Source organism: Streptomyces sp. NPDC093085 (assembly GCF_040683935.1).
Classification (GTDB): domain Bacteria; phylum Actinomycetota; class Actinomycetes; order Streptomycetales; family Streptomycetaceae; genus Streptomyces.
Map to the genome: position 1 here is coordinate 57,672 of NZ_JBFBFB010000014.1, position 55,488 is coordinate 113,159.

At 73.6% G+C, this 55,488-nt stretch carries 49 protein-coding genes, 1 tRNA gene and 3 pseudogenes (2 of these 53 running past the window's edge); 23 read left to right on the forward strand and 30 right to left on the reverse strand.

The window, feature by feature from the left end; all coding sequences use genetic code 11:
- Together AB0O07_RS29420 and AB0O07_RS29425 are read right to left on the reverse strand one after the other, a co-directional pair.
- A protein-coding gene (locus tag AB0O07_RS29420; protein WP_365638858.1) for an SDR family oxidoreductase crosses the window boundary here: on the reverse strand, window positions 1–289 show its start. The gene continues 488 nt to the left of window position 1, outside the view; the window shows 289 of its 777 coding nt (coding positions 1–289); the start codon lies at window positions 287–289; the stop codon falls past the left edge of the window.
- Window positions 286–1,614: an enolase C-terminal domain-like protein gene (locus AB0O07_RS29425; RefSeq protein ID WP_365638861.1), complete on the reverse strand. Its 1,329-nt coding sequence runs from the start codon at window positions 1,612–1,614 to the stop codon at window positions 286–288. Before AB0O07_RS29425 ends, AB0O07_RS29420 begins: the two co-directional genes overlap by 4 nt.
- Before the next feature lie 262 nt (window positions 1,615–1,876).
- Between AB0O07_RS29425 and AB0O07_RS29430 the strand changes: the two genes are divergently transcribed.
- Complete coding sequence (locus AB0O07_RS29430; RefSeq protein ID WP_365638863.1) at window positions 1,877–3,010, forward strand: PAC2 family protein; 1,134 nt, start codon at window positions 1,877–1,879, stop codon at window positions 3,008–3,010.
- Window positions 3,011–3,066: 56 nt separating this feature from the next.
- On the opposite strand, the gene mshC is transcribed toward AB0O07_RS29430, so the two are convergent.
- The 4 genes from mshC to AB0O07_RS29450 form a co-directional block, all read right to left on the reverse strand.
- Window positions 3,067–4,296: a cysteine--1-D-myo-inosityl 2-amino-2-deoxy-alpha-D-glucopyranoside ligase gene (mshC, locus tag AB0O07_RS29435; protein WP_365638864.1), complete on the reverse strand. Its 1,230-nt coding sequence runs from the start codon at window positions 4,294–4,296 to the stop codon at window positions 3,067–3,069.
- 173 nt (window positions 4,297–4,469) lie between these two features.
- Entirely contained in the window at window positions 4,470–5,366 is an 897-nt protein-coding gene (locus AB0O07_RS29440; protein ID WP_365639189.1) for an SCO1664 family protein, read from the reverse strand.
- 164 nt (window positions 5,367–5,530) lie between these two features.
- Window positions 5,531–6,121, reverse strand: a complete 591-nt coding sequence (locus AB0O07_RS29445) for a DUF3090 domain-containing protein (RefSeq protein ID WP_365638867.1) — start codon at window positions 6,119–6,121, stop codon at window positions 5,531–5,533.
- A gap of 129 nt (window positions 6,122–6,250) precedes the next feature.
- The gene (locus AB0O07_RS29450) at window positions 6,251–6,985 is read right to left on the reverse strand and encodes a histidine phosphatase family protein (RefSeq protein WP_365638870.1); all 735 of its coding nucleotides are present in this window, start codon (window positions 6,983–6,985) and stop codon (window positions 6,251–6,253) included.
- A gap of 83 nt (window positions 6,986–7,068) precedes the next feature.
- Here AB0O07_RS29450 and AB0O07_RS29455 point away from each other — a divergent pair, with 83 nt between their 5' ends.
- Window positions 7,069–8,070 (forward strand): magnesium and cobalt transport protein CorA, encoded by a 1,002-nt coding sequence (locus tag AB0O07_RS29455; protein WP_365638873.1) that lies wholly within the window; start codon window positions 7,069–7,071, stop codon window positions 8,068–8,070.
- 75 nt (window positions 8,071–8,145) lie between these two features.
- On the opposite strand, the gene AB0O07_RS29460 is transcribed toward AB0O07_RS29455, so the two are convergent.
- A complete protein-coding gene (locus tag AB0O07_RS29460) occupies window positions 8,146–8,931 on the reverse strand; it encodes a ferritin-like domain-containing protein (protein WP_365639192.1) in 786 nt (261 codons plus the stop codon).
- A gap of 256 nt (window positions 8,932–9,187) precedes the next feature.
- Window positions 9,188–10,240, reverse strand: a complete 1,053-nt coding sequence (locus tag AB0O07_RS29465) for an LLM class F420-dependent oxidoreductase (RefSeq protein WP_365638875.1) — start codon at window positions 10,238–10,240, stop codon at window positions 9,188–9,190.
- A gap of 161 nt (window positions 10,241–10,401) precedes the next feature.
- On the opposite strand from AB0O07_RS29465, the gene AB0O07_RS29470 reads away from it, so the two are divergent.
- Window positions 10,402–11,385, forward strand: coding sequence for an aldo/keto reductase (locus tag AB0O07_RS29470; protein ID WP_365638878.1), 984 nt, complete (start codon window positions 10,402–10,404; stop codon window positions 11,383–11,385).
- Window positions 11,382–13,628, forward strand: a complete 2,247-nt coding sequence (locus AB0O07_RS29475) for a helix-hairpin-helix domain-containing protein (RefSeq protein WP_365638880.1) — start codon at window positions 11,382–11,384, stop codon at window positions 13,626–13,628. The genes AB0O07_RS29470 and AB0O07_RS29475 overlap by 4 nt, the downstream gene beginning before the upstream one ends.
- A 69-nt stretch (window positions 13,629–13,697) precedes the next feature.
- On the opposite strand, the gene AB0O07_RS29480 is transcribed toward AB0O07_RS29475, so the two are convergent.
- Complete coding sequence (locus tag AB0O07_RS29480) at window positions 13,698–14,357, reverse strand: hypothetical protein (RefSeq protein WP_365638882.1); 660 nt, start codon at window positions 14,355–14,357, stop codon at window positions 13,698–13,700.
- 47 nt (window positions 14,358–14,404) lie between these two features.
- Here AB0O07_RS29480 and AB0O07_RS29485 point away from each other — a divergent pair, with 47 nt between their 5' ends.
- Window positions 14,405–14,593, forward strand: coding sequence for a DUF5703 family protein (locus AB0O07_RS29485; protein WP_114625034.1), 189 nt, complete (start codon window positions 14,405–14,407; stop codon window positions 14,591–14,593).
- 68 nt (window positions 14,594–14,661) lie between these two features.
- On the opposite strand, the gene AB0O07_RS29490 is transcribed toward AB0O07_RS29485, so the two are convergent.
- The 3 genes from AB0O07_RS29490 to AB0O07_RS29500 form a co-directional block, all read right to left on the reverse strand.
- Window positions 14,662–15,492, reverse strand: coding sequence for a chaplin family protein (locus tag AB0O07_RS29490; RefSeq protein WP_365638885.1), 831 nt, complete (start codon window positions 15,490–15,492; stop codon window positions 14,662–14,664).
- Between the two features lie 140 nt (window positions 15,493–15,632).
- Window positions 15,633–15,866 (reverse strand): chaplin ChpH, encoded by a 234-nt coding sequence (gene chpH / locus AB0O07_RS29495; RefSeq protein ID WP_365638887.1) that lies wholly within the window; start codon window positions 15,864–15,866, stop codon window positions 15,633–15,635.
- A gap of 173 nt (window positions 15,867–16,039) precedes the next feature.
- The gene (locus AB0O07_RS29500; protein ID WP_365638889.1) at window positions 16,040–17,365 is read right to left on the reverse strand and encodes a M20/M25/M40 family metallo-hydrolase; all 1,326 of its coding nucleotides are present in this window, start codon (window positions 17,363–17,365) and stop codon (window positions 16,040–16,042) included.
- 208 nt (window positions 17,366–17,573) lie between these two features.
- Here AB0O07_RS29500 and AB0O07_RS29505 point away from each other — a divergent pair.
- Window positions 17,574–17,661: transfer RNA gene (locus tag AB0O07_RS29505), tRNA-Leu, on the forward strand.
- 107 nt (window positions 17,662–17,768) lie between these two features.
- On the forward strand, window positions 17,769–18,788 hold the full coding sequence (locus AB0O07_RS29510) for a DUF5954 family protein (protein WP_365638890.1): 1,020 nt from the start codon (window positions 17,769–17,771) through the stop codon (window positions 18,786–18,788).
- Here AB0O07_RS29510 and AB0O07_RS29515 read toward each other — a convergent pair.
- Complete coding sequence (locus AB0O07_RS29515; RefSeq protein ID WP_365638893.1) at window positions 18,776–19,708, reverse strand: CDP-alcohol phosphatidyltransferase family protein; 933 nt, start codon at window positions 19,706–19,708, stop codon at window positions 18,776–18,778. The two genes, AB0O07_RS29510 and AB0O07_RS29515, sit on opposite strands and share 13 nt — an antisense overlap.
- A gap of 107 nt (window positions 19,709–19,815) precedes the next feature.
- On the opposite strand from AB0O07_RS29515, the gene AB0O07_RS29520 reads away from it, so the two are divergent.
- From AB0O07_RS29520 to AB0O07_RS29540, 5 genes and pseudogenes are all read left to right on the forward strand, one after another.
- On the forward strand, window positions 19,816–20,805 hold the full coding sequence (locus AB0O07_RS29520) for a dehydrogenase (protein WP_365638895.1): 990 nt from the start codon (window positions 19,816–19,818) through the stop codon (window positions 20,803–20,805).
- A gap of 146 nt (window positions 20,806–20,951) precedes the next feature.
- Complete coding sequence (locus AB0O07_RS29525) at window positions 20,952–21,350, forward strand: 6-carboxytetrahydropterin synthase (RefSeq protein WP_365638898.1); 399 nt, start codon at window positions 20,952–20,954, stop codon at window positions 21,348–21,350.
- A 77-nt stretch (window positions 21,351–21,427) separates the two neighbouring features.
- Window positions 21,428–22,498, forward strand: coding sequence for a glycosyltransferase family 4 protein (locus tag AB0O07_RS29530; protein ID WP_365639194.1), 1,071 nt, complete (start codon window positions 21,428–21,430; stop codon window positions 22,496–22,498).
- A complete protein-coding gene (locus AB0O07_RS29535) occupies window positions 22,495–23,379 on the forward strand; it encodes a methyltransferase domain-containing protein (protein ID WP_365638900.1) in 885 nt (294 codons plus the stop codon). The genes AB0O07_RS29530 and AB0O07_RS29535 overlap by 4 nt, the downstream gene beginning before the upstream one ends.
- Before the next feature lie 80 nt (window positions 23,380–23,459).
- Window positions 23,460–24,374, forward strand: a pseudogene (locus tag AB0O07_RS29540) (lysylphosphatidylglycerol synthase transmembrane domain-containing protein); the annotation flags it as partial.
- Between the two features lie 168 nt (window positions 24,375–24,542).
- On the opposite strand, the pseudogene AB0O07_RS29545 reads toward AB0O07_RS29540, so the two are convergent.
- Window positions 24,543–25,238 (reverse strand): annotated as a pseudogene (locus AB0O07_RS29545) (RibD family protein); the annotation flags it as partial.
- Entirely contained in the window at window positions 25,235–25,984 is a 750-nt protein-coding gene (locus AB0O07_RS29550) for a creatininase family protein (protein WP_365638902.1), read from the reverse strand. The pseudogene AB0O07_RS29545 and the gene AB0O07_RS29550, both read right to left, overlap by 4 nt.
- 176 nt (window positions 25,985–26,160) lie before the next feature.
- Between AB0O07_RS29550 and ribA the strand changes: the two genes are divergently transcribed.
- Window positions 26,161–26,868 carry a GTP cyclohydrolase II gene (ribA, locus tag AB0O07_RS29555; RefSeq protein WP_365638905.1) on the forward strand — a complete coding sequence of 236 codons (708 nt, stop codon included), beginning with the start codon at window positions 26,161–26,163 and terminating at the stop codon, window positions 26,866–26,868.
- Window positions 26,869–26,907: 39 nt separating this feature from the next.
- Here ribA and AB0O07_RS29560 read toward each other — a convergent pair whose 3' ends face one another.
- Window positions 26,908–27,786 carry a DMT family transporter gene (locus tag AB0O07_RS29560; protein ID WP_365638908.1) on the reverse strand — a complete coding sequence of 293 codons (879 nt, stop codon included), beginning with the start codon at window positions 27,784–27,786 and terminating at the stop codon, window positions 26,908–26,910.
- A gap of 174 nt (window positions 27,787–27,960) precedes the next feature.
- Here AB0O07_RS29560 and AB0O07_RS29565 point away from each other — a divergent pair, with 174 nt between their 5' ends.
- Window positions 27,961–28,956 carry a pseudouridine synthase gene (locus AB0O07_RS29565; protein ID WP_365638911.1) on the forward strand — a complete coding sequence of 332 codons (996 nt, stop codon included), beginning with the start codon at window positions 27,961–27,963 and terminating at the stop codon, window positions 28,954–28,956.
- A gap of 48 nt (window positions 28,957–29,004) precedes the next feature.
- Here the strand turns inward: AB0O07_RS29565 and AB0O07_RS29570 are convergent, their stop codons facing one another.
- Both AB0O07_RS29570 and AB0O07_RS29575 read right to left on the reverse strand, forming a co-directional pair.
- The gene (locus AB0O07_RS29570) at window positions 29,005–29,634 is read right to left on the reverse strand and encodes an MBL fold metallo-hydrolase (protein WP_365638914.1); all 630 of its coding nucleotides are present in this window, start codon (window positions 29,632–29,634) and stop codon (window positions 29,005–29,007) included.
- The gene (locus AB0O07_RS29575) at window positions 29,634–30,719 is read right to left on the reverse strand and encodes an S-(hydroxymethyl)mycothiol dehydrogenase (protein WP_365638916.1); all 1,086 of its coding nucleotides are present in this window, start codon (window positions 30,717–30,719) and stop codon (window positions 29,634–29,636) included. The genes AB0O07_RS29570 and AB0O07_RS29575 overlap by 1 nt, the downstream gene beginning before the upstream one ends.
- 260 nt (window positions 30,720–30,979) lie before the next feature.
- On the opposite strand from AB0O07_RS29575, the gene AB0O07_RS29580 reads away from it, so the two are divergent.
- Window positions 30,980–31,483, forward strand: coding sequence for a gluconokinase (locus AB0O07_RS29580; protein ID WP_365638918.1), 504 nt, complete (start codon window positions 30,980–30,982; stop codon window positions 31,481–31,483).
- A 174-nt stretch (window positions 31,484–31,657) separates the two neighbouring features.
- On the opposite strand, the gene AB0O07_RS29585 is transcribed toward AB0O07_RS29580, so the two are convergent.
- The 5 genes from AB0O07_RS29585 to AB0O07_RS29605 form a co-directional block, all read right to left on the reverse strand.
- Entirely contained in the window at window positions 31,658–32,404 is a 747-nt protein-coding gene (locus AB0O07_RS29585) for a cytochrome b/b6 domain-containing protein (RefSeq protein WP_365638920.1), read from the reverse strand.
- Window positions 32,346–33,011 carry a molybdopterin-dependent oxidoreductase gene (locus AB0O07_RS29590; RefSeq protein ID WP_365639196.1) on the reverse strand — a complete coding sequence of 222 codons (666 nt, stop codon included), beginning with the start codon at window positions 33,009–33,011 and terminating at the stop codon, window positions 32,346–32,348. Before AB0O07_RS29590 ends, AB0O07_RS29585 begins: the two co-directional genes overlap by 59 nt.
- Window positions 33,012–33,207: 196 nt before the next feature.
- Window positions 33,208–34,764: an APC family permease gene (locus tag AB0O07_RS29595; RefSeq protein WP_365638922.1), complete on the reverse strand. Its 1,557-nt coding sequence runs from the start codon at window positions 34,762–34,764 to the stop codon at window positions 33,208–33,210.
- Between the two features lie 173 nt (window positions 34,765–34,937).
- Entirely contained in the window at window positions 34,938–35,921 is a 984-nt protein-coding gene (locus AB0O07_RS29600; RefSeq protein WP_365638924.1) for a hypothetical protein, read from the reverse strand.
- A 238-nt stretch (window positions 35,922–36,159) separates the two neighbouring features.
- A complete protein-coding gene (locus tag AB0O07_RS29605) occupies window positions 36,160–37,815 on the reverse strand; it encodes an FAD-binding dehydrogenase (protein ID WP_365638926.1) in 1,656 nt (551 codons plus the stop codon).
- Between the two features lie 120 nt (window positions 37,816–37,935).
- On the opposite strand from AB0O07_RS29605, the pseudogene AB0O07_RS29610 reads away from it, so the two are divergent.
- From AB0O07_RS29610 to AB0O07_RS29620, 3 genes and pseudogenes are all read left to right on the forward strand, one after another.
- A pseudogene (locus tag AB0O07_RS29610) lies at window positions 37,936–38,400 on the forward strand (NUDIX domain-containing protein); the annotation flags it as partial.
- A 269-nt stretch (window positions 38,401–38,669) separates the two neighbouring features.
- Window positions 38,670–39,062: a DUF202 domain-containing protein gene (locus AB0O07_RS29615; RefSeq protein WP_365638928.1), complete on the forward strand. Its 393-nt coding sequence runs from the start codon at window positions 38,670–38,672 to the stop codon at window positions 39,060–39,062.
- Window positions 39,059–39,385: a DUF202 domain-containing protein gene (locus tag AB0O07_RS29620; protein WP_365638930.1), complete on the forward strand. Its 327-nt coding sequence runs from the start codon at window positions 39,059–39,061 to the stop codon at window positions 39,383–39,385. The genes AB0O07_RS29615 and AB0O07_RS29620 overlap by 4 nt, the downstream gene beginning before the upstream one ends.
- Window positions 39,386–39,628: 243 nt before the next feature.
- Here AB0O07_RS29620 and AB0O07_RS29625 read toward each other — a convergent pair whose 3' ends face one another.
- A complete protein-coding gene (locus AB0O07_RS29625) occupies window positions 39,629–40,564 on the reverse strand; it encodes an NADP-dependent oxidoreductase (protein WP_365638932.1) in 936 nt (311 codons plus the stop codon).
- Between the two features lie 147 nt (window positions 40,565–40,711).
- On the opposite strand from AB0O07_RS29625, the gene AB0O07_RS29630 reads away from it, so the two are divergent.
- The 3 genes from AB0O07_RS29630 to AB0O07_RS29640 all read left to right on the forward strand — a co-directional run bounded on the left by AB0O07_RS29630 (window position 40,712) and on the right by AB0O07_RS29640 (window position 44,023).
- Window positions 40,712–41,623, forward strand: coding sequence for an MBL fold metallo-hydrolase (locus tag AB0O07_RS29630; RefSeq protein ID WP_365638934.1), 912 nt, complete (start codon window positions 40,712–40,714; stop codon window positions 41,621–41,623).
- Between the two features lie 153 nt (window positions 41,624–41,776).
- Entirely contained in the window at window positions 41,777–42,799 is a 1,023-nt protein-coding gene (locus AB0O07_RS29635) for a phosphotransferase family protein (protein WP_365638936.1), read from the forward strand.
- Between the two features lie 9 nt (window positions 42,800–42,808).
- On the forward strand, window positions 42,809–44,023 hold the full coding sequence (locus AB0O07_RS29640; RefSeq protein ID WP_365638938.1) for an acyl-CoA dehydrogenase family protein: 1,215 nt from the start codon (window positions 42,809–42,811) through the stop codon (window positions 44,021–44,023).
- Window positions 44,024–44,067: 44 nt separating this feature from the next.
- On the opposite strand, the gene AB0O07_RS29645 is transcribed toward AB0O07_RS29640, so the two are convergent.
- The 5 genes from AB0O07_RS29645 to AB0O07_RS29665 all read right to left on the reverse strand — a co-directional run bounded on the left by AB0O07_RS29645 (window position 44,068) and on the right by AB0O07_RS29665 (window position 49,464).
- On the reverse strand, window positions 44,068–45,027 hold the full coding sequence (locus AB0O07_RS29645) for a LuxR C-terminal-related transcriptional regulator (RefSeq protein WP_365638940.1): 960 nt from the start codon (window positions 45,025–45,027) through the stop codon (window positions 44,068–44,070).
- 218 nt (window positions 45,028–45,245) lie between these two features.
- A complete protein-coding gene (locus tag AB0O07_RS29650; RefSeq protein ID WP_365638942.1) occupies window positions 45,246–45,944 on the reverse strand; it encodes a hypothetical protein in 699 nt (232 codons plus the stop codon).
- A gap of 221 nt (window positions 45,945–46,165) precedes the next feature.
- Window positions 46,166–46,759, reverse strand: coding sequence for a TetR/AcrR family transcriptional regulator (locus AB0O07_RS29655; protein ID WP_365638944.1), 594 nt, complete (start codon window positions 46,757–46,759; stop codon window positions 46,166–46,168).
- 186 nt (window positions 46,760–46,945) lie between these two features.
- Window positions 46,946–48,643, reverse strand: a complete 1,698-nt coding sequence (locus tag AB0O07_RS29660) for an AMP-binding protein (RefSeq protein WP_365639198.1) — start codon at window positions 48,641–48,643, stop codon at window positions 46,946–46,948.
- A 56-nt stretch (window positions 48,644–48,699) separates the two neighbouring features.
- Complete coding sequence (locus AB0O07_RS29665) at window positions 48,700–49,464, reverse strand: SDR family oxidoreductase (protein WP_365638946.1); 765 nt, start codon at window positions 49,462–49,464, stop codon at window positions 48,700–48,702.
- Window positions 49,465–49,650: 186 nt separating this feature from the next.
- Between AB0O07_RS29665 and AB0O07_RS29670 the strand changes: the two genes are divergently transcribed.
- Window positions 49,651–50,979: a DUF1343 domain-containing protein gene (locus AB0O07_RS29670; protein WP_365638949.1), complete on the forward strand. Its 1,329-nt coding sequence runs from the start codon at window positions 49,651–49,653 to the stop codon at window positions 50,977–50,979.
- A 396-nt stretch (window positions 50,980–51,375) separates the two neighbouring features.
- Complete coding sequence (locus AB0O07_RS29675) at window positions 51,376–52,620, forward strand: MFS transporter (protein ID WP_365639200.1); 1,245 nt, start codon at window positions 51,376–51,378, stop codon at window positions 52,618–52,620.
- A gap of 70 nt (window positions 52,621–52,690) precedes the next feature.
- Here the strand turns inward: AB0O07_RS29675 and AB0O07_RS29680 are convergent, their stop codons facing one another.
- Window positions 52,691–55,488, reverse strand: the 3' portion of a protein-coding gene (locus AB0O07_RS29680; RefSeq protein ID WP_365638952.1) for a penicillin acylase family protein. The gene runs 58 nt beyond the window's last position; 2,798 of the gene's 2,856 nt are visible here — the last part of the coding sequence; the start codon falls outside the window, past its right edge; the stop codon is at window positions 52,691–52,693.

The following is a 55,488-nucleotide window of genomic DNA, read 5'->3' on the forward strand; positions in this document are numbered from 1 at the left end:
CCGGGTTGTCCTCGACGGTGCCGATGGCGCCGATGCCCGCGTTGGAGACCACGGTGTGGAGGGCGCCGAACTCGGCCGCCGCCGCGTCGACCGCCGCCCGTACCGCCGCGTCGTCGGTGACATCGGCGGTCAGCGCGAGGGCCCCGGCGGGGGCGCCCGCCGTGGCGCGGTCGAGTACGGCGACCCGGGCGCCGCGCGCCAGGAGCAGGGCGGCGATGGCCGCGCCGATGCCCGAGGCGCCGCCGGTGACCAGGGCGCCGAGTCCGTCGAAGTCGCGTGCGGCGGTCATGAGGGGATCTCCGTTGCGTGTCGGGTGGTGCGCCGGGCCTGCCATACGGGCCCGTCGGGGTAGCGGTGGGCGGCGATCGACTCGGGGAGCATACGGGCGGAGAAGCCCGGTGCGCCGGGGGCGGCGTACCGTCCCGAGACGATCACCACGGGGTCGGCGAAGTGTTCGTGGAGGTGGTCGACGTACTCGATGACGCGCCCCTCGGTGGTGCCGGAGACGGCGACGTAGTCGAACATCGCGAGGTGCTGGACGAGCTCGCAGAGGCCGACACCGCCGGCGTGCGGGCAGACCGGGACGCCGTACTTGGCGGCGAGCAGCAGGACGGCCAGGTTCTCGTTGACCCCGGCGACGCGGGCGGCGTCGATCTGGACGTAGTCGACGGCGCCGGCCTGGAGGAGCTGCTTGAAGACGACCCGGTTGGCGATGTGTTCGCCGGTGGCCACCTTGACCGGCTGGCCGGCCCGGACGGCGGCGTGGCCGAGGATGTCGTCGGGGCTGGTGGGCTCCTCGATCCAGTGCGGGTCGTACGGGGCGAGGTCGGCGAGCCGGCGTACCGCCTCGGCCACGTCCCACCGCTGGTTGGCGTCGACGGCGATCCGGACGGCGGGGCCGACGGCGGCGCGGGCCAGCCGCATCCGCCGGACGTCGTCGGCGGGGTCGCCGCCGACCTTGAGTTTGATCTGCTGGAAGCCGTCGGCGACGGCCTGTTCCGCGAGGGCGACCATCTTGGTGTCGGAGTAGCCGAGCCAGCCGGGCGAGGTGGTGTACGCGGGGTATCCCTCGCCGCGGAGCCGGGCGGCCCGTTCGGCGCGGCCGGGTTCGGCGGCGCGCAGGATGGCGAGCGCGTCCTCGGGGGTGAGGACATCGGTGAGGTAGCGGAAGTCCACGAGCGAGACCAGTTCCTCGGGGGTCATGGCGGCCAGGAACTCCCAGACGGGGAGTCCGGCGGTGCGGGCCGCCAGGTCCCAGGCGGCGTTGATGACGGCGCCCGCGGCCATGTGTGTGACGCCCTTCTCGGGGCCGAGCCAGCGGAGTTGGGAGTCATGGGTCAGCTCGGTGGAGAGCGCCCCGAGGCCGGCCGCGGTGAGCGGCGCCGGTCTGCCGAGGACATAGGGGCGCAGCGCCTCGATGGCGGCGGCGGTGATGTCGTTGCCGCGTCCGATGGTGAAGCAGAAGCCGTGTCCTTCGGTGCCGTCCTGGGTACGCAGCACGACATAGGCCGCCGAGTAGTCGGGGTCGGGGTTCATGGCGTCGGAGCCGTCGAGCTGTTCCGAGGTGGGGAACCGGATGTCGTGTACCTCGAACCCCGTGACGGTCTGGCTCATGCACGCCCCTTTGGGAAGAACTGGGAAGAACATCGGATCTCTTCAGTCATCCGATGTATAGCGCCATTGGCGTCCGGACGTCCAGAGCCCGGGGTGAATTCAAGGCCACAGCTCGGATGAATCGCCGGGAAAGTGGATACGCTCTGGGAGGTCGTGGCCCGGTGAGCGCACGCGTGCGCGGAGTGTGCACGGGGCTGCGGACGGGCACCGTCGAAGCCGTAAGGTTGGTGCGTACACGAGGAACTTCGGAAGGAGGCACTGGGTGATCGAGCTCGAAGGAGTTCCCGAGCTGATCGACCCGGTCATGGTGGCCGCGTTCGAGGGCTGGAACGACGCGGGCGACGCCGCCTCCACAGCGGTGGGTCATCTGGACAGGGAGTGGAAGGGCGAGGTGTTCGCGGCGCTCGACGCCGAGGACTACTACGACTTCCAGGTCAACCGGCCCACGGTCTTCATGGAAGGCGGCCAGCGCAGGATCACCTGGCCGACCACCCGGCTCTCCGTGGTCCGGGTGGGCGGGGAGACCCCCCGCGACCTGGTCCTGGTCCGCGGGATCGAACCGTCCATGCGGTGGCGTTCCTTCTGCAACGAGCTGCTGGGCTTCGCCCATGAGCTGGGTGTGGAGATGGTGGTCATCCTGGGCGCGCTGCTCGGCGACACCCCGCACACCCGGCCGGTGCCGGTCAGCGGGGTCACCTCGGACGCGGACCTGGCCAGGACGATGGACCTGGAGGAGACCCGGTACGAGGGTCCGACCGGCATCGTCGGCATCCTCCAGGAGGCGTGCACGCACGCGGGCGTACCGGCGGTGAGCCTGTGGGCCGCCGTACCGCACTATGTGTCGCAGCCGCCCAACCCGAAGGCGACGCTGGCCCTGCTCAACCGGCTGGAGGACCTGATCGGGGTGCGGATCCCGCTGGGCGAACTGGCCGAGGACGCCCGGGCCTGGCAGCTCGGGGTGGACCAACTGGCCGCCGAGGACAGCGAGGTCGCCGAGTACGTGCAGTCGCTGGAGGAGGCGCGGGACACCGCGGAGCTGCCGGAGGCCTCCGGCGAGGCGATCGCCCGGGAGTTCGAACGGTATCTGCGGCGCAGGGACGGGGGTGCCGGACCCGCCGCCGCGCCGGGCGGCCACGCCACGGAGAGCGGTGAGGGACCGTCATTCCTCCGCGACGCGCCGGGCGGCCGGGAGACCCCCGGGGGCCGCACCCGCCCGCCCCGGCCGCAGCGCGGCGGACCGGGCACGGCGGCACCGGGTTCCGGCGGCGGCGCGCCGGGCTCGTCCGGTACCTCGGACACGTCCGGTACCTCGGATACGGAGAAGGGCTCGGGCCGCCCCGGGGAGCGGGACCCCGGCCGTGAGCAGGGGGACGACGAGGACACGTCCGACGGCTGACACGGCCGGCGGGGGACGGCGCCGCCACGGCACCGTCCCCCGCTCCGTACCGTCCGTCAGAGCGCGACGCCCAGCAGCGCGTCGACCGTACGGGAGACCAGCCCCGGCGCCCCCTCGTCGGCGCCGCCCGTGGCCTCCTGCTCCGCCGCCCAGCGGTCGACGGCGGCGAGCGCGGCGGGGGCGTCCAGATCGTCGGCGAGCGCCGCGCGCACCTCCTCGACCAGGGCCTCGGCGGCCGGGCCGTCCGGCCGCGAGACCGCAGCGCGCCAGCGTCCGAGGCGCGCCACGGCGTCCTGGAGGACCTGGTCGGTCCACTCCCAGTCGCCCCGGTAGTGGTGCGCGAGGAGCGCGAGCCGGATCGCCGCCGGGTCCACGCCGTCCCGGCGCAGCGCCGAGACGAAGACCAGGTTCCCCCGCGACTTGGACATCTTCTCGCCGTCGAGCCCGACCATCCCCGCGTGCACATACGCCTGGGCGAACGGGTGCTCGCCGGTGAGGGCCTGGGCGTGCGAGGCGCCCATCTCGTGGTGCGGGAAGGCGAGATCGCTGCCGCCGCCCTGGACGTCGAAGCCCATGCCGAGGTGGTCGAGGGCGATGGCCACGCACTCGATGTGCCAGCCGGGCCGGCCGGGCCCGAGGGAGCCGCCGTCCCAGCTCGGCTCGCCGGGGCGGGCGGCGAGCCAGAGGACCGGGTCGAGCGGGTTCTTCTTGCCCGGCCGGTCCGGGTCGCCGCCCCGCTCGGCGGAGAGCAGCCGCATCGCCTCGGCGTCGAGCCGGGAGACCTCGCCGAAGTGCGGATCGGCCGCCACGGAGAAGTAGATGTCGCCTTCGAGTTCATAGGCGGCACCCGCCTCGCGCAGCCGCTCCACCAGCGGCACGATGCCCGGTATCGCCTCGACGGCGCCGATGTAGTGCTGGGGCGGGAGCATCCGCAGGGCGGTCATGTCCTCCCGGAAGAGGGCGGTCTCGCGCTCCGCGAGCCCGGTCCACTCCACTCCGTCCCGCTCCGCGCGCTCCAGCAGCGGGTCGTCGACGTCGGTGACGTTCTGGACGTAGTGGACCTGCCGCTTCGTGTCGAGCCATACGCGCTGGACGAGGTCGAACGCGTTGTAGGTCGCCGCGTGACCCATATGGGTCGCGTCGTACGGGGTGATGCCGCAGACGTAGATACGGGCGACGGGACCGGGCTCAAGCGTGACTCGGCCACCGGTCGAGGTGTCATGAATCCTGAGGTCGCGGCCCTTGCCAGGCAGGGCGGGGACGTCGGAAGCGGGCCAGGCATGCATGTCATGAGCGTAACCGGACGGAAGTTCCGGATACGAACCGGATACCCGCCCTTGGCCGGTTGGGCGCTCTTGCGCGAACCGCCCCCGGGTGCTGCGCCCGTCCGGCCGCCGGCCCGCCTCCGCACCGGCGGGAGCGGGCGCCGGGCGGGCGGGCCAAGGCGCCCGGCGTGGTGTCAGACCGGCGGCCAGGGGATCGCGGGCCACTGGCCGGAGGGTTCGGGATGGCGGCGCGTGTGGCGGAGTTCACGGACCCGGGCGCGTACGGCGTCGGTCTCGGCCGGGGTGATCAGCTCGGCCAGTCGGGTGGCGAGGGGCGCGCCCTCCGCCAGGGCACCGGCGAGCCGGTCGAGCATCTCCAGCGCCTCGTCGGTCAGGCGCTCACCGGCCCATCCCCAGAGCAGGGTGCGGAGTTTGTCCTCCACATGGAAGGTGACGCCGTGGTCGATGGCGTAGAGCCGGCCGTCGGGCGCCGGCAGCAGATGGCCGCCCTTGCGGTCGCCGTTGTTGATCACCGCGTCGAGCACGGCGAGGCGGCGCAGCCGGGCGTCGTCGGCGTGCACCAGCAGGGCGGTGCGCCCCTCGCCGACCTCGGCGGCGGCGACGGCCTTCCACCCCGGTCCCGGTTCGTCCTCCTCGACCAGCGCGAGCAGCGGTCGCGCCGGGTCCGTACCGTCGCCGCCCGGGTCGACGGCGCCGCCGCTGTCCTGGTCCGGCGCGCCCCCGGCCGGCGCGCCCCCGGCCCGCGTCCCGGCCTCCGGCTCTTCCGGAGTGCCGGCTTCCGGTTCGGTCGCCGGTTCGATCCAGAGCTGGCACATGCCCTGGCCGTACGGCCCCTCGCGGAGCGCCGTCGGCGGGATGAGCCCCCAGCCGGTCGCCTCGGAGACCTCGTACGCGGCCACCTCGCGCTGGGCGAGCGTCCCGTCGGGGAAGTCCCACAGGGGCCGCTCCCCCGCGACGGGTTTGTAGACGCAGTGGGCGGTACGGCCCTGGTGGACGACGGAGCAGTACAGCACCGCGTTGGACGCCTCACGGATCCGGCCGCGTACGGTCAGCTCGCCATGGGTGATCAGCTCCCGGAGGACCCGGCTCTCGTCGGCCGTGACGCGGTCGTCGGGGCCCGTGACACGGTCGTCGGCGGCCGGTGCCCGGTCGGCCGGGCGCGCACCGTCCGGGCCCGTGGCGGCCAGGCCCGGGGCGGCCGGTGTCCGGTCGGCGGGGCCGGCCTCGGGCGTGGTCACGCGCCCCGCCGGTATCCGTTCTGGCGCGGGCATACGTGTCCTTCCGGGTCGAGCGGCAGACTGCAGAGCGGGCACGGCGGGCGGCCCGCGTTGACCACGTCCAGGGCGCGCTTGGCGAAGGCCCTGGCCTGGGCGCCGGAGAGCCGGACCCGGAGCATCGGCGGCCCGTTCTCCTCGTCCTGGAGCAGCCGCTCCTCGGCCTCGGCCAGGTCCTCGTCGCTCTCGGCGTCGAGTTCGACGAGCGCCTGCGCCTCGACGATCATGCGCTGTTCGTCGCCGTCCCAGGCCAGCGCCATCGTGCCGACCCGGAACTCCTCCTCGACGGGGGCGTCGAGCGGGGCGGAGTCGGCGATCTCCGTGGGCGCCACGGCGGGGACGGGCGCGTTGCCGCCGGTACGGCGGACCACCTCGTCCAGCAGTTCATCGATCCGCTCAGCGAGCGCGGCCACCTGCGTCTTCTCCAGGGCGACGCTGGTCACCCGCCCTCCGGCGGAGGCCTGGAGGAAGAAGGTACGGCGCCCAGGCAGCCCGACCGTACCGGCCACGAAGCGGTCCGGCGGGTCGTAGAGGAACACCTGACGGGACACGTCCTGCTCCCTTGGAAATCGTCGTCAGTCGTCGGAAAGGGCCTTGCGGGAAGGGCATCGCGCGGACCGGAGTCCGGGAGGGCCGCCCGGATCCCGCGGACGGCGCGTCCACCCTACTGCTCCCGGCGATCACGGTGCTCCCGCGCCGCCCCCCACCACACCGTCGGCGTCGTCCCGCGCACCGCTCCCGGCGCTCGCGCCGTCGCCGCCCGCACCGTCGCCGGGGGTGGCGCGCGGGGCCAGCCCGGCCAGTTCCCCGGTGTCCCCGAGACGCAGCAGGAAGGGGCGGAGCCGGGTGTAGCGGACCACGGTCAGCGAGCAGGGGTCGACATGGACGCGCTGGAAGAGATCGAGGTGCATGCCGAGGGCGTCGGCCACGAGCGCCTTGATGACGTCCCCGTGGGAGCACATCAGAAAGACGGCGTCCGGGCCGTGCTCCTCCTCGATCCGCGCGTTCCACTCCCGCACCGCGGCGACGGCTCTGGCCTGCATGGCGGGCATCGACTCGCCGCCGGGGAAGACCGCGGCGGAGGGGTGCCGCTGGACGACCTCCATCAGCGGTTCGTCCGCCAACTCGGCCAGTTTCCGCCCCGACCAGTCCCCGTAGTGGCACTCCCCGATCCGCTCGTCGGTCTCCATGGCCAGCCCGGGCCGGGCCGCCAGCAGCGGGCGCACGGTCTCCTGGCAGCGCTGGAGGGGGCTGCTGACGACGGCCGCCAGGGGGATGTCCGCGAGGCGCCCCGGCAGGCCGGCGGCCTGGGCGGCGCCGCGCTCGTCCAGGGCGACTCCGGGCGTCCATCCGGCGAGCACGCCCGCGGTGTTGGCGGTGGACCGCCCATGACGTACGAGGATCAACGTGGCCATGGAGCAAGGGTAGGGGCTGGGTAGGACAGCGCACCGGCCCGGCGGCGGGACAGGGGGTGCGCTTCCGGCCGGAAACGGGAAGAATGCCCGCCGTGATCGTGGACTGCGCCATCTACCGCGGCGGCCGCCGCTCCGACGGGCCCGCCGACTTCTCCGACGCGCTCGCCGAGGCGCGCGCCGAGGGTGACGCGTTCCTCTGGCTGGGCCTGCACGAGGCGACGGCGGCCGAGTTCGCCATGGTCAGCAGCGAGTTCGGGCTGCATCCGCTGGCGGTGGAGGACGCGCTCCACGCCCATCAGCGGCCCAAGCTGGAGGTCTACGACGACTCGCTCTTCGCGGTGCTCAAGCCCGTGGTGTACGAGCCGAGGGACGACTCGGTCTCCACGGGGGAGCTGATGGTCTTCATAGGCGACTCGTTCGTGGTGACCGTACGGCACGGCGAGGGGGCCCCGCTGACGGCGGTGCGCAGCCGTCTGGAGGCCGAGCCCGAGGTGCTGCGGCACGGGCCCACCTCGGTGCTGTACGCGGTGAGCGACGCGGTCGTCGACCATTACGTCGAGGTCGCCGACGAACTCCAGGTGGACCTGGAGGAGCTGGAGGCGGATGTGTTCGCCCCGGACTCCGGCTCCTCGTCCTCCTCGACACCGACGGCGGCCCGGATCTACGCCTTCAAGCGGCAGGTCCTGGAGTTCCGCCGGGCGACCGGGCCGCTGGCGGCCCCGATGGCGCGCCTCGCGGGCGCGGGGGTGCCGTTCGTGCACGAGCACGCGCAGCCCTTCTTCCGGGACGTCAACGACCATCTGCTGCACGTCAACGAGCAGGTGGAGGCGTTGGACCGGCTGCTCACCGACATCCTCTCCGCGCATCTCGCGCAGATGGGCGTCCGGCAGAACGACGACATGCGGAAGATCTCGGCATGGGCGGCGATGGCGGCCGTGCCGACGATGGTGGCGGGCATCTACGGGATGAACTTCCGGCACATGCCGGAGCTGCGGTACGTGTGGGCGTACCCCACGGTGCTCGCGCTGATGGCGGTGGCGGTGATCGGGCTGCACCGGGGGTTCAAGCGGCGCGGCTGGCTCTGACCGCGCCTCCGGTGCGCACCGACGGGCGGAGAGGCGCCCGGGCCGGGCCGGCCGCTCCGGGGCGTACGGGACGGCTCAGAGGGCCGGGGCGGGTGCGGCGGGGCCGCCCAGCGGGTCGCGGCGTTCGGGCATCGTCAGGGTGGTCATCCGGCGCCGTCCGGCGATCCTGTCGTACCCGTACGCGGCGTGGATGCCGGCGGCGAGTGTCCGGGCCTTCGGCGCCGGCCAGCCGAGGAGGCGCCCCATCCGGTCCATGACGGCGAGGCTCACCTGGCGGTGGACCTCGATCTCGGCGGAGGCGCAGGTGTGCAGGGCGGTGTGGATGGCGCGGCCGTGGCCGCTCCCGGCGAGCCGGAGCAGTTCCTCGTGGCAGTAGGCGAGGTGGTTGTCCTCGTCCGCGCTGATCATCCTGACGGCTTTGCCGATCTCCGGATGGTCGCCGAAGTACCGTACGAGCAGGGCCATCTGGTCGGCGGCGCGCTGCTCGGTGATCCTGCTGTGCGCGAGGTAGACGAGGATGTCGTGTTCCGTCAGCCGCTCGTCACGGCGCAGCTTCGTGTGGGTGAGTCCGATGCCGCGCCGTTCGAGCAGCATGGTGTAGTCGGCCTCGGGCGGCACCTGGACGGGGCGCAGGCCACGCCTCTTCAGGAGGGCGCGGAAGATGCGCCCGTGCTTGTCCTCGTCGGCGCCGTGCCGGGCGATCTTGGGGGCGAGGTGGCTCAGTGACGCGGGCACCAGGGCGGCGATCCGCCCGTTCTCCCAGCCGCCCTGGGCCTCGCCGCTCGCCGCTATGGAGCAGAAGAGCCGGTAGGTGCGGTCGTCGTCCAGGATCTCCTGGAACAGGCTTCTGGCCGAGAGCATCACTGCCACCTCCGTACGGTGTCCGCGCAACGAGTCAACGGGCGTGGGCAGGGGGCGGCAACAGCAGCGGCGTCCCACTGAGCCGAAAGAGGGAGCGTATCGGCGCGCCGGAGGCCGTAACCGAACGGGCCCGGCGGCGTTGTAGTAGGCGACGGCCGTGGCGGGGAAGACCTGCAAGCCCCCACCACGGCCGCGGCACGACTCCGTACCGCTCCGGTCGCCGCTCCGGTCGCCGCTCCGGTCGTACGGCGCGGTGCTACGCGGCGAGGCCGGCGCGCTCCAGGGCCTCGGTCCCGGCGCGGAGGGCGGCGATCCGCTCGTCCAGGGTGAAGCCGGCCGGCGAGATGGTGAGGGTGGTGACCCCGGCGTCGGCGTAGGCGGCCATCCGGTCGGCGATCCGCTCGACGGGACCGAGCAGGGTGGTCGAGTCGATCAGCTCGTGCGGGACCGCCGCCGCGGCGCCCGTCTTGTCGCCGGCGAGGTACTTGTCCTGGATCTCGGCGGCCTCCTTCTCGTACCCCATGCGCCCGGCGAGCTGGTTGTAGAAGTTCTGCTTCCGGCTGCCCATGCCGCCCACGTAGAGGGCGGTGTACGGGCGGAAGACGTCGGCCAGCGCCGTGATGTCGTCGCCGAGCGCGAGCGGCACGGTGGGGCAGACGTCGAAGCCCTCCATGGTGAGCCCGGCCTTCTCACGGCCCGCGCGCAGCGGGCGGATCGCCGTCTCGGCGAGATGTTCGGCGGCGGGGAAGATCAGCAGCGCGCCGTCGGCGATCTCGCCGGTCTGCTCCAGGTTCCTGGGGCCGATCGCGGCGATGTAGAGGGGGATGTGCTCGCGCTGCGGGTGCACGGTGAGCCTGAGCGGCTTGCCGGGGCCGCCGGGGAGCGGCAGCGTCCAGTGCTCGCCCTCGTAGACGAGGCGTTCGCGGGTCATGGCCCGGCGGACGATCTCGACGTACTCGCGGGTGCGGGCGAGGGGCTTGTCGAAGGTGACGCCGTACCAGCCCTCGGAGACCTGCGGCCCCGAGACGCCGAGGCCGAGCCGGAACCGGCCGCCGGAGAGCGTGTCGAGGGTGGCCGCCGTCATGGCGGTCATCGCGGGCTGGCGGGCGGGGATCTGGAGGATGGCGGAGCCGACGTCGATGGTGCGGGTCTGGGCGGCGACCCAGCTCAGCACGGTGGGGGCGTCGGAGCCGTACGCCTCGGCGGCCCAGCAGACGTCGTAGCCGAGCCGGTCGGCCTCCTGTGCGACGGCGAGGTTGTCACCGTCCATGCCGGCGCCCCAGTACCCGAGGTTGATGCCGAGCCGCATAACCACTCCTTTGCCGATGTGTGCGTCGGTATCCGGCGACCGATTACCGATGAGTAACGTCCCTGTTCCGGGACTCTAGCGCGCGACACGGGGATCCGTCAGGGGCCCGGTTGTCCACAGGCTCTCCGTGCTCGGTGTCCCGGCCAGTAATCTCACGTCGCATGGAGCAGAGGCATCTCGGCCGTACCGGCCTGCGCGTGTCCCGGATCGGGCTCGGCACCCTGACCTGGGGCAGGGACACCGACGAGCAGGACGCCGCCGATCAGTTGAAGCTCTTCTGGGAGGCGGGCGGCACGCTGGTCGACACGGCGGACGTCTACGGCGGCGGGGAGTCCGAGTACCTCCTGGGGCAACTGGTCGAGCGGCTGGTCCCGCGCCGGGACCTGGTCATCGCGACGAAGGCGGGCAGCGTGCCCGATCCGTACCGCCGCTTCGACGGCTCGCGCGGGCATCTGCTCGGCGCGCTGGACGCGTCGCTGGAGCGGCTCGGCACGGACTATGTGGACCTCTGGCAGATACACGCCTTCGACACCGGCACCCCGCTCGACGAGACGCTGCACGCGCTGGACATCGCGGTCAGCACCGGGCGCGCGCGGTACGCCGGGGTGTCGAACTACTGCGGCTGGCAGCTCGCCAAGGCCGCCACCTGGCAGCTCGCCGCGCCCGGTACCCGGACCCGGCTGGCCAGCACACAGATGGAGTACTCGCTGCTCCAGCGCGGGGTGGAGCGCGAGGTGCTGCCCGCGGCGATCGATCTGGAGGTCGGGCTGCTGCCTTCCTCGCCGCTCGGCAGGGGCGTCCTGACGGGGAAATACCGGCACGGCACGCCGAGCGGTTCGCGGGGCGCGTCGGAGCAGATGGCGCCCTTCGTGGAGCCCTATCTGGACGCGGCGGCGGGCCGGATCGTGGACGCGGTCGCGACGGCGGCGGACGGGCTCGCGACGACGCCGCTGGAGGTCTCGCTGGCATGGGTCAGGGACCGGCCCGGGGTGGTGGCGCCGATCGTCGGCGCGCGCAACGCGCGGCAGCTCGCGGACGCGTTGTCAGTGGAGAGCCTTAGTCTTCCTGACGAGATCTGCCAGGCGCTCGACGATGTGTCGGCGCCCGTGCACCGCTATCCCGACCAGGACTGGAGCACGCTGTGAGTACGGAGCGCGACCCCGCCGCCGAGGGCACGACGGAGCCGGAGGCCGGGGCGGCGGCCCGGGGCGCCGCGCCTGCGGGTGAGGCGGCCGGTTCCGGTTCCGGCACCGCCGGTTCCGCGAGCGGGGCGGCCGACGCCACCGGCGACGGGGCCGGGACCGCCGGGGACGGCTCGCCCGGGGCGGGGGCCGCGAGCGAGGCCGCCGAGGCCGCTGACGGGGCAGCCCCGTCCGAGGCGCAGGCCGAGCTGGCGGCGCAGCGGGAGCTGCGGGAGCGGATCGCGCGGCGGAAGGCGGAGCGCGCCGGGCCCATCGCGGCCGGGGGGAAGCTGAGCGGGCCCGCCGCCGATCTGCTCGCGGCGGTACGGGCCGTGGAGAGCGGCAAGCCGGTCGACCCGGGCCTGCTCCGCCCGGCAGCGCCCGTCGCCCCGCCGCCCGCGCCGGTGGCCCGGCAGTCCCGGCCCGAGGCCCCGCCACGGCCGCCGGAGCCGCGTACCGCGCCGCTGGAGGCGGTGGCCGCCGTACGGAAGGTGCTGGCGGCCGGGGGCGCGCCCGAGGCGCTGGCGGGGCAGGTCTGCGAGGCGCTCGGCGAGCGGGCCGCCGAGGAGCTGCGCGAGAACCCCTGGCTGCTGCTGGCCGTGGACGAGGTCTCCCCCGGGCAGGCGGACGGGTTCGCGCGGGCGCTGCTGGGCGAAGGCTGCGGCCCCGGGGACGAGCGCAGGGCCGGTGCGCTGGTGAGCCGGGTGCTGGAGCGGGCCGCGCGCCAGGGCCATACGGTGCTGGCGGCGTCGGCGGTACGGGACGCACTGGCCGGCCATGGTGTGCCGGACCCGGAGGGGGCGGTACGGCAGGCGGTGGAGGAGTCCCTGGTCCTGGAGTTCCCGGAGGGCGGGGAAGCCCTGGAGGGGGGCGCGGCCGAGGAGGGTGCGGGGGAACCCGGGGAGGACCCGGAAGGCGTGGCCGTCCCGGGGGCGGAGGCTCCGGTGCTGCTGGGTCTCGACCGCTTCGCGCTGGCCGAGGAGAGCCTGGCCGAGGGGCTCGCCCGGCTGGCGAAGACCGTGCGGACCGCGTCCTGGGAGGAGGCCGCGGCGGGCGCCCCCTCGCCGTCGGCGGCCGAGCTGATCCGGGCGGTGGCCGGCCATGGGCTCGTGGTGCACGAGGGCGGGGAGGCGGCGCGTGCCGAGCCGGTCGCGCTGGCGGTGGCCGCACATGCGCTCGGGCTCCGCGCGGCCGTCGCGACGCACAGCGAGAACGGCCGGGACCGGCTGGCGGGGTGCGGCGCGGACGTGGTCACGGTGGCGGGCCTGCTCGACGGCGGCGAGGGCCCGGGCCGGGACGCCGAGGGCCTGTTCGCCCTCGACCTCCTGGTCGTGCTGGACGCGCCGCAGCTCGATGTGGAGCGGGCCGCGCTGCTGGTCGAGTCGGTGGCGGACGGCGGACGGCTGGTGCTCGGCGGCGACCCGGCCGTGCTCTGGTCGGCGGGCCCGGGCCGGGTCTTCGCCGATCTGCTGGCCGCCGGGGTCTGCCCCCGGGTCGTCTCCCGCACCCCGGACCCGGGCCCGATCGGCGAGCTGGTCTCGGGGATCGGCATCGGCGAGCTGAACCAGGTGGCGGCGGCGGACCGGGAGGTCGTGATCGTCCCGGTGCGGGACGCGGGCGAGGCGGTGCACCGTACCGTGCAGTTGGTCGCGGAGTCGGTCCCCCGCGCCTTCGGTACGGAGGCCGGGGAGACCCAGGTGATCACGGTCGGCCATGGCGGCTCCGCGGGCACCCGCGCGCTCAACGCGGCGCTGAAGCAGCGGCTCAACCCGGGCCCCGGCCGCTTCGGCGGCTTCGACCCCGGGGACCGGGTCGCGTATGTCCCGGCCCCCGGGCGGACCCTCCAGGCCACGGTGGTCTCCGCCGACGCGGAGGGGCTGCGGCTGGCGTACGGGGAGACGGCGTTCACCGTCCCGAGGGAACGGGTGGAGCGTGCCGTACGCCACGGCTGGGCCCTCACCGCGCATCAGGCGGCCGGGATGCGCTGGCCCGCGGCGGTCGTGGTGCTCCCCGGCGACGCGAAGGACGGTCTGAGCCGCCCCTGGGTCTACACCGCCTTCAGCCGGGGCGAGCGCCACCTCTCGGTGGTCCACGGCGTCGATCAGGCATTGCCGAAGGCCGTCGCCGAGATCCCGGCCCAGGACCGCACCACCCGCCTGCGCACCCAGGTGGAATCGCTCCTGGCCCCGGCGGACCAGCCGGGCTGACCCGGCCGGAGCCGCTTCCCCTCCCGCCCCCGGCCCCTCCGCAGTGAGGGAGGGGCCGGGAGGGGCGGGTCAGGCGTCCTGTTCCTCCAGGTCGTCCAGGTCGGCGCCGTGGTCGTCGAAGTCGTTGTCGTCGAAGACGGCGCTGACGTCGAAGCGGCAGACGACCTGCTGGGGGTCGGCCTGGTCGAAGGGGGCGGAGAGCCATTCGCCCGGTTCCGGGAGGTCGTCGGCGGCGGCCACCCAGAGGGTGGAGTCGCCCTCCGCCAGGCCGAACTCCTTGTGCCGGGTGGCGATCTCGTCGGGTTCGTACTCGCCGAAGAGCACACCGAGCGCGGCGTGCACACTGCCGCCCACGATCCCCACGGTGTCGGTGTCACCTTCGGCGTCGGCGATGCGCTGTGCCTGTGCGAGCAGCCGCTGCGGCTCCACCACCGCGTAGTCGCGCCGGATCAGCACGCTGAGGGCGTTCGGCTCCTCGGGACCGTTGTACGGGGGCAGGGAGTCGTCCGGGTCGGGGATCTCGAAGGGGGTGACCTCGTCGTACCGGTGGTAGAGCCGTTCGTCGTAGATCTCCGCCGCCACGGCGAGGGCGTTGAACGCGTCGGAGACGGCCGGGTCATCGTCACCCGTGCGGTGTTCGACCGCGGCGAGGTGGCGGTCCAGGGCGACCTTCACCGCCTCGGCGGCGGCGCGTACCTCGGCAGCGATGGGCTGCGCAGCATCAGACATAGTGCAGACGCTATCCGTACCGGGGCTCTGCCCGCACAATAGATGCGATGCCGGAATACGAATTTGTCGATGTGTACGTGCCGCGCGGGGTCTCCCGCAAGGACGCGGCCCGTCTGCTGACCGACCACGCCGAGTACGGGCACTGGGAACTGGACCGTCTGAGCCTGCACCGGGACGGCAGCCGCAGAGTGCGGTTGCGCCGGCGCATCATCCGCCAGGTGCGCGCCACCTGGTGAACGCGTCGGGGCGGGCCCCGCTGCCGCGGAGCCCGCCCCTGTTCGTACGGCCCGGTACCGTCGGTCGCCTACGCGCGGGCGCGGCGGTACAGGACGGTGCCCGCGAGGAGCAGTCCGGCGCCCGCCGGGAGCCCGATCCCGATGAGGTCGCCCGCGCCGGTCGAGGCGAGGACGTCGGTGCCCCGGGGCTGGGTGACGGCCGCGGGGCGCGCCACGGGCGCCTGCTCGCGCGGGCTCTCCGGGGTGGTGATCGTCCGGGTCTCGGTGGGCGGTCCGGGGGTGGCCGGGGTGACCGGCGTGACCGGCGGCTTCGCCGGCTCACCGGGGTGCTCGGGTCCGGGGGCCGGCGGGGCGGGGTGCTCACCGGTCTCGCAGTGGTTGCCGAAGGTCGGGTTGAGGAGCCCGACCAGGTCGACGCTGTTCCCGCAGACGTTCACGGGGACGTCGATCGGCACCTCGACGGAGTTGCCGGAGCCGACCCCGGGCGAGTCGACAGCGCCGCCGCCCGTGTGGGAGCCGCCGCCGGAGGAACCGGGGTGGCCGCCGGGGTGCGAGCCGCCCTGGTGCGAGCCGCCGCCCGCGTGCGCTCCCCCGCCGTATCCGCCGCCGTCGTCCCCGTACCCGCCGCCGGACCCGTGACCACCGGACGGCTTGCCCGAGAAGTTGCCGCACTTGTTGCCGAAGGCCGGGTTCAGCACCCCGACGACGTCCACCGTGTTGCCGCACACGTTGACCGGCACATGCACCGGCACCTGGACGTTGTTCCCCGACAGCACACCCGGTGAGTTCGCGGCGGTGGCGCCGGCCCCCGCGTCCGCGTGCGCGTAGCCACCGCCGAGCGCGAGCACGCCGCCCGCCGCCGCCACGGTGATCAGGCCCTTGCGCGTGACCTGTCTCATAGCTTCGATCCCTGCCTTCTGCCTTGCGGGACTGCCCCTGGGCATCGGTGCCGGGGCAGGATGCCCAGCGGCCCCGGAGCACATGGCACGCGCTCCGGGGCCGCTCGGACTCAGACCCTCACGAGGTGAGGGTCACGACGTCACTTGTTGACGCAGACGTTGCCGAAGGCGGGGTTCAGCAGCCCGATGATGTTGACGGTGTTCCCGCACACGTTCACCGGAACGTGGACCGGAACCTGCACGACGTTGCCCGAGAGCACACCGGGGGAACCGATGGCGGCGCCCTGCGCACCCGCGTCCGCGACGGCCATGCCCGCACCCGCGAGCACCAGACCACCAGTGACTGCCGCAGCAGCGACGACCTTCTTGATCATTCTTCCTCCTTGTTGGCAAACGCGGTCCCAGCCGCGGACCGCACATCTGTAACGAGGGGGAAGTAATGAGGCTACGAGCCTATGAGCGCATTCACTCTTCTCAGTCGATCACGCACAGGTGGACGATTCCCCATTGGGCCACTCGGCTCTCCCGGCACCCCGGTGGCACCCGGTCAGCTCGCGTCGATGAACCGGTCGAGGACCCGCACCCCGAAGGTCAGGCCGTCGACCGGAACCCGCTCGTCCACCCCGTGGAACATCCCGGCGAAGTCCAGCTCCGGCGGGAGCTTGAGCGGCGCGAAGCCGAAGCCGCGGATCCCGAGGTCGTCGAAGGACTTGGCGTCGGTGCCGCCGGAGAGCATGTACGGGACGGCCCGCGCGATCGGGTCCTCCGCCACGAGCGCGCTCTGCATGGCGTCCACCAGCTTCCCGTCGAAGCTGGTCTCCAGCGCCTTGTCGCCGTGCACGTCCTCGCGCCGGACGCGCGGGCCGAGGATGCGGTCGATGTCGGCGAGGAACTCCTCCTCGTACCCGGGCAGGAACCGCCCGTCCACATGGGCCGTGGCCTGGCCGGGGATGACGTTCACCTTGTACCCGGCACCGAGCATGGTGGGGGCCGCGGAGTTCCGCAGGGTGGCGCCGACCATCTTCGCGATGCCGCCGAGCTTGGCGAGGGTGGCCTCCATGTCCTCCGGGTCGAGCGGGGTGCCCAGCGCGTCGGAGAGCTCGTCCAGGAAGGACCGTACGGTCTTGGTCACCCGCACCGGCCACTGGTGGCGGCCGAGTCTGCCGACGGCCTCGCACAGCTCGGTGATCGCGTTGTCGTTGTTGGTCATCGAGCCGTGGCCCGCGGTGCCGTCCACCGTCAGCCGCATCCAGTGCATGCCCTTCTGGGCCGTCTCGACCAGGTAGAGCCGCAGGTTCTCGTTGACGGTGAAGGAGAAGCCGCCGACCTCGCTGATCGCCTCCGTGACCCCCTCGAAGAGCTCCGGGTGGTGGTCGACCAGATACCGCGCCCCGTAGGTGCCGCCCGCCTCCTCGTCCGCGAGGAAGGCCAGCACGATGTCGCGCGGGGGCTTGCGGCCGCTGCGCATCCGGTCACGGACGACCGCCAGGGTCATCGCGTCCATGTCCTTCATGTCGACGGCGCCCCGCCCCCAGACACAGCCGTCCGCGATCTCCCCGGAGAACGGGTCGTGCGTCCAGTCCGCGGCGTTGGCCGGGACGACGTCGGTGTGCCCGTGGATGAGCAGCGCGGGCCGGGAGGGGTCCTCGCCCTCGATCCTGGCCACGGTGGAGGCGCGGCCGGGGTGGGACTCGAAGATCTTCGGTTCGAGCCCCACCTCGGCGAGCTTCTCCGCGACGTACTCGGCGGCGGCCCGCTCGCCGGGGCCCGAGTGGTCCCCGTAGTTGCTGGTGTCGATCCGGATCAGGTCCCGGCAGAGGTCGACGACCTCGTCCTCGCCCGATACGGCCCTGCCCGTGTCCGTCTCGCTCACGCTGCTCACTCCCACGGTTCGTCGCTGGTGATCCTCGCTGGTGGTGCCCTCCATCCTGCCCCTCGGCCCGCCCCGCTCCAAGGCCGGACCCCCTCCGCCACGGTGCCGTCACAGCGCCGTCACACCCTCCGGGTGTGATCGGGCACCGTCGAATGTTTGCTATGGTTTTCCACGTCGGAACGGCCGAGAGCCGCCCGGCAGACACCTTGTCCGGGTGGCGGAATGGCAGACGCGCTAGCTTGAGGTGCTAGTGCCCTTTATCGGGCGTGGGGGTTCAAGTCCCCCCTCGGACACCAGCAGAAACCCCAGTTGATCTGGGGTTTTTCTGTTTTTGGCGGCAGGCGGTGCGGCGAGTTGGAGCGTTCGGGACGTACGGGACCCCGCCGGACACAACAATGTGTGCATGGACGATGACTGGAAGCAACAACTGGACCGGCTCCATGCCGTGATGGTGGAGCGGGACGATCCGGCCGCGTGGGTGGCCGAGGCGGATGCGATCGACGCGTCGCTGCGCTATCCGCATCTCGCGGTCCGGGGGCCGGTGTTCGGGGTGGCCGCGCAGGACAGCCGGGTCGATCCGCACTGGCGGCTGCTGATCGAGGTGGGGGACGGGACGCCGCAGCAGGCGCGGGACGCGTTGCACTCGTATCTCTGGTTCAAGGCGAAGGACGAGGCCGGCAGCCGAGGCGAGCGCCGTGCGCTGCTGGCGGCGGTGGCGGTGCTGGAGCGGGAGCGCGCCGACGAGCTGGAGGTGCTGGGGGTGCGCTACCGGGTGGTACGGGGTGACCAGTTCGCCCGGAGCGCGGAGGACGGCCTGGAGCCGCCCCGGCCGACGGACCGGGAACCCGCCGATCTCTCCTGGGACATGGGGCAGCTCCCCGCGTCGCCGGACATCGGCTATGTGCTGGACCCCGCGTACACCGACACCGGTCCCGCGGTGGCCGCGCTGCGGCTGGGGCTCGCGCCGTTCGCGTACGCCGGCGCGCGCTTCCCCGACGACGTACGGGAGGACTCGGAGCGCGCGGTCACCACGCACCCCGGGATCGTGCTGCTGCCCGTCGGTTTCGGTGTGACGGAACACTACGACAAGGGGTGGCGGCCGAGGGGTTCGCTGATGCCCACCCCGCACGAGGCGCGGCGCACGCTCTATCTCGGGATGACCGACATCTGGCTCCGGCTGCGGCAGATCGAGGACCACGAGCGGGAGGTATACGCGGCGGCCGCCGAGGAGTTCCGGGCGGCGGGCCGGGCCAACGAGGTCCTGGTGGGCGAGGCGCGGTTCCGGATCTGCCGGATCGAGCGGCTGATGCGGACCGGGCCCGACGGTCCCGAGCCGCCCCGTCCGTCCGACCGGGACGCCTACGAGCCCATGAAGATGCATCCGACCATGGACGAGGACGGGAACCTGGACTACGACGACTGAGACGACCGAGGGGGGAAGGGCACGAGGAGGGGGGTGGGGGCGGTGTGGGGAACGGTGGTCCGGGTCCGGGCGGTGCGCCACAGCCAGGTGATGTCGCGGGCGAAGGACCAGGTCAGCGTCGCCAGTGCGAGGAGGACCACGGCGTAGGAGGCCGGGGCGGGGAGGATGTCCGCCGTCGCCACCAGGAGGGCGACGCCCTGGAGGGCGGCGACCGTCTTGCGGGCCATGCTCGGCGGGAGCGCGCCGCTCAGCCAGGGCTGGACCCGGGCCGCGGCGACGAAGACGTACCGCATCGCGCCGATCAGCAGCGCCCAGGGGCCGAGCGACTGGGCGACATAGGCGCTGAGCACCAGGATCAGGAAGGCGTCGACCTCCATGTCGAAGCGGGCGCCGAGCGAGGAGACGCAGCCGGTGCGCCGGGCCACCTGGCCGTCGACCGCGTCCAGGATCAGCGCGACCGTGGTGAGCGTCGCCAGCACCGCGACCGGGGCGGGGCGGGTGAAGGAGTCCGCGACCAGCGCGGTCACCCCGCCGACCAGGGTGGCGCGGGCGAGGGTGACCCCGTTCGCCGCGCCGAAGGGGCCGGGGCGGGTGCGGGCGAGCGCCCGGGTGAGCACGGCCCAGATACCGACCGTGAAGGCCGATCCGGTCAGCCAGCCGGCCGCGCCCAGGCCGGTGGCCGCGTCGAGCAGCGCCAGGAGCAGCAGTTGGGCGCCCGCGCCGACGGCGGTCTCCTGACGGAGCGCGCCCGTACGCCGGAGCGCCCGGAGTGCTCCCGTGTGCGGGAGGAGCCGGGCCGGGCGGGTCCCGCGCGGGTCGTAACCGCGGTTGTCGTACCGGTGGTCCAGCCGGTGGTCCAGGTCGTATCGGCGGTTCACGTGGTACGTGTCGTTCAGGTGGTACGTGTCGTTCAGGGCCACCGTTGCACCCTCCGGGCGTGTGACAGAGTCGAATGGGCGCCGCGTACCGTGCGCGGCCTCGTGAACTAAGAACGTGCCCCGTCACCCCAGCGTTCAGGAGGACTTTGATGAAGCGCGCCGCACGCGCCTTCTGGCTCCGCTCACCCGGCCAGGGCGAGATACGGGAGGTGGAGGTTCCGGATCCGGGCGAGGGCGAGGTGCTGGTGCGGACGGTCTGCTCCGGGATCAGCAGGGGGACGGAGAGTCTGGTCTTCCGTGGTGAGGTGCCGCCCAGTCAGCACACCGTGATGCGGGCGCCGTTCCAGGACGGGGCGTTCCCCGGGCCGGTCAAGTACGGCTATCTCAATGTCGGAGTGGTCGAGGAGGGTCCGTCCGATCTGCGCGGCCGGACCGTCTTCTGCCTCTATCCGCACCAGACCCGGTATGTGGTCCCGGCGGCCTCGGTGACCCCCGTACCGGAGGAGGTGCCGGCCGGGCGGGCGGTGCTCGCCGGGACGGTGGAGACCGCGGTGAACGCGGTGTGGGACGCGGCGCCGCTGCTCGGGGACCGGGTCGCGGTGGTCGGCGGCGGGATGGTGGGGTGTTCGGTCGCCGCGCTGCTCGCCCGTTTCCCGGGGGTACGGGTCCAGTTGGTCGACGCGGACCCGGCGCGGGCGGCGGTCGCCGAGGCGCTCGGGGTGGAGTTCGCGCTGCCGGGCGCGGCGCGGGAGGGGTGCGACCTGGTGGTGCACGCGAGCGCGAGCGAGGCCGGGCTCGCCCGGTCGCTGGAACTGCTCGCGCCGGAGGGCACGGTGGTGGAGCTGAGCTGGTACGGCGACCGGCGGATCGCGGTGCCGCTGGGCGAGGCGTTCCACTCCCGGCGGCTGACCCTCCGGGCCAGCCAGGTCGGCACGGTCTCCCCGGCCCGCGCGGGTCGCCGGAGCTATGCCGACCGGCTCGCCCTGAGCCTGGAGCTGCTGGCGGACCCCGTGTTCGACGCGCTGATCACGGGCGAGTGCGGCTTCGACGAGCTGCCGAAGGTCCTCCCGGCGCTCGCCTCCGGGGAGCTGCCGGGCCTCTGCCACCGGGTGGTGTACGGAGCGGACGCGGCCGGGTGACCGGAGGCCCGCGTGGCCGGATCTCGCGGGTCGCCGGAGGTGGCTGGCCGAAAGTCGGCTGAACGGGGTGGGCGGGGCGGACGTACTACTCAGCAATGCCTCGGCCGAGCGGGCCGGGGTGGAGCTGCCGCACCTGGAGGGTTTCGTTGTTCAGCATCACCGTCCGCGACCACATCATGATCGCCCACAGTCTGCGCGGTGAGGTCTTCGGGCCCGCGCAGAAGCTGCACGGGGCGACCTTTCTCGTGGACGCCACCTTCCGCCGTGCCGAGCTGGACGCCGACAGCATCGTGGTCGACATCGGCCTCGCCACCCGGGAACTCGGCGAGGTGGTCGCGGGACTGACGTACCGCAACCTGGACGAGGAGCCGGAGCTCGCCGGGGTGAACACCTCGACCGAGGCGCTGGCCAGGATCATCGCGGACCGGCTCGCCGAGCGGGTGCACGCAGGGAAGCTGGGCGAGGGGGCGCGCGAGCTGGCGGCGATCCAGGTCACGCTGCACGAGTCGCATGTCGCGTGGGCGAGTTACGAGCGCGCCCTGTGACCGGCGCCGACGCCCCCGAGGCCGCCGTGCCGCCGGTCGCGCGCCCGGAGCGCGCCGGCCGGGTGGTGCGGGTGGTCATGCCCGGTGGTGTCGACGACCCCGCGGCGCCGAGCGGCGGCAACACCTACGACCGGCGGGTCTGCCGGGGACTGGCCGGGGCGGGGTGGCGGGTGGTGGAGCACACCGTCGCGGGTACCTGGCCCCGTCCTGGCGAGGCGGCCCGTACCGGACTGGCCCGGCTGCTCGCCGGGTTCGCGGACGGCGAGGTCGTGCTGCTCGACGGTCTCGTCGCCTGCGGGGTGCCCGAGGTCGTCGTACCGGCGGCCGGGCGGCTGCGGGCGGCGGTGCTGGTGCATCTGCCGCTGGCCGACGAGACCGGGCTCGATCCGGCGGTGGCCTCGGCGCTGGACGCGTGCGAGCGCCGTACGCTGCGGGCCGTCCCGGCCGTGGTGGCGACCAGTGAGTGGGCGGCGCGCCGGCTCGTACGTCATCACGGGCTGGACGCCGAGCGGGTCCATGTCGCGGCGCCGGGCGCGGATCCGGCGCCGCTCGCGACCGGCTCGGCGGCGGGCTCGCGGCTGCTCTGTGTGGCCACCGTCTCCCCCCGGAAGGGCCAGCTCCGGCTGGTGGAGGCGCTGGCGGAGCTGGCCGGGCTGGAGTGGAGCTGTGTCCTCGCCGGCGGCCTCGGCCAGGATCCGGGATATGTCGCCGAGGTACGGGCGCTGATCGCCCGGCACGGTCTGGGTGAGCGGATCCGGCTGACCGGGCCGCTCGCCGGGGAGGCGCTGGCCGCCCGGTACGCCGCCACCGATCTGCTGGTGCTGGCCTCGGCGGCGGAGACATACGGCATGGCGGTGACCGAGGCGCTGGCGCACGGGGTGCCGGTGGTGGCGACCGGCGTGGGCGGGGTGCCCGAGGCGGTCGGGCGGGCACCGGACGGCACCGTTCCGGGGGTGCTCGTCCCCCCGGGCGACCAGGACACGCTCACGGCGGCGCTCCGTGGCTGGCTCACCGAGCCGGTGGTACGGCGGGAGCTGGCCGCCGCCGCGCGGGACCGGCGCGCCGTGCTGGCCGGGTGGGGAACGACATCACGGAGGCTGGCCGGTGCGCTGGACCAGCTCCGTCAGGAAACCGGGAGGGCCGCGTGACCACCTCAGAAGCTCCGCGTTCGGAAGCGACCCGCTACGCCCCGGCGTGGCTGGAGCTGCGCGAGGGACCCGACGGCGCGGCGCGCGCGACGGAGCTCCTCGGCGCGCTCCGCTCCAGACTGGCCTGGGGGCTCTCGCGCGACGGTGAACGCTCGCTGGTCGTCCATGACCTGGGGTGCGGCACCGGTTCGATGGGGCGGTGGCTGGCGCCCCGGCTGGACGGGCCGCAGCACTGGGTGCTGCACGACCACGACCCGGAGCTGCTGGAGCTGGCGGCGGCGCGGACGCCCCGTACGGCGGCGGACGGCAGCCGGGTGACGGTCGCGACCGAGCGGCGCGATCTCGCGGAGCTGACGGCGGACGGACTGGCGGGTGCCTCGCTGGTGACGGCGTCGGCGCTGCTGGACGTGTTGACCCGGGAGGAGGTGGACGGGCTCGCCGCGGCCTGTGCGGGGGCGGGGTGTCCGGCGCTCTTCGCGCTCTCGGTGGTGGGGCGGGTGGAGCTGACCCCGGCGGAGCCGCTCGACGCGGAGGTGGCCGAGGCGTTCAACGCCCATCAGCGCCGGGCCGACCACGGCAGGACGCTGCTCGGCCCGGACGCGGTCGCGGTGGCGGCGGCGGCCTTCGCGCGGTGCGGTGCGACCGTACGGGTGCACGCGAGCCCGTGGCGGCTCGGCGCGGCCGAGTCGGCGCTGGCCGCCGAGTGGCTGCGGGGGTGGGTCGGCGCGGCGTGCGAGCAGCGGCCCGAGCTGGCGGAGCGCGCCGAGCCGTATCTGCGGCGCCGTCTGGAGCAGTGCGAGGCGGGCGCGTTGCGGGTGGTCGTGCACCACAGCGATCTGCTGGCCCTGCCCTCGCTCCCCCGCCCCGGGGGCGCCGCGTGACCAGCACGGCGCCGCCGGTGGTGCGCTTCCCGGCCCGGGTGCTGAGGCGGCTCGGTGCGCTGGTGCGGGGGCGGGTCGGGATGGCCTTGGGGGTGGTGATCCTCGGGGTGCTGGTGTGGCGGCTGGGGACCGGGCCGTTGGTGGCCGGGGTGCGCGGGATCGACGGGGTGACGGTGCTGGCGGCGCTCGGGATCGGGGCGCTCACCACGGTGCTCAGCGCCTGGCGGTGGTGTCTGGTGGCCCGGGGGCTGGGGATCCGGCTGCCGCTGGGGCGGGCGGTGGCGGACTACTACCGGGCGCTCTTCCTCAACGCGGCGCTCCCCGGCGGGGTGCTGGGCGATGTGCACCGGGCGGTACGGCACGGGCGCTCCACCGGCGATGTCGGCCGGGGGGTCCGTGCGGTGGTCCTGGAGCGGGTCGCGGGCCAGGTGGTGCTGGTGACGGCGGGGGTGGCGGTGCTCGCCCTCTGGCCGTCGGCGGCCCCGGCGGCGGCGCGCGGCGCGGTGGCGGAGGCGGTGCGTGCCCCGGCGGTCCTGGCGGTGGGCGCGGTGGTGGCGGCCGGGGTGGCGGTGGCCTGGTGGCGGCTGCGGGCGGCGCCCGGGGTGTCGCGGCGGCGCCGTGCGGCGCGGGCGGCGCTCGCGGAGATCCGGGCCGGGGTGCTGGCGCGGGGGGTCTGGCCGGGGGTGGTGGCGGCGTCGGTGGTGGTGCCCGCCGGGTTCCTGGCGACGTTCCTGCTCGCCGCCAGGAGCTCCGGGGTGACGGCGCCGGCGGCCGAGCTGCTGCCGCTGATGGTGCTGGCGCTGCTGGCGATGGCGCTACCGCTGAACGTCGGCGGCTGGGGGCCCCGGGAGGGCGCCACCGCCTGGGCGTTCGGGGCCGCCGGTCTGGGCGCCGCCCAGGGGCTGACCGTGGCCGTGGTGTACGGGGTGCTCTCGCTCGCCGCGAGCCTGCCGGGGCTCGGGGTGCTCGTCGCCCAGGGGTGGGCCGGGGTGCGGCGCCGTCAGGTCGAGTTCGAAGAGGGTGTCCTCGCCGAGGAGGGCGCGCCGCGTCGGGGGGCGCGGCGCGTCGCGGAGGACGGGGGTGCCGGGGAAGCGGAGTCCGGGGACGCCGTCGCCGAGGAGGAGCGGCGCGACGGTGACGTACAGCCGGTGCAGGGCGTTCTCGCTCAGGAAGCGGGAGACGGTGACGCCGCCGCCCTCGACCAGCACCCGGCCGAGGCCCCGGCGGGCCAGCTCCTCGACCAGCCGGGCGGGGGCGAACGCGGCGGTGTCCGGGAGGGTGAGCACGTCGACACCGGGGCCGCCGGGGGCCGGGGCGGGGTGCCCGTCCTGGCCGGCGGCCACCACCCACAGGGTGGGGGCTGAGCCGTCGGTGAAGACCTTGCGATGTGGCGGCACCCTGCGGTGCGGGTCGAGGACCACCCGTACCGGATGGGTCCCGGTACAGGCCCGGACGGTGAGCCGGGGGTCGTCGGCGACGGCCGTTCCGGCGCCGACGACGACGGCGTCGGCGAGTGCGCGCAGGCGGTGGAGATGACGGCGGTCCTCCGCGCCGGTGACATAGTCGGCGTCGCCGGTGCGGGTCGCGATGAACCCGTCGAGGCTCTGGCCGAGCTGGGCGAAGGTGAGGCGCGGTCCGGCGAGGCAGAGCGGCAGATAGCGGTCGGCGAGTTCCTGGGCGCCGGGGGTGGCGTTCCGGTGCCAGTACGGGCGTCCGGTGGTGTCCCTGCGGAGCCCGGCGGCCTCGGCCTCGGCCTCGGTGCGGACCGTACGGAGCACTTCCCAGGCGGCTTCGGTGTCCAGGGCGGGGCCGCTTCCGGAGGGTCCGGGCGGTCCGGCGGCGGGCGGGTGGCCGGTCATCGGGACTCCTCGCGGGTGAGCAGGGCGAGTGTGGCGCCGAAGGAATCGGCCAGCGCGGCCAGCAGTTCCTTTCCTTTACCGGCGGAGGACCGGGAAGGACGGCCGATGACACCGGTCCCGGTATAGGCGGCCATACCGAGGGTGAGGAGATGTCTCCGGTCGTCGGCGATCCAATCGGCGGTCTCATATCCGGGGCGCACGAGTTCGGGACGGTCGTGCAGCAGGATGGATGTCTCGACTTCTCCCGCGTGCATATCGGTGTGCGCGGAGGTCTCCACCCCGGCTCTGGTTCTCGCCGTCTCCCAGTCGGCGGAACCGGGGAAAAGCGCCATACGTGTTCCGCTGCCCGCGGATTCCTGGACGACGTTGCGCAGTACGTAATTGCCGCCGTGCGCGTTCACCAGAATCAGGGATTTTATTCCGGAGCGGCGCAGCGATGCCGCGATGTCGCCCACCACGGCGTGCAGGGTGGCCGCGGAGAGCGAGACCGTGCCGGGCCAGTCGGCGTGTTCGTGGGAGCAGGAGACGGTGACCGGCGGGAGCGTCAGCACCGGGTGAGCGGCGGCTATGCGGCGGGCGATGGCGCAGGCCACGATGGTGTCGGTGGTCAACGGCAGGTGGGCGCCGTGCTGTTCGAAGCTGCCGACCGGCAGGATCGCGGCGGCCGGGCGGGCGGCCCGGACGTCCTCGGTGGTCTCCGGGGGCAGCGGATCGGACGCCACGGGGGGCGTTCCCTGACCGTTCATTGTTTCCGGCCTCTCTTTCTCCGTGCGTCGCACGCGTTTCGGTGCGCGTCACCGGGAGCAGACTACGCGGGAATGGTCCGGTGATCGTCCGAACGTGATGAACGCTACCGTGGGTTGATGCCGTTTTACCTTTCTTCCCGTACCCGGGAAGGGGGTTGAGCAGATATGATTGGCGCATGACAGACAGTGATGGCGTGCGTCTCGGCAGTGCTCGTTCATCAGGTGTCGAACGAGCGGCGAAAGTACGGCTGTCCACCGTGCACGGAGACTTTCTCGCAGTCGGCTACCTGGACCGTAATCGCGGCGATGAACAAATAGCCTTGGTTTATGGCGATGTCACGGGCGAAGGGGCCCTTGCCCGGGTGCATTCGGAGTGTCTGACCGGGGACGCGTTCGGCTCCAAGCACTGTGAGTGCGGTGAGCAGCTCGGTGCGGCGCTGGACGCCATCGCCCGCGAGGGCAGAGGCGTGCTGATCTACCTTCAGGGCCACGAGGGGCGCGGGATCGGCCTGCTGGCGAAGTTGCGGGCGATGCAGCTCCAGTCGGAGGGGCTGGACACGGTGGAGGCGAACCTCGCGCTGGGGCTGCCGGCCGATGCGCGGGACTACCAGGTGGCCGCGGACATGCTGCACGATCTGGGGGTGCTCTCGGTGCGGCTGCTGTCGAACAACCCGCGCAAGAGCGAGGCGTTGCTCCGCCATGGCATCAAGATCGCGGAGCGGGTGCCGCTGCTGATCCCGCCGCGCGAGGAGAACCTGCCGTATCTACGGACCAAGCGGGAGCGGCTGGACCACGATCTGCCACATCTGGACGGGATCGTCCGGGAGAGCGTCCCGGACGTCCCGGGTGTCCCGGTGGACGCGGCGGCGGACCGCTCCGGCTGACCGCCGCCTCACGCCTCCGCGCCCCCGCCCGGCGGCCGTTCAGCGGACCCTGGTCCGCCGAACAGCCGCCGGCGGCGTGCCGCCGGCCAGGGGGGAGCGGGCCAGGGTCACACACCCGGCGGCGATCAGCGCGACGCCGGCGAGCTGGGGCAGCAGCCACCAGCCGGTGCGCAGGCTCTCGCCGAAGAGCGTCACCCCGTACGCGACGCTGATCAGCGCGTCCCCGAGGGTGAGCATCGGCTGCGAGGCGGCCAGCGTCCCGGCCTGGAGGGCGTTCTGGAGCAGGAAGAGCGCCCCCACCCCGGCGACGGCCATCGCGTAGAGCTGCCAGCAGGTGAAGAGCGCGCCCGCCCCGCCGCTGTCCAGCCGGGCCACCGCGTCCTTCATCAGGGCGGCGGTCAGCGCGTAACCGCAGGCGGCGGCGAGGCCGAGCAGCGCGGCGCGCGGGTTGCCGCGCAGCCGCAGCGCCGCCCCGATCACCACCGCCTCGAACGCTCCGGTGCAGAGCAGCGCCCCGATCCAGGCGGCCCCGTGCACCTGTTCGGAGCCGCCGCCGGGGGCCGCCGAGGCGAGACCGAGAGCGAGCCCGCAGGTGACGGCGGCGGCCCCGTACCGTACGGAGCGGTCCAGCCGGACCTGGAAGACCCGGGCCGCGATCAGCAGCGTGGCGGGCAGTTCGATCACGAAGATCGGCTGCACCACGGCGATCGGCCCGGTGGCGAGCGCCACCGCCTGGCACCCCGCGGCCACCAGCACCAGGCCGATCCCCGCCAGCCACACCGGCTTGCGCACCAGCCGCCCGATCAGCGAGAGCCGCATCGCCTGGGTGTCGGGGACGGTGGCGGCGGCGCGGCGCTGGAGCACGGCGGCGGAGCCGTTGCTGAGGGCGGTGAGCACGGCGAACAGAACACTGATCACCGGGCCATCATGGGGGCGCCCGCCACCGGATCGGCTCTCATCGACGGGCCGCACCGCAGGTCGCGGGGGTAAACGGGTGACGGCGGGGTACTTGGCGCCCCCGCCACCCCCTCCGCTCCCCCGCTGTTCCCGCTCCCTCTCGGCTCCCCCGCCGCGCCGGTACGCTGGGGCCCCGTGGTCCGCAGACATCCCGCCCCGCCGCCCTCGCCCCTCCCCCAGCGGGACGGGGTCGATCCCGTACGGCTGCGGCTGCCGCACACCGACGGGACCGGCGGGACCGCTGGGGCCGACGGGACGTGGCCGACCGTACGGGCGTATCTGGTGGCCCGGTACGGGGGCGCGGTCGGCGCCGAGCGGGTCGCCGCGATGGTGCGGGAGGGCCGGTTCCACGGGGAGCACGGGCCCGTGGGCGCGGAGGAGCCGTACGCCGCGGGGCGGTATGTCTGGTTCCACCGGGACCCCGTTCCGGAGGAGCGGGTGCCGTTCGAGATCGGGATCGTGTACCGGGACGAGCGGATCGTCGTCGCGGACAAGCCGCACTTCCTCGCCACCACGCCGCGCGGGGGCCATGTCACCGAGACCGCGCAGGCCCGGCTCCGCCGTGACCTCGCCCTGCCGGAGCTCCAGCCCGCGCACCGGCTCGACCGGCTGACGGCGGGGCTGGTGCTCTTCGTCGTACGGGCCCGCGACCGGGGCGCGTACCAGCGGCTCTTCGCGGAGCGGCGGGTGCGGAAGGAGTACGAGGGGGTCGCGCCGTACGATCCGGCGGTGCCGCTTCCGGTGACCGTGCGCGGCCGGATCGAGAAGGAACGCGGGGTGCTCGCGGCCCGGGAGGCGGCCGGGGAGCCGAACGCGGAGAGCCGGATCGAGCTGCTGGAGCACCGGGGCGGGTACGGGCGGTACCGGCTGGTGCCGGTCACCGGCCGCACCCACCAGCTACGGGTCCATATGTGCGGGCTCGGGCTGCCGCTCCTGGACGACCCGGTCTATCCGGTCGTCCAGGAGCCCACCACGGCCGGGGCCGGCGGCTCCGGCGGCCCCGGTGGCGAGGACTACGGCCGGCCGCTCCAGCTCCTCGCCAGGGTGCTGGAGTTCACCGACCCGCTGACCGGGGCCGAGCGGCGGTTCGAGAGCCGGCTGCGGCTGGCCCCGTTGCCGCCGGCCCGCTGACCGGCCTCAGTGGCCGGCCTTCAGTCGCCGGTCTTCAGTGGCCGGCCTTCAGTGGCCGCGCTGGATCCACTCCGCCAGATGGGGCGCCTCGGCGCCGATGGTGGTCGTGTCCCCGTGTCCGGTGCGGACCACCGTCTCGGGCGGCAGCGCGAGGAGCCGGTCCCTGATCGAGTCGATGATGGTCGGGAAGTGCGAGAACGACCGTCCGGTGGCGCCGGGGCCGCCCTGGAAGAGCGTGTCGCCGGTGAAGACCGTCGCCAGTTCAGGGGCGTACAGACACACCGCGCCCGGCGCGTGCCCCGGAGTGTGGAGCACGGTGAGGGTGGTGCCCCCGACGGTGACCGTACCGCCGTCGGTGAGTTCGCCGTCCGGCAGCCGCTCGGGGTGGGTCTGCTTCCAGAGCGGCAGGTCGTCCGGGTGGAGCAGGATCGGAGCACCGGTGGCGGCGGCGAGCGCGGGGGCCGCGTCGATGTGGTCGTTGTGGGCGTGGGTGCAGACGATCGCGCGGAGGGTACGGCCCTGGAGCGCGGCCTCGATGGCGGCTGCGTCGTGGGCGGCGTCGATGACGATCGCCTCGCTGTCGTCGCCGACGATCCAGACGTTGTTGTCGACGTCCCAGGTACCGCCGTCGAGCGCGAAGGTCCCCGAGGTGACCAGGTGGTCGATGCTTACGGTCATCAGAACGTCACCACCGAGCGCAGGACGTCGCCGCCGTGCATCCGCTCGAACGCCTTCTCCACCTCGTCGAGGGCGATGGTCTCGGTGACGAACGCGGCGAGGTCGATCCGGCCCTGCTGGTGGAGGTCGATCAGCATCGGGAAGTCCCGGGAGGGCAGGCAGTCGCCGTACCAGGACGACTTGAGGGCGCCGCCCCGGCCGAAGACGTCGAGGAGCGGCAGTTCGAGCTTCATCTCGGGGGTGGGCACGCCGACGAGGACGACGGTGCCGGCCAGGTCGCGGGCGTAGAACGCCTGCTGGTACGTCTCGGGGCGGCCGACCGCCTCGATGACGACATCGGCGCCGTTGCCGCCGGTCAGCTCGCGGATCGCCTCGACGGGGTCGGCGGAGCGGGAGTTGACGGAGTGGGTGGCGCCCATCGTCTCGGCCTGCGCCAGCTTGCGGTCGTCGATGTCCACCGCGATGATCTTCGCCGCGCCCGCGAGCCGGGCGCCGACGATCGCCGCGTCGCCGACCCCGCCGCAGCCGATGACCGCGACGGAGTCGCCCCGGCCGACCTGGCCGGTGTTGATGGCGGCGCCGATGCCCGCCATCACCCCGCAGCCGAGGAGGCCCGCGACGGCCGGCGAGACCGACGGGTCGACCTTGGTGCACTGGCCGGCGGCGACGAGGGTCTTCTCGGCGAAGGCACCGATGCCTAGCGCCGGGGAGAGCTCCGTGCCGTCGGTCAGCGTCATCTTCTGCCGGGCGTTGTGGGTGGCGAAACAGTACTGCGGGCGGCCACGCCGGCAGGCCCGGCAGTTGCCGCACACCGCACGCCAGTTGAGGATCACGAAGTCGCCGGGGGCCACGTCGGTGACGCCGGCGCCGACCGCTTCCACCACTCCGGCCGCCTCATGGCCGAGGAGGAAGGGGAACTCGTCGTTGATCCCGCCCTGCTTGTAGTGCAGGTCGGTGTGGCAGACACCGCACGCCTGCACCTGGACCACGGCCTCACCGGGGCCCGGATCGGGCACGACGATCGTCTCGACCCGTACCGGCTCGTTCTTCCCGGGAGCGATGACCCCTTGCACCTGCTGCGCCATGCCAGGACCTGCCTTTCGTCATACCTGATGACATACGGGTATCCGGGGCGCCGGCGGGCGTCCCGTTCCGTCCCCCACTATCCCGTGTCGCGCGGCCTCGCGGTGACGGAAGGGGTGGCCGGGGCGGCGGCGGCCGGGCCGGCCGGGGCGGCGGCCGGGTCCACCGGCTCTTGATCCTGACGTACGACATGGGTTTGGGTGGCGTACGGGATTACGGTCCGGGGAGGTGCCCGGGGCCGCCGAGAACAGCGAGGCAGGATATGAGCACCCCTTACGTCGTCGTGGTGATGGGCGTGGCAGGCACCGGCAAGACGGCCGTCGGCACCCTGCTCGCCGCCGCGCTGGGCGTCCCGTACGCCGAGGGCGACGACCTCCACCCGCCGGAGAACATCGCCAAGATGTCCGCGGGGACGCCGCTGGAGGACGCGGACCGGTGGCCCTGGCTCGACACGGTCGGCGCGTGGGCGGCGGGCCGGGCGGGGCGCGGCGGGGTGATCACCTGTTCCGCGCTCAGGCGCGTCTACCGGGACCGGCTGCGGGCGGCCGCGCCCGGCCTGGTCTTCCTCCATCTGGACGGCGACCGGGAGGTGGTCGGGCGGCGGATGGCGGCGCGGCTGGGGCATTTCATGCCGACCGCGCTGCTCGACTCGCAGTTCGCGACGTTGGAGCCGCTGGAGGACGGGGAGCGGGGCGTCGCCGTCGGGGTGGAGGGCACGCCGGAGGAGATCGTGGCGCGGTCGGTGGAGGCGCTGCGGGCGCTGTGAGGGGGCGACGGGCTCGCTGAGGGGGCTGCCGGGGCGGTGGGGCCCGGAGGGGCGGCGGGGCCTGCGGGACCTGGAGGGGCGTCGCCTTTCCGTCCCGTACGGTCACTCCGTCCCGTACGGTCACTCCGACCCGTACGGTCACTCCGTCCCGTACGGTCACTCCTTCCCTTAGGGTCACTCCTTCTCGTACGGTCGTTCCCCTCCCCCGTACGGGCGCTCCTCCCGCCAGTGGGGGTGCTCCCGCCGGGCCCAGCGGCGGGAGACCCGTCCGGTGCGCATCCCGCGCCGGGCCTCGGGGTCGCCGTACGCCATGGTCAGATGGCCGGCTAGGACGGCGCCGATGGCGAGGGCGAGCCAGTCGTGGACGAAGGTGGCGCTGGTGCGCCAGACCAGCGGGACGAGCCCGGTGAACCACATCAGCAGCCCCGTGCCGAGCATGACCAGCACGGCGCCCGTGAGCCACCCCGCGTAGAGCTTCTGCCCGGCGTTGAACTTCCCGGCGGGCCGGGCCTCCGGGCGCCGGTCGCGGCGGCGTACCGCGCGCAGCCACTCCCGGTCGTACGGCAGGAAGCGGCCCAGCCGGACCAGGTCGGCCCGGAAGGCGCGGGAGGCGAGCCCGAGCAGCACGGGCACCGGGAGCAGCAGCCCGGACCACTGGTGGAGGGTGACCACGAGCAGCCTGCGGCCGACGAGTTCGGCGAGCCCCGGCACGTAGAGGCAGGCGGCGCTCGCCACGCAGACCAGCATCAGGGCGCCGGTGGTCCGGTGCACCCACCGCTCGGCGGGGGTGAAACGGTGCCGGTCGCCGGTGACGGGGGCGGAGGCGGGAGCGGCCGGTTCCGGTCCGTGCGGCCGGCCCGGTTCAGACGGTGGGGGCGTCGTCGCGGCCGTTGGACCGGCCGACCCAGGCGTCGATGTCATAGCCGCGCTCCTCCCAGTAGCCGGGCCGCACCTCGGAGGTGACGGTGATCCCGGAGAGCCATTTCGCCGACTTGTAGAAGTACATGGGCGCCACATAGAGCCGGACGGGCCCGCCGTGCGCGTGTTCGATCGGCTGGTCCCGCATGGTGAGCGCGACGAGGACATCGTCCCGGCGGGCCTGCGGGAGGGTGAGGCTCTCGCTGTACGCGCCGTCGAAGCAGGTGAAGCGGATCGCCTTCGCCTCCGGGCGCACCCCTGCCGTGTCGAGGAGGTCGGCGAGGCGTACCCCGCCGAAGGGGGTGTGCGGGACGCGCCAGCCGGTGACGCACTGCACGTCGCGGACGGTGCGGGTCTGCGGGAGGGCGCGGAGCGCGTCGAGGGTGTACGTACCGGGGCGGTCGACCAGGCCGTCGACGGTGAGCCGGTAGGTGGCGGCGTCCTTGCGGGGGACGGAGGAGGTGACCGAGTAGTAGCGGAAGCCGCCGCCGTTGGGCAGCAGTCCGGTGAGCCCGGTCGGGTCCTTGGTGGCGGCGGTGCCGAGGAACCCTTCGAGGCCGCGCTGGAGGTACGGCGCGGTGACGAGCCCGGCGGCGCCCAGCCCCAGCATGGAGAGGACCAGGCGGCGGCCGACCGGGGTGCCCTCGGTCTCCTCCGCCTCCTCCACCGCATCCGTCCTGTGCGGAACCGCCCTGTCCGGACCCGCCCTGTCTGGTTGATCGTTCACTCTTCGAGTGTGGCCGCCCGTGGCCCCGGGAGCCAGGGCCACGGGCGTTCGTCATACTTCCGTCAGATCTCCGGGGCCCTCATGGGGTGTTGCCCGCGGCCCGCTGCTCCGCCTCGGCCGCCCGCTCCAGTTGGAACGCCTCGTTCCCGAGCCCGATCCTGGCGTGCACATCGGGCCGTACGGAGCGGAGCACCGCCCCGTACACCAGCCCGGCCACCAGGGCGAGCCCGATGATCCCGGGGAGGATCCAGCTCAGCGCGGAGCCGGGGCCCGCGTCGATCAGGACGCCGAAGTCCTTGACGGTGAAGACGGCGATGGCCGCCAGGGCGAGGGTGGCGAGCCCGGAGGAGACCAGGCGCGGGGCGTGGGCGCGCCCGGCGCCGCGCTTGACGAAGAAGGCGATGACGGCGACCGACGCGAGCGCCATCAGCGTGATGACGCCGAGCGCGCCGACGCTGCCCATCCAGGTGAAGAGCCGCAGCACCGGCGCCGTCGGGTCGCCGACGGGCCGGGAGTCGGTGAGGGCGAAGGCGGCGATGGCGGCCAGCGAGATCAGGGACTGGAGGACGGAGCCGGAGGCGGGGGCTCCGCTGGCCCGGGTGGTCCGGCCGAAGCCGGCCGGCAGCAGCCCCTCGCGGCCCATCGCGAAGGCGTAGCGGGCGACGACGTTGTGGAAGCTGAGGAGCGCGGCGAACATGCCGGTGACGAAGAGGACATGCAGGACATCGGCGAAGGTGGTGCCGAGCCGCGCCTCGGTGAGGGTGAAGAGCAGCCCGGGGCCCTGCTCGGTGGCGGCCCCGACGATCGAGCCGGGCCCGGCGGCGACCGTGAGCGCCCAGGCGCCGAGCGCCAGGAACGCCGAGGCGTAGGCGACGGCGAGGAACATCACGCGGGAGACGACGATGTGCGGGCGGCTGGTCTCCTCCGCGTACACCGGGGCCTGTTCGCAGCCGACGAAGGCGGCGACGCAGAAGCAGAGGGCGGTGCCGAAGCCCGCGCCGGTGAGGGTGGCGGGGTCGAAGGCGGCGAGGGAGAGGCCCTCGGGCCCCGGGGAGGCGATGGTGGCGATGTCGAAGATCACCACGAGGAGGCATTCGATGGCCAGCAGGACGCCGAGGACCCGGGCGTTGAGGTCGATCTTCAGCCAGCCGAGGACGCCGACCGCCGCCGCGGCCACCAGGGCCGGGATCCACCAGGCCACCGAGAGGTCCAGATAGGTGGCGAGGAGCCCGGAGACCTCGAAGCCGAGGAGTCCGTAGACGGCGAACTGCATGGCGCTGTAGGCGACGAGCGCGAGGAGCGAGGCCCCGGCGCCGGCCGTGGGGCCGAGGCCGCGCGCGATGTACGCGTAGAACGCCCCGGCGTTGTGGACGTGCCGGCTCATCTCGGCGTAGCCGAAGCTGAAGAGCGCCAGGACGATGCCGAGGATCACATAGAGCAGGGGCTGTCCGACGATGCCCATGACGCCGAAGACGGTGGGCATGACACCGGCGACCACCAGCATCGGGGCGCTCGCCGCGAGCACGGAGAGCAGCAGGCCCAGCGTGCCGAGCCGGTCGGCCCGCAGGGCGCGCTCCTGCCCTTTGTATGTGTTGATCCCAGCGGTGGGCGTGGTCGTTCTGGTGCCCGTCGGCATGACAGGGGGTGTCCTCTCGGGGTCCGGTTGCGCGGAACGGAACATGCGGAGCATGCGGAACAGGAACATGCGGTACGGCGTGCGGTGGTACGAGGGGGGCGTGCGGGTGGCACAGGGAGTGCGGGTGGTACGCGGGGATGGTGCGGTGGTACGCGGCGGTACGGTGCGGGGGCTCAGGCGGGACCGAGCGCGGTGTCGCGCGCGGCGCGGAACGCGGTGAACGCGGTGTGCGGGTCCCGGTCGGGGTAGGACCAGGGCGCCGGGGTGATGTGCTCGCCGATCCGCTGGAAGAGCGCGGCGGCCTCGGCGAGATGGCCCTCGTGGAACTGGGCGTGGGCCAGGAAGTTGAGGTCCACGCGGTTGCGCGGATGCCCCTCGCCGCCCCACTCCAGCCACCAGTCGAAGGCGCCCTTGAGCACCTGGCGGGCGCGCCGCCCGGTCCAGTGCCGGGCGGCCCCGGGTCCGGCGGGCTCGCCCCCGGTGGCGGCGAGCACCCGGTACCGCTCGGTGTGGGCGACGACGGGGAGGATGGAGAGCGGCGAGTCGGCCGGGGCCTGTTCGGCGGCCCAGGACGCGAAGTCGTAGACTTCGTGGAAGGCCTCGTGCCCGGGTTCCGTACGGCGTTCGGCGAGCCGGGCCGCCATCAGGTGGTGTGCGTGGTGGTGGTCCGGGTGGCGGCTTCTGACCTCGTCGAAGAGGCGGGAGGTCTCCTCCTCGGTGCCGAGGGTGCGGGCCAGGAGCAGCAGGCCGAGCCAGGGGGTGGGGTCGGCGGGGGCCCGGCGGATGGCCTCGCGGCAGGCGTCCTTGGCGCCCTCCTCCCCGGCCCGGGGCCGGCCGTGGAGGACGTCGAGGACGGCGGCGCAGCCGAGCAGGGTGGCGGCGTCGGCGCTGTCGGGTTCGGCGAGGAGCCAGTCGCCGGCCCAGACGGCGGCGGAGGCCGCCTGGGCGAGCACGATGACCCGGTGGCCGCGCCGGTCCCAGTCGTCGCCGGTGGCGGCGAGCAGGGTGCGCGCTTCCGTCCAGCGGCCTTGCGCCAACTGGTCTCTCACGGCGCGTAATTCGGTGTCGTCGAGGGCCGGGTCGAAGAACGGGGCGGAGCGTACGTTCCGCTGGGCCCGTCTCCGGGAGCGGCCCAGGGGTGGCGGAGGCGGTGGCATTCCGCGTAATCCTCCAGGGCGCGTGCACGAGCGATGATCGCGCACAGCCAACCGGAGGTCACGCTCCGCGTCAAGGCCCGTTTTGTTACGTAGCGCCGCCAACTGGCTTACGGGCAGGGCGAGTTACCCCCGGACCTGCGACGATTCACCCCTGGAGCCGCGACAATTCGCCCCTGAGGCCCGCGACGTTTCACGCCTGGGCCCGGACGATCCGGCTCTGGGCGCGCGACGATCCGGCTCAGCCGAGGGCGCGGGCCGCCGCGCGTCCCGCCGTACGGCCGGAGAAGACACACCCGCCCAGGAAGGTGCCCTCCAGGGAGCGGTAGCCGTGTACCCCGCCGCCGCCGAACCCGGCCGCCTCGCCCGCCGCGTAGACGCCGGGGAGCGGGTCGCCGCCCGCCGTGAGCACCCGCGAGGAGAGGTCGGTCTCCAGGCCGCCGAGGGACTTGCGGGTGAGGATGTTGAGGCGTACGGCGATCAGCGGGCCCGCGTCCGGGTCGAGGATGCGGTGCGGGGCGGCGGTACGGATCAGCCGGTCGCCGAGGTAGGCGCGGGCGCCCCGGACCGCCGTGATCTGGAGGTCCTTGGTGAAGGGGTTGGCGATCTCCCGGTCCCGCGCGGTGATCTCGCGGCGCAGCTCGGCCTCGTCGATCAGCGGCTCCTCGGTGAGCGCGTTCATGCCGCGGACGAGGGCGCCCAGATCCTTCTCGACGACGAAGTCGGCGCCCTTCTCCATGAACGCCTTGACCGGCCCCGGCACATCGGCGCGGGCCCGCCCGAAGACATCGCGGACGGAGCGTCCGGTGAGGTCCGGGTTCTGTTCGGAGCCGGAGAGGGCGAACTCCTTGCCGATGATGCGCTGGTCGAGCACGAACCAGGTGTACTCGTGGCCGGTGCGCATGATGTGCTCCAGCGTGCCGAGGGTGTCGAAGCCGGGGAAGAGCGGCACCGGCAGCCGCTTGCCGCGCGCGTCCAGCCAGAGCGAGGAGGGGCCCGGGAGGATCCGGATGCCGTGCCGGGCCCAGATCGGGTTCCAGTTCTCGATGCCCTCGGTGTAGTGCCACATCCGGTCGCGGTTGATGTGGTGCGCGCCGGCCGCCTCCGCGATGCCCAGCATCAGCCCGTCGACATGGGCGGGCACCCCGGAGAGCAGCTTGGCCGGCGGGGTGCCGAGCCGTTCGGGCCACTCGGCGCGTACCAGGTCGTGGTTGCCGCCGATGCCGCCGGAGGTGACGATGACGGCCTGGGCGCGGAGCGAGAAGGAGCCGGTGACGGTGCGGCTGCTCGCGGTGCCCCGGGGCGCGTCGCTCGGCTCCAGGATCTCGCCGGTCACGGTGTCCACCGCGCCGGCCGTCGAGCCGAGCCCGGTGACCCGGTGGCGGAAGCGGAGCGAGACCAGGCCCTGGGCGACGCCCGCGCGCACCCGGCGTTCGAAGGGCTCCACGACGCCGGGTCCGGTCCCCCAGGTGATGTGGAAGCGGGGTACGGAGTTGCCGTGTCCGGTGGCGTCGTACCCGCCGCGCTCCGCCCATCCGACCACCGGGAAGAACCGTATGCCCTGGCCGGAGAGCCATGCGCGCTTCTCCCCGGCCGCGAAGTCGACGTACGCCTCGGCCCATTGACGCGGCCAGTGGTCCTCGGGGCGGTCGAATCCGGCCGTGCCGAGCCAGTCCTGGAGGGCGAGGTCGCGGCTGTCCTTCACGCGGAGCCTGCGCTGTTCCGGCGAGTCGACGAGGAAGAGCCCGCCGAAGGACCAGTGCGCCTGTCCGCCGATGGACCGTTCCGGCTCCTGGTCGAGGACGATGACGGAGCGGCCCGCTTCGACCAGTTCGGCGGCGGCGACCAGGCCGGAGAGTCCGGCCCCGATTACGATCACATCGGCGTCGTACGCCATGGTTTCCATCCTTCGCGGGCGGGTCGCGGGCTCTTCCGGGTGGGTCCGATCTTCCGTACGGGCGAGTAACGAGTCAACTGGTTGGATGGGGACCATGAGTGCGACGGACGGAATGGCGCGATGAGCACGGCGGAGGATCTGAACCCGGCCGACGAGATCCTGGCTGTCGTCGACGAGAACGACCATGTCATCGGGCGGGCGCGGCGCGCGGAGGTCTACGCGAAGGGGCTCTGCCACCGGTGCGTCTTCATCTTCGTACGCGACCCGGAGGGCCGGGTCTTCGTCCACCGCAGAACGGCGGAGAAGATGGTCCACCCGTCGCTGTACGACATGTTCGTGGGCGGGGTGGTCGGCGCGGGCGAGGGGTACGACGAGGCGGCGCTCCGCGAGGCGGAGGAGGAGCTGGGGGTCTCCGGGCTCGACCGTCCGGTGCCGGTCCTCTCGTTCCTGTACGAGGCGGCGAACGGCCGGGACCGGTGGTGGTCGCGGGTGTACGAGGTGGTCTGCGCGCTGCCGGTGAACCCCCAGGTGTCGGAGGTGGCCTGGCACGCGTTCCTCCCCGAGGAGGAGGTGGCCCGGCGGGTGGCCGCCTGGTCGGCGGGCGCGGACGCCGGGGAGGCCGGGGAGGCCGGGGAGGCCGGGGAGGCCGGGGAGGCCGGGGAGGCCGGGGAGGCCGGGGAGGCCGGGGAGGCCGGGGAGGCCGGGGAGGCTGCCGACGGCACCGACGGCGACACGGACGGGGACACGGACAGGGACGTCTGGGAGTGGGTGCCGGACGGGGTGGCGGCCTACCGGCGGCTGACGGCGCTCCGCTCCGGGCCGACGCCGGCAGGCCCTGAACGGAGCGTGCGCACGTGATCGGCTTTGGACGGAGCCTGCGGCTGTGGTTCTCGCCCCGGCGGATCGGCGAGGAGGGCACGACCCCGGACTACCGCTTCTCGCTGGCGAACGAGCGGACCTTCCTGGCGTGGATCAGGACCGCGCTGGCGCTGGTGGGCGGCGGGTTCGCGGTCGACCAGTTCCTGCCCCAACTGCGCTGGGGCGTGCGCGCCGGGCTGGCGGTGGCGCTGCTGGCGGCGGGGGCGCTCTGCGCGCTGCGCGCGGTCAACCACTGGGTGCGGTGCGAACGGGCGATGCGGCGCGGTGAGGACCTGCCGGTTTCGCACTTCCCGACGGTGCTGAGCCTGGCGGTGGGGCTGGTCGCGGTGGCGATGCTGGTGATCGTCCTGCTGGGCCGGGCCGGATGAACGCCCCGGCGCCGGCGGCCGACCGGGATCCGGGGCTCCAGCCGGAGCGGACCCGGCTGGCGTGGCGCCGTACGACGCTCTCCTGCACGGTGGTGGCGGTGCTGGCGGGCCGCCAGGCCGTCCATGGCGGCGCGGACGCGGCGGGCCTGACGGGCGCGGCCCTCAGCGCCCTGGTCTGGCTGGCCTTCCTGGTGGTGGCCCACCGCCGCCTGACCTCCCTCACGGCGGCCCCCCGACCGGGCCGCCTCTCGGAACGCGGCGCCTTCCTGGCAGCGGGCTGCACCCTGCTCCTGGCGGCGTTCGCGGTGACGGTCCTGTTCTGACACCCCGGCACCGCCGCCCCGGCCAATGACGGCCACGCCTGACCGGCCGGTACGAAGCCGCCGCGCCGCCAGGGAAGCGACGGCCACGCGCCGGAAGCCCCGGTCCCCGGGTCGCCGACGCGCATACGGCCGGCCACCCGCCCGTGGGCGCAGCGCCCCGGGCCGAGCCTGTTCCGGCTTCCCCGGCCGGCGCCGCGCCCGCCCGGTCCCCCGCTCGGCGGCGGGTCCGTCGCCGTGCCCGGGTCAGTCGACGGGCTCCGGGACGATGACGACCTTGCCGCCGGTGCCGCCTGCCTCTGCGTGGCGGAAGGCGTCCGCTGCCTGTTCCAGGGGGAAGGTCCGGGCCACGTCGGCGGTGAGGACGCCCTGCTCCGCGAGGCCCGCCAGTTCCGCCAGGTCGGCGGGGTCGGGGCGGACGAAGGCGTAGCTGCCGCCGAGGTCGGTGACGCCGCTGTCCGCGATGGAGGCGAGCCGGCCGCCGGGGGCGAGCATCGTCGGGGTGGTACGGAGGATGTCACCGCCGATCGTGTCGAACGCCGCGTCCACCCCGTCCGGCACCAGCGCCCGCACCTGGGCGGTCAGGTCGTCCCCGTAGGTGACCGGCTCACCGCCCCGGGCCCGGATGTGTTCCTGGCCGGCGGCGCGGGCGGCGCCGATGACCCGGGCCCCGAGGTGGCGGGCGAGCTGGACGGCGAGCGAGCCGACCGCACCGGTCGCCGTGTGGACGAGGACGGTCTCGCCGGGCCGGACCCGCAGGACCCGGTGGAGCACCTGGTACGCGGTGAGCCCGGCCAGCGGCAGCGCGGCGGCCTCCGGGAAGCCGAGCGAGCGCGGCTTGTGCGCGAGGGTCCGGACCGGCGCTGCCACATACTGCGCGCAGGTGCCCCGGGCGAGGAAGTCCTCCCGGACATACCCGATGACCTCGTCCCCGGCGGCGAACTCGGTGACCGCGGCCCCGGGCCGGACCACCACCCCGGCCAGGTCCCAGCAGGGGATCACCGGGAGGACCGCGTCCAGGATCCCGTCGAGATATCCTTCGCGGCACTTCCAGTCGACGGGGTTCACGGCGGCGGCCCTGACCTCGACGAGAACGGAGTCGGGACCGAGCTTCGGCTCGGGGCGCTCGCCGTACTCCAGGACGTCGGGGCCCCCGTAGCGGCGGTAGCTGATGGCCTTCATGGACCGCAGCCTCCGCCGCCCGCCCGCGATACGCAAGCCGGGCGCGCCCGTCCGGTGGCGGTGGCCGGGGAAGGACGGGGGCCGCTTTACCTGACCATGTGTCAACTGACAGGGTCGGGGGGACCTTTCGACCCCAGGGGAGTTCCGATGCCTGCCACCGATCCGTACACCGTCCGTCTCGCCCCCGGTGTGCACGCCTATGTCCAGCCCGACGGCGGGTGGTGCCTGAACAACGCGGGGTTCATCAGCGACGGCCCCACGACGCTGCTGGTCGACACCGCCGCCACCGAACGGCGGGCCAGGACGCTGCGGGAGGCGATCGTGCTGGCGGGGGTGGAGCTGCCGCAGACCATCATCACCACACACCACCACGGCGATCACACGTACGGCAACGGGGTGTTCCTGCCGGGGGCGACGGTGCTCGGGCACGAGGCATGCCGCAGCGAACAGCTCGCGGCGGGCCATCAGCTCCATCTGATCTGGCCGCAGACCGACTTCGGGAACATCCGCATCATCGCCCCGACCGTGACCTACAGCGAACGGCTCACCCTCCATGTGGGCGGGACCGAGGTCCGGGTGATCCACCCCGGAGTGGCGCACACCCTCGGGGACTCCATCGTGCATCTGCCGGAGCACGGCATCGTCTTCACCGGCGATCTCATCTTCCAGGGCGGCACCCCCTTCCTCCCGATGGGCTCGCTGCGCGGCTCCCTGCGGGCGCTGGAGCTGCTGCGCTCGCTGGACGCGTCCGTCGTCGTCCCCGGCCATGGCCCGATCACCGACCCGACCGCGTACGACACGACGGAGCGCTACCTCCGGTACGTCGCCGAGCTGGCCGCGGAGAGCCATACCAAGGGGCTCACCCCGCTGGAGGCGGCGCGCGGGGCGGACCTCGGCGAGTTCGGGGAACTCCGGGAGAGCGAGAGGCTGGTGGCCAACCTGCACCGCGCCTACTCCGAACTGGACGGGGAGCCGGACGGCACCCCGCTGAACCTCACCACCGTCTTCACGGACATGGCCACGATGAACGGCGGCGTCCCCGTGGCCTGCCACGCCTGACCCACCCGGCGATCCCGGCCCCGGCCCCGATCCCGGCCCAGCCGCCGGGGCCGGGGCCGGGGCCGGGACCACCCCTGGACTCCATACCGACCGGTCGGCATCATGGGGGACGTCCGCCCGCCAGCCGTTCCGCCCGCCCCGGAGGTACGCCCGATGAGTCCAGCTCCGCCCCCCGGTCTCGACCCCGAGCGGCTGCGCGCCCATCTCGACCGGGCCCGCCCCGGGATGGTGAGGGGAGCGCTGGACGCGCGGCTGATCGAGGGCGGCCGGTCGAATCTGACGTACACGGTGACCGACGGCTCCGGCCGGTGGGTGGTGCGCAGGCCACCGCTGGGGCATGTCCTCGCCACCGCGCACGACATGCGGCGGGAGTACCGGGTGATCGAGGCCCTGCATCCGACCGCCGTGCCCGTCCCCGAGCCGCTGCTGCTCTGCATGGACGAGTCGGTGCTGGGCGCCCCGTTCTATGTGATGGAGCAGGTGGCGGGCGTCCCGTACCGCACGGCCGGGCAGCTCGCCCCGCTCGGCCCGGAGCGCACCCGGGCCGCCCTGCTCGGTCTCGTGGACACCCTGGTCGACCTGCACGCGGTGGACCCCGAGGCGGTCGGCCTGAGCGACTTCGGCCGCCCCGAGGGGTTTCTCGAACGCCAGCTCCGCCGCTGGGGCAAGCAGCTCGACGCGTCCCGCACCCGCGAGCTGCCCGGTATCGAGGAGCTGCGCACGGCCCTCGACCGCTCCCTGCCCGGCTCCCCCGCGCCCACGGTGGTCCACGGCGACTACCGGCTCGACAATGTCCTGCTGGGCTCGGACGACCGGATCGCCGCCGTGCTCGACTGGGAGATGTCCACCCTCGGCGACCCGCTCACCGATCTCGGGCTGCTGGCGATGTACAGCGTGCCCCTGGAGGTGCGGGGCTCCCCGATCAGCACCACGGCCGAGGCCGCGGGCCACCCCGCGCCGGCCGAACTGGCCGAGCGGTACGCGGCGGGCTCGGGGCGGGATGTCGGCGCCCTTTCCTGGTACACGGCGTTCGCCTGGTTCAAGCTCGCCGTGATCCTGGAGGGCATCCACTACCGCTACACCCACCACCAGACCGTGGGCCCCGGCTTCGACCGGATCGGCGATCTGGTCCCCGTCTTCATCGAGCACGGCCTCACCACCCTCCAGGAAGGCTGAGTACCCCTGATGGACTTCGCGTTCGACGCCCGCACGGAGGAGCTGCGCTCCCGGCTGCTCGCCTTCATGGACGAGTACATCTACCCGGCGGAGGAGGTGGCCAGGGAGCAGCGCGCCCGGCTGGCCGACCCGTGGTCCACCCCGGCGGTGGTCGAGGAGGTGAAGGCGGAGGCGCGCCGGCAGGGCCTGTGGAATCTCTTCCTCCCCGACCAGGGGTACGGGGCTGGGCTGACCAATCTCCAGTACGCGCCGCTCGCCGAGATCACCGGCCGCTCCCCCGAACTGGCCCCCACGGCCCTGAACTGCGCGGCCCCCGACACCGGCAACATGGAGGTGCTGGCCCAGTTCGGTTCGGACGAGCAGCGCAAGCGGTGGCTGGAGCCGCTGCTCGCCGGGGAGATCAGGTCGGCGTTCGCGATGACGGAGCCGGAGGTCGCCTCGTCCGACGCGACGAACATCCGGACCAGCATCCGGCGCGACGGAGACACGTACGTGATCGACGGCCGCAAGTGGTACATCTCCGGGGCGATGAACCCGGCCTGCGCGGTCTTCATCGTGATGGGCAAGACCGACCCGGACGGCGCTGACCCGCGCCGCCAGCAGTCGATGATCCTGGTCCCCCGGGACACCCCGGGCGTCGAGGTGCGCCGGGCGATGCGGGTGTACGGATACGAGGACCGCTCCCACGGGGGCCATGCCGAGGTCGTCTTCGAGAATGCGCGCGTTCCGGTCTCCCATCTGATCGGCGAGGAGGGCGGCGGGTTCGCCATCGCCCAGGCGCGGCTGGGCCCCGGCCGGATCCACCACTGCATGCGGCTGATCGGGATGGCCGAGCGGGCCATCGAGCTGATGTGCCGCCGGGCCCTGTCCCGTACGGCGTTCGGCAAGCCGGTCGCCGAGCAGGGGGTCGTTCAGAGCTGGATCGCGGACGCCCGGGTGACGGTCGAGCAGCTCCGGCTGCTCGTCCTCAAGACGGCGTGGCTGATGGACACGGTCGGCAACCGCGGGGCCCATACGGAGATCCAGGCCATCAAGATCGCCACGCCGCGCGCGGTGGTGGACATCATCGACTCCGCGGTCCAGTTGCACGGCGCGGGCGGGGTCAGCCAGGACTTCCCCCTGGCCGAACTCTGGGCCTCGGCCCGCACCCTGCGCCTGGCGGACGGCCCGGACGAGGTGCACCAGCGGTCGCTGGCACGTCGTGAGCTGAAGAAATACCGGTGAAGACATCCCTCTGGCCTCCTCTCGTGGGTGCCGGTTCTCTGCGGTCAGTGGCGGACGGTGCCGGGTTCGGCGGGTCTCGGCAGGGGCAGCAGGCCCAGTGACTGCGCCCGGATGACCGTGGAGAGCCGGTCGCAGGTGCCCAGCCTGCGGTAGATCGCCTCGATGTGCTTGTGTGCGGTGCGGGGCGAGATGTGCAGCCGGTGGGCGATCGCCGTGGCGGGCAACGCCTTGGCGAGCAGCGTCAGTACGGTGTGCTGACGCGGCGTGAGCCCCGCCTCCACCGCCCGCTCCCGCTCGGCCGGCTCCGCCCCGGGCCCACCGGTGGGCACCGTGACGCCGCCACCGTCACCCCCGCCACCGTCACCCCCGCCACCGTCACCCCCGTCCCCGCTCCCGCGCCTGCCGTCGCCCCCGCTGCCGGCTCCGGGGCCGCCACCGGATCCGGCCGGCCCGTGGGCCGTCCGTAACGCGGCGAGAGCCCGGTAGTGGCGGTCGATACCGATGAGGAGGGGCTGGACGCGGCCCGCGTAGGCCCGTTCCTCGGGGGTGAAGTCGTCCCGCTCGTGGTGGAGGACGAAGCCCCGGGCGACTCCGGCGGGGGCGGGCAGCGGGATGGCGAGCATATGGGCGCCGAGCGTGCCCCGGGCCAGCTGGTGGCTCCGGCTGCGCAGCCAGGACCGCTCCCCCATGAGCTCGCTCGCGGTGCGCGGGGTGCGGTCGGGCGTGGACGCGTAGTGCGCCGCCAGCGGGTTGCCCGCATGGACCTGGCGGTCCATCAGGGTGTCGAGCAGCCCCGGGGAGACCGGACGGGCCGACCGCCAGGCCACCACCCGGCCCCTCCGCTCCGCGTATCTGACCTGGGAGAGGGAGACGACCGGGGAGTGCAGCCCCCGGGCCAGCTCCGCCAGGACCAGGGGCCAGGGCGGTTCGGGCTCCGCGCGCTCCAGCACCGCCACGGCCAGGCTCAGCATCTGCGCGTACTCACGCCAGAGGGCGCCGCCCATCCTCGTACCCCCCGTGCCCGTACGACCACCAGTGACCGTACGTACCCTTTCCATCACTCTCCGCGCCTACGCGTGCACGCACAGACCCACCCCCGCGAGCGACCGCCCCCGCCCAGCGCCTCCCGCCCAGCCCCTCCCGCTCAGCGCCTCCCCCTGGGCACGCGCCGGTCAGCGCGCACCAGCCGGCGGGGCGCCACGTATCAGCGGAGCATCACGTATCAGCAGGGCACCACGTAGTAGACCGGGGTCCAGGTGGCGGTGCCGGTTTCCGGTGCCGCGCTGCTCCAGCGCTCCACCTTGTCGAAGTTGAGGAAGCGCGCCCTGGTGCCCCGGGTCTGGTTGTTGTTGAACGTCCCGTCCCCCGTCCAGGTCAGGTTGTATGTACCGCACCGGTAGTAATCGAGCGAGTCGCTGCCCCGATAGAGACAGAGGTGGCCGCTCCGGCAGGCGGCGGGCAGAGCGCCGCTGACCGGCGGCAGCGCGAGATCCCGGGCGGAGCGCTGCCCGGGCGCCCCGACCGTGATCTCACCGCCCGGCATCTCGATCCTGTTCGCGGACACCTGCCTGCCGCCGGCAAGGCGGGAGAGATAGCCGTCGACGCGCCCCTGGAGCGCGGCACCCTGCCCCGGGGTCAGGCCGGCCCGGTCGAGCTGGGCGGCGTAGCTCTGGCGCGGCTGGTCCGGAACCGCCTCCGCTCCCGCAGGGGCCGTCGTCGCGCTCGCGGAGAGCGTCCCGGCGGTGAGAGCCCCGGCGGCGACCGCGCCGACCGAGAGCTTCAGCAGGAACGCGCGGACCTTGGACGCGCGAGCCGTGGGCGTGCGAGCCGTGGGCGTGCGAGCCGTGGACGCACAGGCCTTGAGTACACGGGCCTTGGGTGCACGGACCCTGGACGCACAGGCCTCACCCGTCGGCTTCATCGACTTCACGATCGATCCCCCTGGATCTTCCCGGCCGATCTCCCCGATCGGCCACTCGCGGCCCCCGCGATCACTCACGGGGGCCGCGAACTTCCCGCCCGGAACCCTGACGTTCCGTAGCGCCAACACAACTCATAGTGACGAACGGGTCGGGTGCGTCGCAATGCGTACAAGTACGTATGGCGCCGAAGTGGCCGAGGATGCAGGAAGGTGCGCGCCGCTCAGGGGCGCAGCGCGCGCAGCAGCAGATCCGCCAGGTGGTCGGCGACCTGCCGCGGGGTGAGCGGACCGTCCGTCCTGTACCACGTGGAGAGGTGGTGGACCGAGCCGAAGTGGTAGTCCACGACCAGGTCGGCGGGGGTGGCGGTGGAGAAGACCCCGGTGCGCTGGCCCTCCTCGACCAGTGCGCGGAACCGTTCGTGGTAGCGCCGCCGTTCGGCCCGCACCTGCTGGTTCTTCTCCGGGCTGAGGTGGTGCGTGGAGCGGAAGAAGATCGCGGCGTCGTCGAGGTTCTCGATGGTCGTGACGACGACATCGGCGGCGGCGTCCCGCAGCCGCCGCTCCACCGGGCCTTGCGCGTCCGCGAAGCCGTCGAGCCGTTCCTGCTGGAGGCGGAGGACGCGCGCGTAGATCTCGTGGAGCAGGTCCTCCTTGGAGCCGAAGTAGTGGTAGAGGGCGCCCTTGGTGACGCCCGCCGCCTCGACGATCTCCTGGACGGACGTACGGTCGTAACCGCGCTCGGCGAAGAGCCGGGTGGCGGCGGCCAGCAGCCGTCGCGGTACGGGCTCGGCGCCCTCGTCCGTCGTCCTGGCCATCTGCCACCACCCGCCTTCCGCACCATGTCACCCATGTCGGCCACCCGTGTCGCCCGGGTCACCCCTGTTGCCCGGGTCGCCCCGGTCGCCCGTGCCACCCGTATCGCCCGTACCGCCTGCGCATCGCCCGTGCTCACGGAGCCGTCCCCGCCTGGGACGCTCACGACCGGGAACGCAGTTCCGCGTTCACGACCGGGAGCGCAGCTCCCGCCTCAAGATCTTCCCACTGGTCGTCTTGGGCAGCTCGGGCAGGATCTCGACCTCCCGGGGGTACTTGTACGCGGCGAGCCGCTCCCGGCAGTACGCGGCCAGCTCGCCGGGCGCCACCTCGGTGCCGGGGCGGGTGGACACGTACGCCTTCACGCTCTCCCCCCGGTACGCGTCGGGGACCCCGACCACGGCCGCCTCGCGCACCGCCGGATGGGTGTAGAGGACGTCCTCGACCTCGCGCGGCCAGACCTTGAAGCCCGACGCGTTGATCATGTCCTTCTTGCGGTCGACCACGTACAGCCAGCCGTCCGGGTCCATGAAGCCGATGTCGCCGGTGCGCAGTTCGCCGTCCGGGAAGGTCTCGGCGGTCGCCACCGGGTCGTTCCAGTAGCCGCCGACCACCTGGGGGCCGCGTACGGCGATCTCCCCCTGTGTGCCGAAGGGCACCTCGGCGCCCCGCTCGTCCAGGATCCGTACGTCCGTCTCGGGACCGGGGACCCCGACCGCGACCGTCCCGGACCCCGGGTCCACGGGGGCCTCGGTGTGCGGCGGGACGGAGGCGCAGGGGGCGGTGCACTCGGTGAGGCCGTACCCGTTGCGCAGATACGGGCCGAGCGCGGCCCGGAACCCCTCGATCAGCGCGGGTGGCAGCGGCGCGCCGCCCGAGGAGATCACCTCGAAGGAGCGGAAGTGGTCGGGGGTGACGCCGGGGTGGGCGGCGAGCGCCATGAAGGCGGTGGCGGGGCCGACGGTGTAGGCGGGCCGGTGCTCGGCGAACGCGTCGAGGACGACGCCCGGCTGGAAGCGGTACGTGAGGATCAGGGTGCCCGCGTTGGCGAGGCAGGCCGCGAGCTCGCAGACCAGGCCGGTGATGTGGAAGAGCGGGGCGAGCGCGAAGTAGCGGGCGCCTTCGGCGAGCGGGTGTCCGGTGCGCTGCCGCTCCGCGTTGTACATGATGTTGGCGTGCGCGTTCATGGCCCCCTTGGGCCGGCCGGTCGTCCCCGAGGTGTAGCTGATCAGCGCGGTGCCGGCGGCGTCCGGTACCCGGCCGGCGGGCGCGGGCAGTCCGCTCCTGGCGACCGCCAGCAGGTCGGCGGCGGGATCGTCGGCGGCGGGCGGTGGCCGGCGCGGGAAGTCGAGGACGCGCGGGTCGTCGCGGGTCTGGAAGTCGCGTTCGCAGGCGGTGAGGGCGATCCGTACGGACGCGGCGGCGGCCGTGGCGCGCAGGAACTCCGCCCAGGTGCGGTCCGCGCAGATCACGGCGGTGACCTGGGCGTCCGTCAGGATGTGGGCGACCTCGGCGGACTTGTACATGGGGTTGAGCGGGACGACGACGGCGCCCGCCTTCCAGGCGCCGAGCGCCGCGAGGACGAAGTGCGGGGTGTTCTGGAGCATGACCGCGACGCGGTCGCCGGGGGCGACTCCCCGGGCGGCGAGATGGCCGGCGACGGCGTCGGAGAGGGTGTCGGTCTCGCGGTAGGTGAGCCGGCCGTCGAAGTAGACGAGCGCCGTGCGCTCCGGGGCGCGCGCGACGGCGGTACGCAGGGCGTGGACCAGCGTCGCGGGCGGCTCGACCGGCGCCCGCTGAGCCGCACTGAGCACCCCCAGCCAGGGCCGGGCCGCGTACCGGGACCCGGAGACGGAAGCGGGGGCCGGGGGCTGGCCGGCGTCCACGGGCAGGGGCGAGGGCAGGCCGGAGGCCGGAGGCAGGTCCGGGGGTGGGGGTGGGGTCACCTGGGGCCTGCTTCCCATTTCTGTTGGAGGTGGTTCATGGCCGAGAGCCACCGGTCGGGGTCCTCCGCGCGGGCCCGGGCGTACTCGGCGACCTCGGGGTGCGGAAGGACGAGAAAACGATTCTCCGCCATGGCGTCGAAGAGCGCGTCGGCGACCGCATCCGGTTCGATCGCGGTCGGCGCGAGGACCAGGTCACCGGCGCTCCCGGTGGCCGCGAGCATGTCCGTACGTACGCCCTGCGGGCAGATGGCGTGCACCGCGAGGCCGCGGTGGCGGTACGTCAGCGAGAGCCACTCGGCGTAGGCCAGCGCGGCGTGCTTGGTGACGGAGTACGGGGCCGCGCCGATCATGGTGAGCAGCCCGGCCGCGGAGACCGTGGTGACGAACCGGCCCGAGCCGCGCTCCAGCCACTCCGGCAGCAGGGCCCGGCTCGCGCGAACGTGGGCCATGACGTTGACGTCCCACGCGGTCGACCACTCGTCCTCGGCGGTGAAGGCGTCGCCGCCGGTGCCGACGCCCGCGTTGGCGCAGTAGATGTCGACGGTGCCGCCCAGGGCGGCGCGGGCCTCGTCCACGGTGTGGGAGGCGTCGCCGGGGACGGCGGTGGCGCCGATCTCGTCGGCGACGGCGGCGGCCTTCGCGGCATCGAGGTCGTTGACGACGACGCGGGCGCCCTCGGCGGCGAACCTGCGGGCGAGCGCGGCGCCGATGCCGCCGCCGGCCCCTGTGACCACAACCCCTGCACCGTGCACCGCGCTCATCGGGCCTGCCTTTCGGGCGTTCCGGTATCCGGTATCCGTGACGGACGGACATACGACGAACAGACTAACCAGTCGGTATGTAGCGCGGAAGGGGATCCGGAAACCGCTGGACGGCCTCGTTCCCCCGGCGCCCGGGGAGCGCTAGCGTGCGGGGTCACGAGGACCAGGGGCAGGGGAGGGCGTGCGATGAGTCGGTTCGGACGGGGGGTCTCCCGGCGGGGGCTGCTGGCCGCCGGAGGCGCGGTCGGCGCGGCGGGGGCCATCGGGGCATCCGGTGTCGGCACATCCGGCGCCGGCGGTACGGACGGGACGCGCGCCCCCGGTGGTACGGGCGGGACACCCGCGTCCGGCCCCGGAGCCCCCCGCCCCCGTGTGCGGACCGGATTCGACCGGCTCGCCGCCGACGGCTACCGGCTCCTCTCCGGCCGGCGGGTCGGCATCGTCACCAACCCGACCGGGATCACCGCCGACGCCCGCCACATCGTGGATGTCCTCCACGCCGACGACCGGGTCCGGCTCACCGCCGTCTTCGGCCCCGAACACGGCTTCCGGGGGACGGCGCAGGCGGGCGGCTCGGAGGGGCGGTACGACGATCCGGCGACCGGGCTGCCCGTCTACGACACGTATCTCAGCAGCGGGCGGCAGCTCGCCGACATCTTCACCCGGTCCGGCGTGGACACGGTCGTCTTCGACATCCAGGACGCGGGCGCGCGCTTCTACACGTACATCTGGACCCTGTACGACTGCATGGAGGCGGCGGCGCTCGCGGGCAAGGCGTTCGTCGTCCTGGACCGCCCCAACCCGGTGACCGGCCGCGCCGCCCTCGGTCCCGTGCTCCACCCGGAGTTCGCGACCTTCGTCGGCCGCCGCCCGATCGCGCAGGCGCACGGGATGACCGTCACGGAGCTGGCCCGGCTCTTCAACGGGGAGTTCCTGGAGCGGCCCGTACCGCTGGAGACGGTACGGATGTCGGGGTGGGCCAGGGACGACTTCTTCGACGCGACGGGGCTGCCGTGGGTGCCGCCGAGCCCCAACATGCCCACGCCCGACACGGCGTTGGTGTACGCGGGCACCTGCCTCTTCGAGGGGACGAACCTCTCGGAGGGGCGCGGCACCACCCGCCCCTTCGAGCTGCTGGGCGCGGAGGGCGTCGACCGGCGGTGGGCGGAGGCGGCGAACGCGCTGGACCTCCCCGGAGTGCGGCTGCGCGAGGCGTACTTCGCGCCGACGTTCTCGAAGTTCCAGGGGACGACGATCGGGGGTGTGCAGCTCCATGTCCACGACCGGCGGGCGTTCGACCCGGTGCGCACCGGGATCGGGCTGCTGGTGACGGCGAAGCGGACCTGGAGCGGGTTCGCGTGGCGGTCCGACCACTGGATCGACAAGCTGACCGGGTCGGCGTCGGTCCGTACGCTGATCGACGCGGGCGCGGGGGTGGACGAGGTGACCGGGGCGTGGGAGTCCGAACTGGCCGCGTTCCGCGCCGTACGGCGGAGGTATCTGCACTACCGGTGAGGGCCGCATGCCGCATCACGCACGCCGCACCCCGCACGCCGTGTGCCGCATGACGCACGCCGCGTGACGCACGCCGCGTGACGCACGCCGCACGCCGCACGCCGCACGCCGTATAGCGCATGCCGCATGACGCACGCCGTGCGCACGGCACGTCTCCGCCGGGCGCGCGGCCGATAACATTCGGTGACCGGTCGATATCCGAGGGTGGCGTACGGGCGGCGTTGACCGTGCCGTTCACCGGCCGTGAGAGTGCCTGTCGTGATCGACGACGACACCCTGTCCCCCACACCACCCCCCACCCCCCGCGACCCGGCCCCGGGCGTACCGGCCCAGTCCGGCACCGACGCCCCGCAAGCCGCCCGGACCCCGGCGGCGCCCCCGGAGGACCCGCGCCGGGTGGCCGTGGCGAGCTTCATCGGCAACACCATCGAGCTGTACGACTTCTTCATCTACGGCATGGCGGCGGCGCTCGTCCTCGACGACGCCTTCTTCCCCCAGCTCTCCCCCCTCAACGCGAAGCTCGCCGCCTTCTCCACCTACGCGGTCGCCTTTCTGGCCCGCCCGATCGGCTCAATCGTCTTCGGCCATTTCGGCGACCGGGTCGGCCGCAAGTCCGTCCTGGTCGCCTCGCTCCTGCTGATGGGCGTGTCGACGGCGCTGGTGGGGCTGCTGCCCGGGTACGCCACCCTCGGTGTCTGGGCGCCTCTGCTGCTGGTCCTGCTCCGCTTCCTCCAGGGGCTCGGGATCGGCGGCGAGTGGGGCGGGGCCGTGCTGCTCGCGGTGGAGCACGCGCCGCACGGCCGACGCGGGCTGTACGCGGCGTTCCCCCAGCTCGGCCCGCCCGTCGGCTTCGCCGCCGCCACCGGTGTCTTCTGGCTGGTGTCGGCGGCGCTCGACGAGGCGGCCTTCGCGAGCTGGGGGTGGCGGATCCCGTTCCTGCTCTCCTTCGCGCTGGTCGCCGTCGGCCTGGTGGTACGGCTGAAGATCAGCGAAACCCCGGTGTTCGTACGGGCCGTGGCGCACCCGACGGTCACCAGGGTGCCGCTGTCCGGGCTGGTGCGGTGTCACACCCGGGAACTGCTGCTCGGGGCGGGCGCGATGGCCGTCGTCTACGCGCTCTTCTACACGTCCATGACCTACAGCCTGTCGTACGCGACGACCACCCTGGGCGTACCGCGCGACACGATGCTCGGCCTCTCCCTGATCTCCTGCCTCTTCCTCGCGGCCGGTATCTGGCTCTCCGCCACCCGCTCCGACACGCGCGGCCGGCGCGGCCCGGCGCTCCTGGGGTGCGGACTCGCGGCGCTCTGGGGGCAGGCGCTCTTCCCGCTGCTCGACAGCGGGCGTCCGGTGCTGATGGCGCCGGCGCTGGGGGTCGCCATGTTCTGTGTGGGGCTGGCGTCGGGCCCGATGGGGGCGTATCTCTCCGAGCTGTTCCCCGCCCGGGTCCGCTACTCGGGCGCGTCGCTCGCGTACAACCTGGGCGGGGTGCTGGGCGGCGCGGTCTCTCCGCTGGTCGTACCGCGCCTCCAGCCGGCCTTCGGCTCGGCGGCGGTGGGCTGGTACCTCAGCGCGTTCGCCGTGGTGTCGCTGCTCTGCGTACGGGCGCTGCCGGAGACCCGGGAGCGGGAGCTGGGGTGACCGTGACCGTACGCGCGCGGGCCGGGCCGCCCCGTCGGCGGCCCGGCCCACCTCGTGCGGGCGCCCCCGGTCAGCGGTGCGCCGGGAACTCCACCACCTGCTGGTACGTCGGCCGGTTCTGCCAGTTGATCTTCGGGTGCTTGATGCCGCCCAGCGCGCGGTGGACGATCGTGTCCGTGCACCACTGGTCGCCCGCCGAGCAGTTCTCGTCGCCCGGGTAGACCGTGTTCGCCGGGACCGCCGCCGCCGTCTTCAGCGTGGTCAGCAGGGCATCACGGCAGGCGGAGAGCGATCCGCCGCCGCAGTAGGTCTTCGGCGCCGGGGACTGGACCGGGTCGCCGAGGACCTGCCGGAGATCCTTGTCGACATATCCCCACCAGCCGTACTGGAACGACGAACCGCTGTGCGCGCCCGTCGGCCCGTGGCTGGAGGCCGGGGACTCGTCGGTCGGGAGCGAGGCGGTGAGCGCGGTGAAGAGGGCGTCGCCGAGGCCCGGCTTGAACTGGGCCTCCACCAGCCTCGGCCACCACGCGTCCATCGTCCGGATCGCCGCGGCGTTCCCGTACGTGCGGGAGCCCTTGGCGGTCTCCTTGCGCAGCGCGCCCGCGGCCTGCCATGCCTCCAACTGCTGGACGACGGTGTTGAGCGCGGAGTCGGTGACCGGCGCGGAGCGGATGACCTTGAGGAGGACCGGCAGCACCTGTTCGCCCCGCAGGTCGGCGAGGGCCGCTTCGGCCATCGCGCGGGTGAGGGAGGCGCGGGTGACGCCGCCCGCCGCGACGAGTTTCCTCACCCGGACGTCGAGCAGGTCGCCCCGGTGGACCGAGCCGTAGCCGAACCCGGCGGCGTCGTACTCCTTGGCCTGCCGGTTGTTCCAGGAGATGTAGTAGTCCTGGCCGATCGAGCGCGGGTGCTCGGCGAAGGGGGTGTACGCGGCCTCGTTGTACACCGGGTCGAAGTTCTGCCACTCGTACGCGCGCTCCGCCCGGACCGGCAGCGAGGCGTCGACGCCCGAGGCCCGTACCGGGTTGAGGCCGCTGTTGTAGTACGCGGCGGTTCGGGAGTCCGCGTAGAACCAGTTGAAGGCGTAGCCGACCTTGTGGGCCGCCTGCTGGAAGGCGGTGGCGCCGGTCAGGAAGTCCGGGTCGTTGAACATCTGGAAGCCGATGATGGAGTCGGCCTCGTGGCGGTAGGTGGTGCGGAGCGAGGTGTACGCGACCGGCTTGCCGCCGATGGTGGCGCGGTGCGTGACCATGCCGTAGCCGGTGCGCCAGACCTGGAGCCGGTACGAGCCCGCGGCGGTGGAGTCGGCCGTGGTGGGCTTCCAGGAGTTCTTCCGCTCCATCTTCTCCATGGGGGTGCAGACGGAGCGGAAGAGGTACGACGTGGAGTTCCTGGTGGGCGTCGAGCCGTCGGGCTCGCAGAGTTCGACGGCGTACGTGTCGGTGATGTCCTGCTGCGAGGAGGTCGCGCTCCACGCGTAGTCTTGGCCGCGCCCCATCTGGACGTACATGCCGACGCCAGCGAAGGAGACGCCGCGCGCGCTGATGCCGGGGCCCTGGAGCTCCTGGAGCATCATCAGCTGTGGCGCGAAATAGCCGGTTTGGGGGCCGAAGACGGCGACAGGGTGGCCGCTCTTCGTGTGGGCGCCCGAGACCATCAGTGCGTTGGACATGCCGCGCTTCGCGGAGAGGGCCCCGGCCGGGACGACGCCGTCGTCGAAGATGCCCTGGAGCGGCTCCAGTTCCTCGGGGGCGTCGACGGGGTCCAGCGCCATGGTGACGGCCGAGCCCGTCCGGTCGTACACGAGGGGTTCGGCGGTGACGGAGCCGGCGTCGGGGAGGGCGGTGCCGCGCGGCTGGTCGGGCTTGCGGGCGTACGGGAAGCGGGTGCCGTCGTGGACGGTGAGGACGGCCTCGGGGTCGTCCCGCTGCCGGAACGCCTCCCAGACGGCGGTGCCCTCGGCGACGCCGTACTTCTGCTGGGCGGCGAGGAGCGAGAGCGCGGCCTGCACCTCGCCGCCTCCGCCGCCGCCGAACTGGCCGCCGACGACGGAGGCGATGGAGATCAGGTCGGTGAGTTTGAACGGCTCGATCTCGCCGGCGTTGGTGATGGAGTCGATCTTCCCGGTGAGCACGTACTCGCCGGGGAAGTAGCGGCCGTCCTTGGACTTCTTGCGGTAGTCGTTGATGCCGTCGACATACGCCTGCGCGTCCGCCATGGCCTGCTCGCCGCGCGCGCCCTCGGTCGCCCTGATCCGGGCGATCTGCGCCTCGTACTCGGCTTCGGTGTACGGGGCGGCGGGCCAGAACTGCTGTTCAAGGCCCTGGTTGGCGAGAGCGCCGCCGGCGAAGGTGGTGAGTTCGCCCCGGCCGATATGGCGGAAGAGGTCCATCATCCAGAGCCGGTCCTGGGCCGCCGCGTATCCGGCGCCGAACTCGGTGCCGTACCGGGTGGTGCCCTTGATGTGCGGGACGCCGGTCTTCTTGTCGCGGGTGATGGTGACGTCGGTGCGGGGGGAGGTGACGGACTCGACCTGGTCGGCGGCGACACCGAAGGAGGAGTCGTTGAAGAAGTCGGTGACCTTGGCGTCGGTGAGGCCGTCCTGGCCGGAGACGAGGGAGTCGTAGCGGCTGAGCTGGTCGGAGGCGTGCGCGGGGAACGTGCCGAAGAGCTGGTTGCCGAGGATGTCGGCGAGGGTGGCGTTGCCGTTCTGGCCCGGTGGCAGGATGTCGGCGCACTGGCCCTGACAGTAGTCGGGGTCGGCGGCCGCGGTGACCTCGGTGGTGGCCGCGGAGGCGAGGGCGGGCTCCGCGGTCGCCGGTGAGGGGGGTGCCAGCAGGGCCGCGCCCAGGGCGGCCACCGCGA

Bases quoted from the DNA above. Each gene is read 5' to 3' on its own strand.
- AB0O07_RS29425 (WP_365638861.1), bottom strand. From the start codon at position 1,614: ATGAGCCAGACCGTCACGGGGTTCGAGGTACACGACATCCGGTTCCCC.
- mshC (WP_365638864.1), bottom strand. From the start codon at position 4,296: ATGCATGCCTGGCCCGCTTCCGACGTCCCCGCCCTGCCTGGCAAGGGC.
- AB0O07_RS29450 (WP_365638870.1), bottom strand. From the start codon at position 6,985: ATGGCCACGTTGATCCTCGTACGTCATGGGCGGTCCACCGCCAACACC.
- AB0O07_RS29455 (WP_365638873.1), top strand. From the start codon at position 7,069: ATGCCCGCCGTGATCGTGGACTGCGCCATCTACCGCGGCGGCCGCCGC.
- AB0O07_RS29460 (WP_365639192.1), bottom strand. From the start codon at position 8,931: ATGCTCTCGGCCAGAAGCCTGTTCCAGGAGATCCTGGACGACGACCGC.
- AB0O07_RS29465 (WP_365638875.1), bottom strand. From the start codon at position 10,240: ATGCGGCTCGGCATCAACCTCGGGTACTGGGGCGCCGGCATGGACGGT.
- AB0O07_RS29470 (WP_365638878.1), top strand. From the start codon at position 10,402: ATGGAGCAGAGGCATCTCGGCCGTACCGGCCTGCGCGTGTCCCGGATC.
- AB0O07_RS29480 (WP_365638882.1), bottom strand. From the start codon at position 14,357: ATGTCTGATGCTGCGCAGCCCATCGCTGCCGAGGTACGCGCCGCCGCC.
- AB0O07_RS29485 (WP_114625034.1), top strand. From the start codon at position 14,405: ATGCCGGAATACGAATTTGTCGATGTGTACGTGCCGCGCGGGGTCTCC.
- AB0O07_RS29490 (WP_365638885.1), bottom strand. From the start codon at position 15,492: ATGAGACAGGTCACGCGCAAGGGCCTGATCACCGTGGCGGCGGCGGGC.
- chpH (WP_365638887.1), bottom strand. From the start codon at position 15,866: ATGATCAAGAAGGTCGTCGCTGCTGCGGCAGTCACTGGTGGTCTGGTG.
- AB0O07_RS29510 (WP_365638890.1), top strand. From the start codon at position 17,769: ATGGACGATGACTGGAAGCAACAACTGGACCGGCTCCATGCCGTGATG.
- AB0O07_RS29520 (WP_365638895.1), top strand. From the start codon at position 19,816: ATGAAGCGCGCCGCACGCGCCTTCTGGCTCCGCTCACCCGGCCAGGGC.
- AB0O07_RS29530 (WP_365639194.1), top strand. From the start codon at position 21,428: ATGCCCGGTGGTGTCGACGACCCCGCGGCGCCGAGCGGCGGCAACACC.
- AB0O07_RS29550 (WP_365638902.1), bottom strand. From the start codon at position 25,984: ATGAACGGTCAGGGAACGCCCCCCGTGGCGTCCGATCCGCTGCCCCCG.
- ribA (WP_365638905.1), top strand. From the start codon at position 26,161: ATGACAGACAGTGATGGCGTGCGTCTCGGCAGTGCTCGTTCATCAGGT.
- AB0O07_RS29570 (WP_365638914.1), bottom strand. From the start codon at position 29,634: ATGACCGTAAGCATCGACCACCTGGTCACCTCGGGGACCTTCGCGCTC.
- AB0O07_RS29575 (WP_365638916.1), bottom strand. From the start codon at position 30,719: ATGGCGCAGCAGGTGCAAGGGGTCATCGCTCCCGGGAAGAACGAGCCG.
- AB0O07_RS29580 (WP_365638918.1), top strand. From the start codon at position 30,980: ATGAGCACCCCTTACGTCGTCGTGGTGATGGGCGTGGCAGGCACCGGC.
- AB0O07_RS29585 (WP_365638920.1), bottom strand. From the start codon at position 32,404: ATGACATCGACGCCTGGGTCGGCCGGTCCAACGGCCGCGACGACGCCC.
- AB0O07_RS29590 (WP_365639196.1), bottom strand. From the start codon at position 33,011: ATGCTGGGGCTGGGCGCCGCCGGGCTCGTCACCGCGCCGTACCTCCAG.
- AB0O07_RS29595 (WP_365638922.1), bottom strand. From the start codon at position 34,764: ATGCCGACGGGCACCAGAACGACCACGCCCACCGCTGGGATCAACACA.
- AB0O07_RS29600 (WP_365638924.1), bottom strand. From the start codon at position 35,921: ATGCCACCGCCTCCGCCACCCCTGGGCCGCTCCCGGAGACGGGCCCAG.
- AB0O07_RS29605 (WP_365638926.1), bottom strand. From the start codon at position 37,815: ATGGCGTACGACGCCGATGTGATCGTAATCGGGGCCGGACTCTCCGGC.
- AB0O07_RS29620 (WP_365638930.1), top strand. From the start codon at position 39,059: ATGAACGCCCCGGCGCCGGCGGCCGACCGGGATCCGGGGCTCCAGCCG.
- AB0O07_RS29625 (WP_365638932.1), bottom strand. From the start codon at position 40,564: ATGAAGGCCATCAGCTACCGCCGCTACGGGGGCCCCGACGTCCTGGAG.
- AB0O07_RS29630 (WP_365638934.1), top strand. From the start codon at position 40,712: ATGCCTGCCACCGATCCGTACACCGTCCGTCTCGCCCCCGGTGTGCAC.
- AB0O07_RS29635 (WP_365638936.1), top strand. From the start codon at position 41,777: ATGAGTCCAGCTCCGCCCCCCGGTCTCGACCCCGAGCGGCTGCGCGCC.
- AB0O07_RS29640 (WP_365638938.1), top strand. From the start codon at position 42,809: ATGGACTTCGCGTTCGACGCCCGCACGGAGGAGCTGCGCTCCCGGCTG.
- AB0O07_RS29645 (WP_365638940.1), bottom strand. From the start codon at position 45,027: ATGGGCGGCGCCCTCTGGCGTGAGTACGCGCAGATGCTGAGCCTGGCC.
- AB0O07_RS29650 (WP_365638942.1), bottom strand. From the start codon at position 45,944: ATGAAGCCGACGGGTGAGGCCTGTGCGTCCAGGGTCCGTGCACCCAAG.
- AB0O07_RS29655 (WP_365638944.1), bottom strand. From the start codon at position 46,759: ATGGCCAGGACGACGGACGAGGGCGCCGAGCCCGTACCGCGACGGCTG.
- AB0O07_RS29665 (WP_365638946.1), bottom strand. From the start codon at position 49,464: ATGAGCGCGGTGCACGGTGCAGGGGTTGTGGTCACAGGGGCCGGCGGC.
- AB0O07_RS29670 (WP_365638949.1), top strand. From the start codon at position 49,651: ATGAGTCGGTTCGGACGGGGGGTCTCCCGGCGGGGGCTGCTGGCCGCC.